Below are 57671 nucleotides of genomic sequence, written 5' to 3'. Positions count from 1 at the left end.
CTGGTGATCGGCAGCGGTGGTCTCATGCTGCGCAATGCCAGCTTCTGGATGCAGACCAGCGCAGGCGCTGGTGGCAAGCTGACCACGGGCATGACCAGCGGCGAGCTCTTCATTCACACACCACACAATCCAGAGACGTTTACCGACATGCGCATCCGCGTGCGGATTGAAGACAATGGCGCGACACCGCTCGTCCTGGTGAAGAGCGGACCAGGCCGTGTTGCCATCGGTGGTAACACAGGCACTGGCACAGTCACGAATGCCTATACTGGCGGCACGCACGTCAATGAAGGTTTGCTGGTCGTGAATGATGCCAGCGCGCTGGGCACGGGCTCCGCGGCCGTGAGAGCAGGCGGCACGCTGTGGATCGCAGGTGGCATCAACATTGCCAATGCTCTTTCGATCTCCGGTTTCGGTGGCACGAATGCCACGACGGCGGTGCCCTTTGGCGCGTTGCGCTTTGACAACAATGCGGTGGCCTCCGGCACGGTCAGTCTGGTGTCTCATGCGCGGGTCGAGGTGCCCACGGTCTCCACCCTTGGCACCCTGAGCGGTGTCGTGAGCGGTGCGGACAGCAGCCTGGAGAAGACCGGTCCAGGGGCGCTGCTCTTGAGCAATCTCGGCAATACCTTCGGGGGCGACATCATCGTGCAAGCCGGCATCCTGCGTGCGAACGGCCTGGTCGGCACCGGCGCGCCACGCGGCAATCTGGGCAACAACAGCGGCTCGCGCACGATCACCATCAACAGCGGCGCCACGATGGACTGGACCAGCAACAACATCTTCATCGGGGCCGGCGGCAGCGCCAGCAGCCTGCCGCGCATTGTCGTGAATGGCGGCACCATGCAGTCCTCGCGCTTCAACGTCATCGGCCATGTCACTTTGAATGGTGGCGTGCTGACGCAGAATGCCAGCGATACGGGCCAGTATCAGGGTTACCAGATGCTCGGCGACATCACCGTCGGCGGAACCGCGGCGAGCACGATCAGCAGCAGCAACAGCAAGCTCAACCACCTGCGCGGCGCTGGCACGACCACGATCACCGTGGCAGATGCCACGGCGAGCACTGCCGTGGACCTCACGGTGAGCACAGGCTTTGCGGATGGCAGCGGCGATTATCCAGGTGTCAGCAACTTTGTGAAGAGCGGAGCGGGCACCATGCTGATCACGGCGAACAGCACCTTTACCGGTACCAACGCGGTGATGGCGGGCACTGTGCAGCTGGGCAGTGGAGGCGCCACGGGATCTCTCAGCGCAGGCACGTGGACCAACAATGGATCGATCATCGTGAACCGTGACACCTCGGCCACTCTCACCCTTGCAGCCATGACTGGCAGCGGCAGCTACACGCAGGACAATGGCAGCGTGATCTTCAACGCGGTGAACAGCTTCGCCGGACCGACGATCGTCAATGCTGGCACACTGCAGCTCAACGGCGGCGGCGGCAACGGCAGCGTGCGGGGCGTCGTCACCATCAATGCAGGTGCGACGATCCGCAGCAACGCAGTGGATAGTTTTGGTTATACCGCGGGGACCAAGGTGAACACGCTGAATGTCAACGGCGGCACGCTGGATCATGTGAGCGCGAACAACCTCACACTTGCCACGGTGACCATCAACATGAGCGGCGGCACCCTGCAGGCGGTGAGCGGGAACGCCGCGAACATGTTCCACTTCTTCGGCGGCGGCACCACCATCGTCACCAGCGCGGCCGCCACGACCACCAGCAACGTCAGTGGCCGGATCTCGCTCCGGCAGAACAACAGCACCTTCACCGTCAATGATGGTTCGGCTGACACCGACCTCGCGCTCAGCGGTCCGATCACCAACACCGGCGAGGGCAACAACGTCATCATCAAGGCTGGCAGCGGGACCATGAGCCTCGGCGGAACGAACACCTATGTGGGAGCCACCACGATCAATGCGGGCACCTTTGTCCTCAGCGGCAGCCTGATGAGTCATGTCACGACGAACAACACCGCCGTGCTGTCACCTCAAGGCGCGCCGAGCACGACCTCAAACCTCACGCAGACCCCAAGCGCCACGCTGCGCCATCGTTTGAATGGTGCGACAGCGGGCACGGGTTATGACCAGTTCACGGTAGGTGGCACGGTGGCCGTTGCAGGCAATCTGGACATCATCGCGGCACCAGGACTGGCAGCGGGAAGCTTCACGCTGATCAACAAGACGAGTCCGGGCCCCATCAGCGGAACGTTCAGCGGTCTCGCTGAAGGCGCAGTGTTTGCGGAAGATGGCCACACCTTCAAAATCACCTATGCGGGTGGTGATGGAAATGACCTGGTGCTCACCAAGCTGACGCCGATTGAGACATGGCGCTACACCAACTACGGCACCACTGACAACACAGGCCTGGCCAGTGACACCGGTGACAATGATGGCGACGGTGTGCTGAACGTCATGGAATATGCAACACGCATGGATCCGACGAAGGGTGATGCGGTGCCTGCGGCAGCCACGAAGAATGCGAACGAGATCGAGTTTGTCTTCACCTGGAACAAGACCGCCACGGACGTGACGCTCATTGTCGAATGGAGCGACACCCTCGCGTCAGGAAGCTGGAGCACGGCTGGGGTCGGCGCACCTCAGGTGCTCAGTGACCACGGCACGACGCAGCAACTGAAGGTCACTGTGCCAGCTGGAGTAGGTGTGGACAGGCGCTTCGCAAGGCTGCGTGTGGAGAGATAAGGCAGCGCATTGCGGAAGCCTTTTTGGAATGCCGCAGCACAGTCTGGCAGACTGTGCTGCTCAGGATCGCTTCGCTCAGGTCCTGTCTTTGGTGGGAAAGTTGAATCCATACCAGCGGCTCAGACGGTAGTTTCCTGTGATGTTCTCTGTTTCACGTCTCATCCTTGTCCTCGGCGATCAGCTCGATCTTGAATCGGCAGCGTTCGATGGCCTGGATGCGAGCCGGGACGTGGTGTGGATGGCGGAGGTGAAACATGAGTCGACCAAGGTCTGGAGCACGAAGGCGCGCATCGCGGTGTTTCTGGCAGCGATGCGGCACTTTCGTGATGACCTGCGCGCCCGTGGCATCACGGTGGATTACCGGCAGCTCGGCGAGCCCGGTGGCGAAACCTTCGCGGAGCAGCTTCGAAGCGCGATCCGGCGCTTAAAGCCCCAAGGTCTCATCATGGTGGAGGCTGGTGAGTGGAGCGTGGGAAGAGAGATCGAGGAAGTGGCAGCAGAGATGGGAGTGACGCTGGAAGCCAGGACCGACCGGCACTTCCTCTGCTCACGGGAGATGTTTCAGCGCCACGCGGAACGGCGAACCCAATTCCGCATGGAGTTCTTTTACCGCGAGATGCGGCAGCACACGGGTGTGCTGATGGAGGCAGGAAAGCCTGCGGGTGGACAATGGAATTTTGATCACGACAACCGGGGCTCGTTTGGCAAAGAAGGTCCGGGGCTGCGCATACCGCCAAGGCGCTTCACGCCTGATGAGCTAACAAAAAGCGTGATTGCAGATGTGGACGCGCATTTCCCCGGCCATCCGGGATCACTGGTGGAGTTTGACTGGCCGGTGACGGTGGTCCAGGCGCGGGAAGCGCTCCAAGACTTCATCACTCACCGGCTGCCTGAGTTTGGCCGCTATCAGGATGCGATGTGGACGAGCGAGCCATGGCTGTATCATTCCCGGCTCAGTGCGGCGATGAACCTGAAGCTTCTTCATCCGAGTGTGGTCATCGCGGCAGCGGAGCAAGCTTACAAAGATGGCTTGGCACCTCTGGAAGCGGTGGAGGGCTTCATCCGGCAGATCCTCGGCTGGCGGGAGTATGTGCGCGGCATCTACTGGCATTTCATGCCGGGCTACCTCGAGCGAAACGCGATGCATGCAGAGCACGAGCTGCCGGCATTTTACTGGACGGGTGAGACGGACATGCAGTGCCTCCGGGATGTCATCACGCAGACGCTGCGCCTTGGCTATGCGCATCATATTCAGCGCCTGATGGTGACCGGACTCTTTGCGTTGCTCTATGGCGTGCAGCCGCGCCGGGTACACGAGTGGTACCTCGCCGTCTATGTGGATGCCGTGGAGTGGGTGGAGCTGCCGAATACGCTGGGGATGTCCCAGTATGGGGATGGCGGCGTGATGGCCAGCAAGCCTTATGTGGCGAGCGGAAAGTACATCCAGCGAATGAGCAACTACTGCCAGGGCTGCCGGTATGATCCTGCCCAGAGCACCGGACCACGTGCATGTCCGTTCACCACCCTCTACTGGGACTATCTGCTCCAGCATGAACCGGTGCTGCGGCGGAACCAGCGAATGGGAATGCAGCTCAAAAACCTTTCACGCCTCTCCGCAGGAGACCGGGAAGCCATCCAGAAGCAGGCAGCCTCTTTCCGGGCGGCGTGCGATTCCTCCACATGAAGACACGCTCAGCCTCCCAACAAACTTTCGGATTGCTCGGATGGATCGCTCTGACCGCCCTCGCCCCAGCTGCGGGTGCTTTTTGGATGCCTGGCGCCTGGTATGCGTCCCTGGCGAAACCTGAGTGGAATCCACCGAACTGGATCTTTGGGCCAGTGTGGTCGGCGCTCTATCTTTGCATGGCAGTAGCGGCCTGGCTTGTCTGGCGCAAAGGCGGCCAGGGGCATGCGCTGAAGCTGTATGTCATACAACTGGCGCTGAATGCGGCCTGGACGCCGGTGTTCTTCGGTGCCCATCAACTCGGTGCGGCGCTGATCGTGATCCTCTCCATGTGGCTGGCCATTCTTTTGACGCTGCGTGCCTTCTGGCGTGTCTCGACGCCTGCGGGCCTGCTTTTCGTACCTTACCTTGCCTGGGTGAGTTTTGCCTCCTTCCTGAACTTCACGCTTTGGCGGATGAACCCATGAGCGAGGCCTCCGATATCCGTCGCACCTTCCTCGAATTCGCTGCGGCGCGCAGTGACGGAGCCACCTTTTGTCCGTCGGAAGTGGCGAGGAAGCTGAGCAAGGACTGGCGGCCTTTGATGCCCAAGGTGCGGGACGTCGCGGCACAGCTGATAGAGGACGGGAAACTGGTCTGCACGCAGCGTGGAAAGCCTGCGCATCCCCTGAAAACGAGCGGTGCGATACGGCTGGCGAGACCTGGTTAGGCCCGAATGACCGGCAACCTTTAAAAAAGAATAGTTGCCAAGATAAAGGATGTGCGTCCAGTATATTGGCAACCATGAACCCGGCCTTTACCAACCATCTCGCGGACCAGCTCGAGGCGATCCGCGCCGCAGGCACCTACAAGCGTGAGCGCGTGCTCTCCACGCCGCAGGGCACGCTGGTGCGCGCGAATGGCGGCGCGGCGGTGCTGAACCTGTGCGCGAACAACTACCTCGGTCTGGCCCAGCATCCAAAGGTGCGGCAGGCGGCGCATGAGGCGCTGGAGCACTGGGGCTATGGACTGGCCAGTGTGCGCTTCATCTGCGGCACGCAAGGAGTGCACAAGGAGCTGGAGGCTTCGCTGACGGAGTTTTTAGGGACAGAAGACACGATCCTGTATGGCTCATGCTTTGATGCCAATGGCGGACTGTTTGAAACCATCCTCGGGCCTGAGGATGCGATCATCAGTGATGAGCTGAATCATGCCTCGATCATCGATGGCGTACGCCTGTGCAAGGCGCAGCGGTATCGCTACAAGAACTGTGACATGGCGGATCTGGAAGCGCAGTTGATCGCTGCCGATGCCAAGGGTGCGCGCTTCAAGCTGATCGCCACGGATGGAGTGTTTTCCATGGACGGTTTCATCGCGCCGCTGAAGGCCATCTGTGATCTGGCGGACAAGTATCAGGCGCTGGTGATGGTGGATGATTCACACGCCGTGGGCTTCATGGGCGCGCATGGCCGTGGCACGCATGAGCATTGCGAGGTCATGGGCCGCATCGACATCCTCACAGGCACACTGGGCAAGGCGCTGGGCGGTGCGAGTGGTGGCTACACCAGCGGGAAGAAAGAGATCGTGGAGCTGCTGAGGCAGCGCTCGCGGCCTTATTTGTTCAGCAACACGCTTTGTCCGAGCATCGCGGGCGCATCCATCGCGGCGCTGAATCTGCTAACGCACTCGACGAAGCTGCGTGACACGCTGGAGGCGAACACGCGCATTTTCCGCCAGGAGATGACGGAGGCAGGTTTCAATATCGTACCGGGGGTGCATCCCATCGTGCCGATCATGCTGGGGGATGCGGCATTGGCCTCCAAGTTCGCGGACGAGATGCTGCAGCGCGGTGTGTACGTCATCGGCTTCAGCTACCCGGTGGTGCCGCAGGGCAAGGCGCGCATCCGCACGCAGATCAGCGCGGCACACACACGTGGTGATTTGGAGATGGCCGTGAATGCCTTCGTTGAGGTAAAGAAGATGCTCGGAGTTTAAAACCTCATGAAAATCCACTTCATCGCCACCGGCGGCACGATCGACAAAGTCTACTTCGATGCGAAGAGCGAGTATCACATCGGCTCGCCACAGGTCCTGGAAGTGTTGAAGGAGGCGGGCGTTGCCTTTGAGTATGAGATCGAGCCGGTGCTGGCGAAGGACAGCCTGGAGATGACCGACGCGGACCGGCAGACGATCCGCGAGCGTGTGCTGGCAAGTCCTTGCGAGCGCATCGTGATCACGCATGGCACGGACACGATGGCAGACACAGGTCGCCTGCTCTGTGATGTGCCGGGCAAGACCATCGTGCTGACGGGAGCCATGCAGCCGGCGCGCTTTCGCAGCACGGATGCGACTTTTAACATCGGCATGGCCATCGGCGCGGTCTCATCTCTGCCGCCAGGGGTGTATCTCTCCATGAACGGCCGCCTCTTTGATCCTAGGAAGGTGCGCAAGAACCGCGACAAACAGTGTTTCGAGGAAGTATAACATGGCCGCCAGCATCAGCACACTGGACCTCTTCACGATCGGCATCGGGCCTTCGAGCTCCCACACCGTGGGGCCGATGCGTGCGGGGAACCGGTTTGTCGCGCGGTTGAACGAAGCGGGTGTCTTTGACAAGACTGCGCGCGTGGAGGCGCATCTGTATGGATCACTGGCACTGACGGGCAAAGGTCATGGCACGGACAAGGCGGTGCTGCTGGGACTGGAAGGCGAGACGCCGGAAGGTGTGGATGTGGACGCGGTGCCAACGAAGATCGAAGCGATCCGAACGCAGCAGCGTTTAATGTTAGGCGGCACACGTGAGGTGCCGTTTCATGAGAAAGAGGATCTGGTGTTTCACCGGCTGGAGTCGCTGCCGGAGCATCCGAACGGCATGCGATTCATCGCACGGGATGCGGATGGGAATGAACTGCTGAGCCGAGTTTATTACTCCATCGGCGGCGGTTTTGTGGTGAATGAGGAGACGGCGAAGCTGGATGCCCTGAGCACGAAGCCGCGCGAGCTTCCCTACCCTTATCAGATGGGAGATGATCTGCTGCGGCTGGGCCGTGAAACAGGGCTGAGTGTGAGCGAGATGACTTTGAAGAATGAGTCAGCGTGGAGACCCGAAGCGGAAACACGCGCGGCTCTGCTGAAGGTGTGGAAGGCCATGCATGCCTGTGTGGAGCGCGGCTGCCAGAGTGAAGGCATTCTTCCTGGTGGATTGAAGGTGGAGAGACGTGCGCCGAAGATTCATCGTGAACTGAGCGCGAATCCTGAAGCTGGGCTGCGTGATCCACTGACCGTGCTAGACTGGGTCAGCCTGTGGGCGATGGCGGTGAATGAGGAGAATGCGGCCGGCGGTCGTGTGGTCACGGCCCCGACGAATGGCGCGGCGGGGATCATCCCGGCGGTGCTGCACTACTTTGTGCGCGTGCATGGCGGCGCGGATGATGACCGCATCGTGCGCTTTCTGCTCACCGCTGGCGCGATTGGCATGATCTACAAACTCAATGCTTCCATCTCGGGTGCTGAGGTGGGCTGCCAGGGTGAGGTCGGCGTGGCCTGCTCCATGGCGGCAGGCGCTTTATGCGAGGCGCTGGGTGGCACAGTGCCGCAGGTGGAGAACGCGGCGGAGATCGGCATGGAGCACAATCTGGGGCTCACCTGTGATCCCATCGGCGGGCTGGTGCAGGTGCCGTGCATCGAACGCAATGCCATGGGCGCGGTGAAGGCTATCAATGCGGCGCGGCTGGCGCTGCGTGGCGATGGCACGCACCGGGTCTCACTGGACAAGGTGATCAAGACCATGCGCCAGACCGGCGCTGACATGAGCACGAAATACAAAGAAACGTCACGCGGTGGTCTCGCGGTGAACGTGACTGAATGTTGAGACCGTTATGATACTCCCAACCATGTCCTCACGTCTTCTCGCACCCCTGTTTGTTTGCACAGGCCTCCTCGTTCATGCCGAGCCTGTGAAGCTGGCTCACGAGCCTGCCTTGTCACCGGATGGCAAGACCATCGCCTTCGGCTGGAATGGGGATATCTGGAGCGCACCCACTGAAGGAGGAAGGGCGACACGGCTCACCTCACATTCCGCGCTGGAGTCAGGCGCGGCCTTCTCGCCCGATGGCAAGCAGATTGCCTTCAACAGCGAACGCGAGGGCAGCAAGCTGCTTTACACAATGCCTGTGAATGGTGGCGAACCGAAGCAGCTCACCTGGCACACGGACGGCTGCGATGTGCGTGAGTGGACTCCAGATGGGACGGGGCTGGTGGTGGGCCTTTCGCGGGACTTCTCCTGGGGACGTGAATCACGCACGGCACGCATCGCGATCATCGATGCGAATGAGCGGAAGGCTGAGAACGTTCTCTTTGATGACTATGGCACGGATGCGGTGCTCTCACCCGACGGGAAGAAAGTGCTCTTCATGCGTGAGGGCTCCGAAAGCTGGTGGCGGCAGGGTTACAAGGGTGCGCGTGCCGGGCAGATCTGGCTCTTCAACCGCGAGGAGAAGAGCTTTACGCAGATCATCAGTGATGAAAGTGAGAACCGCTGGCCGCTGTGGAAGCCTGACGGCCAGGGTTTTTATTTTGTGAAGAACGGCAACCTTTGGGAGCGCGGCCTAACCAACGGCAAGGGCACACAGATCACGCACTTCAAAGATGACTTAGTGGTGTTCCCAGCGATCTCACGCGATGGCAAGACGCTGGTGTTCCGGGTGCGCTTTGACCTGTATCAATGGCATCCCGGCGACAAGGAACCGCTGAAGATCGAGATCGATGCGGCGACGGATGTGGAGCAGGAGACGACACGCGTGGTGCTGGAGAAGGCCACGGACATCAGCTACACGCAGGACGGTCTGCAGATGGCTTTTGTCTCAGGTGGTGATGTGTGGGTGATGGACACGGAGCTGAAGGAGCCACGCCAGATCACGCACACGGGCGAGGAGGAGCGCGAGCCGGTGTTTGCGCCGGATGGGAAATCGCTCGTCTTCATCAGTGATGCGCAGGGACAGACAGATATTTGGAAAGCAGTGCCGGATGACCGCAAGAAGGCCTGGTTTGAGAACACCATTTTCACGCTGACGAAGGTCACGGATGATCCGGAAGCGGATGAGCGGCCGAAGTTCACGCCGGATGGCAAGAAGCTGGCCTGGCTGCGTGAGCGCGGAGATCTGATGGTGGCGGATGCAGACGGCAAGAATGCGAAGCGCATCATCGAGTCATGGAATCCAGTGAGCATCTCGTTTTCGCCGGATGGGGCATGGATCGCTTACTCGCAGGAGGATGAGTGGTTCAATGATGACATCTGGCTGATGCCGCTGGATGGCTCGAAACCTCCCTTCAACCTCTCACGGCATCCGAACAATGACTCGCGTCCGGTGTGGTCGCCGGATGGGAAGATGATCGCGTGGACAGGGCAGCGTGAGATCGACGAGGTGGATGTGTTTTATGTGAACCTGCTGGCTCAAGACGATGAGAAAACGAAGCGCCAGCGCACGCTGGTGAAGGCGCGCGAGAAGATCGCGAAGGGCTCCAAGCCTTCTCTACCAACCAAAAGCGTGACTGTGACCAGGAAGGCCGAGCCGAAGCAGGAAGACAAGCCTGCTGAACCTGCGGCGGCACCCAAAGCGGATGAACCGAAGGCCGGGGAACCCAAGACGGAGGAGAAGAAACAGGAAGAGAAGAAGCCTGAGGTCGCGGCCAAGCCGGAAGCACCGAAGCCCCCTGAGAAGAAGCCGCTGACGATCGATTTTGAAGGCATTCATGATCGCATCCACCGGATCAAGATCGCTGACACCCGGGAGAACTCGCTGGTGTGGTCACCAGACTCCAAGAAGCTGGCTTTCCAATCGCAGGTCGAGGAGAAGAAGGTCACGCGCACGGTGGAGTTTCCAGATGATCTGAAGCCGAAGCAGGTCGGAACAGCCGTGCTGACGAACACGGTGTGGATCAAGGGTGATGATGTGCTGGCAGGACTGCTCGACGGCAAGCCGGCGACGATCTCCGCGAAGACTGGTGAGCTGAAGACGATGAGCTTCCGGGCGCAGCAGGCTTATTCACGCGCGGACAAACAACGCGCGGTCTTTGACCAATGCTGGCAGGTCATGCGTGACCAGTTTTACGATGAGAAACACGGCAATCGTGACTGGAACGCGGTAAGGGCGAAGTATCGCGACATGGCGGCTGAAGCGCCTGCGATGAGCGGCGTGACGGAGTGCGTGTGGCTGATGCTAGGCGAGCTGAATGGATCCCATCTCGGGTTCACGATGAACTCGACCACCCCGCCTACGAGCGGCTGGCGTGAGGAGACGGCACATCTGGGGCTGCGCTTTGATCCGACCTTTGAAGGGCCGGGATGGAAGGTGCGGCATGTGATTCCCAAAAGCCCGGCGACGCGGCAGGAGAGCCGCATTGGCGCGGGTGAGATTGTTTTGAAAGTGGATGGCCTGGAAGTGAGTCCGACGATGGACATGAGCAAGGTGCTCAATGGACCGATCGAGCGTGACATCCTGCTGCGCGTGAAGAGCGGGGAGATCGAGCGTGATGTGACACTGCGTCCGATCACGTATCTGACAGCACGTCGTCTGCTCTATGATGGGTGGATTGAGGACAACCGCGCGGCGGTGGAGAAGACCTCCAATGGCACGCTAGGGTATCTGCACATCAGCGCGATGGATGATGCGAGCTTCCAGAAGTTCCAGGAGGAGCTTTATCATGCGGGAGCTGGCAAGGATGGCCTCATCATCGATGTGCGTGAGAATGGAGGTGGATCCACCACGGATCATCTGCTGACAGCGCTGATGCAGCCGCGGCATGCGATCGCCCTTCCACGTGGCAGCAGCACACCGGGCTATCCGCAGGACCGCATGATCTATGCGACGTGGCAGAAGCCGATCGTGGTGCTGTGCAACCAGAACAGCTATAGCAATGCGGAGGTCTTCAGCCATGCGATCAAGACGCTGAAGCGCGGGAAGATCGTGGGAGTGCAGACGGCGGGTGGTGTGATCAGCACGGGGGCGACCACGATCATGGATGTGGGCACGCTGCGGCTGCCTTTTCGCGGCTGGTATGTGCTTTCAGATGGCCAGGACATGGAACTGAATGGCGCGAGACCGGACTACGTGGTGTGGCCACAGCCGGGAGATCCGACGGATCACCAGCTCAACAAGGCGGTGGAGGTGTTGAAGCAGGATGTGACGGCGTGGAAGAAGCGGCCACAGCCGAAACTCATCAAAGCCACCGAACGCCAGCCATGAAGAATCTCTTGTTATTCGCGCTGCTGACCAGCGCACAGGCTGCCGAGCCTGCACCTCATTCCCTCATGCTTTGTGGCATGGGGGAGGTCTTCGTGATCGATGCTGATGCTGCGGAGAAGGGTAGCTTTGAGAAGCTTTGGAGCTGGAAGGCAAAGGATCGCGAGGATTTGCCGGAGGCTCAACGCAAGCGATTCGGCACGACGGATGACTGCAAGCCGGTGGATGGCGGGAAGAAGGTGCTCATTTCTTCTTCTGGCAGTGGCTGCGCGCTGGTGGAGCATCCATCGGGAAAGGTGCTCTGGCATGGACATGTGACGAGTGCGCACTCCCTGGAGCTGCTGCCGCGCGAACGCGTGGTAGTGGCGGGATCCACCGGAGGAACGGGCAACAAGCTGGTGGTCTTTGACATCGCGAGGTCTGATGAACCTGTGTATGAGACGCCGCTGCCATCCGGGCATGGGGTAGTGTGGGATGAAGCTAGGAAGTGCCTGTGGGCGCTCGGCTTCAAAGAGCTGCGCCGCTATGAGCTGAAGGACTGGGAGAGTGACAAGCCATCGCTCCTGATGCAGACAAGTCATGAGCTTCCGGATGAGGATGGGCATGAGCTGCAGGCGATGCCGAGTGGTACTGATTTGATCGTGAGCACTCACAGCCATGTGTATCTGTTTGATCGCGACAAGGCGGCTTTCCGTCTGCATCCGGAACTGGGTGACAAGGGCCTGGTGAAGTGCGTGAACGTACATCCGGTCACCGGAAGGACCGTCTTTATCCAGGCGAGCGACAAAGCTTGGTGGAGCGGCAGCATTCACCTCCTGGCACCTGCGGGCGAGATCAATCCGCCTAACGAACGACTTTACAAGGCGCGCTGGTTTCCGGCGTCTCCTGAGTGACGCGAACTGCGCCTCTTTATTTTCCAACCCACCCAACCATGAATCGTCGCCATTTTTTCACCCAGGCCGCGCTGGGGACCGCTATCTCTGCACAAGCACAAAACGCTTCTCCTAGCGCTGCTGAACCTACGACACTGGTGATCACGCCACCGGTGGTGATGGCACCACGCACAGATGGCGTGGAAATCGTGTGGGGCATCTCGCGGCATGCACGTGGGTGGGTGGAACTGAAGATGGCGGGTGAGGTGAAGAAGGTCGGCGGGACTGAGTTTGGCTTCTCCACACAAGGTGAGAAGGCGCTGCGAGTGCGGCTGGATGGCCTCAAGGCTGGAGCGACTTTCACTTATCGCACAGTAACCGAGGCGATGGGTGAGCCGCCGGCGAAGGAGGAGAGTGCATGGCGTGAGTTTCGCACGCTGGATACGACGGCGAAGGAGACGCGCTTTGCGGTGTGGAATGACACGCATGTCAACAACACGACGATCGCCCAACTGCATGAGAAGACTCCGGCGAAGGTAGATTTCCTGCTGTGGAATGGCGACATCTGCAATGACTGGCACAAGGACGAGACGCTGGTGCCCACCTTGCTGCATCCGGCAGGCACGGACTTCACCGCGCAGCGGCCGCTGGCTTTTGTGTGGGGAAACCATGATCTGCGCGGAGCGTACGGTTATCGCCTACCCAACTATGTGGCAGCTCCAACGGGGCGGTCCTACTATGCCTTCCGCAGCGGGCCGGTGGCGTTTGTGTGTCTGAACACGGGTGAGGACAAGGCGGACGATCATCCGACCTTTAAAGGCCGGGTGGCTTGTGAACCGCTGCGCCGGGAGCAGGCGGAGTGGATGCGTGAGCATGTGCTGAAGACCCCTGAGTTAAGGGATGCACCCTATCGTGTGGTATTTTGCCATATCCCTCTGCGCTGGAAGGTCGAAGATGAGGTGGGCCGGGAGTATGACTCCTTCAGCCGTCGCAGTCGCGAACTCTGGCATGAGGCGCTGGTCGCCTGGGGCGCACAGGTGGTGATCTCCGGTCATATGCATGAGACGCACTGGGCGGAAGGCACGAAGGAGTTCCCATATGCGCAGCTCGTGGGTGGTGGCCCGAAACCGGAGGCGGCCACCTATATGGAGGCGCATGCAGATGCGACCCAGCTGCAGATCACGATGAAGAACCTCGCGGGTGAGGTGGTGCATCAGCCCGTGTTCAAACCTCTTGTTTAAGACCAAGCCATGACTTCACACACACTTTCATTCATTGCCCTGTTCTTTATCTGCGTGCTGACAAGCAGCAGCGCCCAGGGGAACGCACGTTCCTTGGTCAAGATCAGCGCTGGTGACGCCACGGCATTGGTCGATACCAACGACGCGCCGGATCTGAAGGAGTGGGGAAACAAGGCGGGAACGCTTTGTGTGGAATGGTTTCCGAAGATCGCGAAACTGCTGCCTTCAGAGGGATTCACCGCGCCTAACCAAGTCACGATCTATTTTGATCCGAAGATGAAGGGGGTGGCGCATGCGCTGGGCGGCAAAATCACCATCTCGGCCGGTTTTGTGCGGGGACACCCGGATGACTGGGGCATGGTGGTGCATGAGCTGACGCATGTGGTTCAGTCATATCCACCCGGAGGACCGGGATGGTTGGTGGAGGGCATCGCGGATTATATCCGCATCGTGCATTTTGAGCCGCAGGCACCGAGACCGAAGATCGATCCCATCAAAGCCAGTTACAAGGATGCTTACAAGACGACGGCGATGTTTCTAGAGTGGGTGGAGAAGCAGCATGGCGCGGACTTTGTGGTCAAAATGAATGCCGCGCTGCGGAAGGATGCCTACAAGGACGCGCTGTGGAGCGAACTCACCGGCAAGAACGTGGATGAGCTGTGGTCTGCGTTTGTCAAAACCCTGACGCCATGAACACGACACTGATCAAACAAGCAGTCGAGCTGGCGAAGAAGCTGCAGCTTCGTGCCACGGAGCTGCAAACACCCGCGGAAAAGCGCCAGCAAGCGGAGCTGGACCGCATGCTGCAGACGCCGTCTGACAAGGCCACGCTGGTGCAACTGACCGACCAAGCCTTCCGCCCGAAGACGGCGGCACGGGTGGCGGACCAGTTCACACACATTCTAGATGTGCAGGGAGTGCCGCGATTTTTCAGTCCGCTGGATCGCGCGATGCTGCGAGGGTTTCAAACCTTTGGCGGGTGGCTGCCGGGAGTGTCTGTGCCCATGGTGAAGGGACACATGCAGCAGGAGACGGCGAATGTGATCCTGCCTGCGGAGCCTGAGGTGCTGGGTGAGCACTTGCGGCACCGCACCGAACAAGGAGTGCGGATGAATGTGAACTTTCTCGGTGAGGCGATCCTCAGCGAGGCGGAGGCGGAGCGCAGGCTGGAGCTGTATCTGGAAGCGCTGCAGATGCCGGAGACGGAGGTGTTTTCCGTGAAGATCTCCACGCTGTATTCGCAGATGTCACCGATCGCGCGTGAGCACACGATTTCGACTCTGTGTGACCGGCTGGAGAGGCTGTATCGCAGCGCGGCACGTGCGACGTTTGTGCGCGCTGATGCCACGCGGGTGCCGAAGTTCATCTACCTGGACATGGAGGAGTATCGTGACCTCAGCCTGACGTGCGAGGTTTTTATGCGCACGCTGGAGAGGAAGGGGCTGGAGAAGATGAACGCGGGCATCGTGCTGCAGGCTTACATTCCGGATTCGTATCTTTGGCAGCAGCGGCTGCATGAATGGGCACGCGAGCGTGTGGCGAGCGGTGGGGCGGATATCACGATGCGCATCGTGAAAGGTGCGAACATGGAGATGGAGCGGTTTGAAGCGTCCGTGAAGGGCTGGCCGCAGGCACCGTATGACAACAAGCTGGACACGGATGCGAACTTCAAGCGCATGCTGCATGAAGGGATGCGGGCGGAGAACCTAGCGGTGGTGAAGCTGGGCATCGCTTCGCATAATTTGTTCGACGTGGCGTATGCGCTGGCGCTGGTGCGCGAGACGCACGCGATGGAGAGGGTGCAGTTTGAGATGCTGGAAGGCATGGCGAACCATCAGCGGCGTGCACTGTTTGAGGAAGCGCCGCATCTGCTGCTGTATGCACCGGTTTGTCATAAGCAGCACTTCCTCAGCGCGATCGGCTATCTCATCCGCCGGCTCGATGAAAACACGGGGCCGGAGAATTTTCTGCGGCACACGTTCAAGCTGGTGCCGGGGAGCGAGCAGTGGTTGCAACTGGAAGAGTGCTTTCGCGCCTCCTTTGCGAGGCTGGAGGCCCTAAGCAATGCTGCGCGCCGCACACAGGATCGTCGAAGTGAATCCAATGTGCATGACCAGGTGAAGCATGGCTGGGCTCGCTTTGAGAATGAGCCGGACACGGACTGGTCACTCCCGCAGAATGCGGAGTGGGCCAAGGGTGTGATTGCGAAATGGGAGCAGTGCTATGTGGAGGTGCCGCTGGTGGTCGACGGTGGAGAAGTGGGCAACAACCACAGCACGCGTGATTGCATGGATCCCTCGAATCCTAACGTGCTGGTGGGGCGCTACAGGCTGGCGCAGAGCGGAGACATCACTCATGCGGTGGAATGCGCGGCGCGCGATGAGGATGGATGGCGTGCGATGACGGCACGGCAGAGGCAGGTGATCTTGAAGAAGGTCGCGGAAGAGCTGCGCAAGGCACGCATGGATCTGATGGGCTCGGCGCTGGCGAACTGCGGGAAGACGCTGATGGAGTCTGATCCGGAGGTGAGCGAGGCAGTGGACTTTGTGGAGTTTTACGCAGACACAGCTCGCTCGTTCTTTGAGCTGCCAAATGTCACGGCAACGGGCAAAGGCGTGGTGGTGGTGGTCTCGCCATGGAATTTCCCGATCGCCATTCCCTGTGGTGGAGTGGCTGCGGCGCTGGCCGCTGGAAACACGGTAATCTTGAAACCGGCTTCTGATGCGGTGCTGCCGGCGTGGGAGTTCTGCCAGTGCTTCTGGCGCGGTGGTGTGTCGAGGAAGACGCTGCAATTTGTGCCATGCTCCGGGGGCAAGGAAGGTGCGCAACTGGTGCAGCATCCAGCGGTGAGCGCGGTGATTCTGACGGGAGGCACGGAGACGGCGCTGACGATGCTGCGCGCCAAACCGGATCTGCCTTTGAGTGCGGAGACGGGTGGGAAGAATGCAACGATCGTCACAGCGATGTCGGATCGTGATCAGGCGATCAAGAATGTGCTGCACTCGGCCTTCAGTCATGCGGGGCAGAAGTGCTCCGCGACCTCACTGCTGCTGCTGGAAGCGGAGGTTTATGATGATCCAGAGTTCAGGCGCACTTTCGTCGAAGCGGCGGAGAGCCTGACGGTGGGCTCGGCCTGGGATCTGACGACGAAGATGGGGCCGCTGATCAAAGCACCCTCCGGTGATCTGGAGAATGCGCTGCTGACTCTGGAGGATGGTGAGTCGTGGGCGCTGATGCCGCGCAAGCTGAACAAGAATGACTGCCTGTGGTCACCGGGCATCAAGTGGGGTGTGAAGCGCGGAAGCTACACGCATCTCACGGAGTTTTTCGGGCCTGTGCTGGGCGTGATGCGATTTGAGAAGCTGCATGAGGCGATCGCGATGGTGAACCAGACGGGCTTTGGCCTAACCAGTGGTCTGGAAAGTCTGGATGACCGCGAGCAGGTGGAGTGGAGGGCGGGCATCCGCGCGGGGAATCTGTACATCAACCGAAGCACGGTGGGTGCGATCGTGCTGCGGCAGCCGTTTGGCGGCATGAACAAGAGCGCATTCGGGCCAGGCCTAAAAGCAGGCGGGCCGAACTATGTGGCGCAGTTCATGAGTTTCGCGGAGGAAGAAAAGGAGGACGGAAAGGATGCGGGCATCAGCGAGGCGATGATGTGGTATCGACAGGTATGGGAAGAGGAGTTCTCCAAGGAACATGATCATTTCGCTCTCGTTGGTCAGGACAACCTGAGGAGGTATCTGCCAATCAAGGAGCTGCGCATCCGGCTGCATGAACGGGACACGGCCTTTGACCTCTTCGCGAGAGTGGCGGCAGCGCGCACGGCGAGATGCCGCATCACGGTGAGCATGCCGCATGATTTCAGTTCTGAGGCACTGACGAGGCTTCAAGAGACCACGGACCACTGGGCGGCTGCGATTGAGTTCATGGAAGAGAGTGATGAAGAGCTGGCCCAAGCCATCACCCAGCATGAAACGGATCGTGTGCGCTATGCGGCGGTGGATCGTGTGCCGCTGGTGGTGCGGAAGGCGGCGGCGGAAGCGCAGGTCTACATCGCGGATGCGCCGGTGCTGGCGGAGGGGCGCATTGAGCTGCTCTGGTATGTGCAGGAGCAGAGTGTGAGCTTTGATTATCATCGCTACGGCAACCTCGGCGCGCGTGCGGGTGAGAAGCGGGCACCGCTGAAGCAGCCTGAATGACGTCTTGATTTTATGCACCCTATGGACACGCTTTCTGCCACGCTGCTGCTGCTCACCATCATGGACCCGCTGGGGAATGTGGCGACGTTTGTGTCCGGACTGCGCCATGTGCCGCAGGAGCGCAGGCTGCGGGTGATCGCGAGGGAGCTGGTGATCGCCTTGATGATCTTGTTGTTATTCCTTTTCACAGGCCCCGGGCTGCTGGGGCTGCTGCATTTGAAGCAGGAGGCTTTGTTCATCAGCGGTGGGATCGTGCTGTTCCTGATCGCGCTGAAAATGATCTTTCCACCTTCGCGAAGCGAGACAGAGGAGACGCCGATCGAGCCGTTCATCGTGCCGCTGGCGACGCCGATGGTGGCGGGGCCTTCAGTGCTGGCGACGCTGCTGGTGCTGGTGAGCACGCAGCCTGAGCATCTCTGGAATTGGTTCATGGCGCTCATGATCGCCTGGAGCATCACGGCGGCCATTCTGCTGTGCGCGCCAGCCATCGCCCGCGTGCTGAAAGAGAAGGGCTCCATGGCCGTGGAGCGGCTCATGGGCATGCTGCTGGTCATGGTGGCCGTGCAGATGCTGCTCAACGGCATCGAACATTATCTTGGACGTTAGAACAACTCATCAACTCATGCGCATCATCCACACACTCATCGCCCTGCTCGGCTTTACCACAACGTTTGTTCGCGGCGCGGAACCGACCGCCGCCTGCTCGATTCATTTTCAGTGGCCGGCGCCGGCTTCGACCTGGTTTTACAATGAAGCGACGGTGCAGGCGAGCACACCTGGAAGCTACTTCTCCATCTGTGGCTGGAACACCGGCTACTTTGGCATCCAGGAACTGAGCAACGGGAGCAAGGTGGCGATCTTTTCCGTGTGGGATCCGGCGAAGGGTGACAATCCGGAAAACGTGCCGCTGGAGCAGCGTGTGGAGGTGCTGCATGAGGGCAAGGATGTGAAGGTCTCGCGCTTCGGCGGTGAAGGCACCGGCGGCAAGAGCATGACCCCGTTTGACTGGAAGATCGGTGAGAAGGTGCGCTGCATCGTGCAGGCGACGGTGGAGGGCGAAAAGACTGCGTATTCGGGATGGCTGTATCAACCTGCGCAACGCGAGTGGAAGCATCTGGTGACGTTTCGCGTGAAGACGGGTGGCAAGCCTCTTTCGGGCTTGTACTCCTTTGTGGAAGACTTTCGTCGTGACACGAAGAGCGTGAATGAGGAGCGCCGCTGTGACTTTGGCAATGGCTGGGTGAGGACGGTGGAGGGGAAGATGGTACCAATCAGCGAGGGGAGGTTCACCTGCTCCAAGGCCGCGAATGAGGCACAAGACCGGATCAATGCGGGGCGCACCCCGACGGCGCTGTTTCTAGCCAATGGTGGCAGCGTGAGGACTGAGGTGAAGGTGGGCACGATGCTGAAGCAACTGGCCGTGGCACCGGTGGTGCCGCATGACCTGCCGCTGGAGCTTTTGAAGTGAACGGAGAGGACTCGACTTTCGGAGAAAGTCGGCCACGCTCGTTGCGGCCTCTGTTCAGTGCCAGGAGTCGGGACGATGCCAGGTGAACTCGCCTGGACACAGGCGGGCTTTGGCTGGGTTTTCTTCGATGTACTGCTGGATGCGGCGCAAAGAGACAGCCGTGCGAATGATGTGATCGAAACTCTCGGGTTGCCAAAACTCACCGCTTCTCCCCAGGAGTTCATTGATCTTTCCGCCGCTGAAGCGTTTCCAAGAAAAGCAGGTTTTCTCCACGTCGATGTCTGCATGGAGTGTGACAAGAACATGAACGTGGTTAGGCATCAAAACAAAATCACCAAGATCATAGCGCTGCCCGTCAAAATGGCGGAGTGCCGACTCGATGGTCGAGCGGATGGCGCTTTGTCGTAACAGGCACTCGCCATGGCATTCGTCCAAGTGATCCTGCCAGCGACGAGAAAAACGATTGTGGTATTCACGCTGCAATTCCGCGGATAGCGTACGCAGCTCTGCCAGGGATGCCTTGTGAGTGAACAACCAGTCGTCACGCTCTGCCTGCCATTGTTTCCACAGTTTGACGGGGATGGAGTCAGCCGTGCGCCAGGTGATGAAGTAGGTGCGTCCGGTCTGCTGCCAGTGCGGTAGGAGTCCATGAGAGATCTCAACCCTTTCTGCCGGGTTGAAGGGGATGAAGTTCATCGTGGCCGATTTTTTCCAAAAATCGAGCCTGGCTACAAGATGAAAGTCGTGCGCGGGTCAATCGTCATACAGAGGCTCGACTTTCGGAGAAAGTCGGCCACGTTTGGCCACTTCATAGAGCATGCCTCCCTGGATCGAATACTTTGCTGTCGCGGTGTGCGCGATCACGGCGGTGCTGGCCGCGGAGGGGAAGTGCATGGACCTCTTTGGCGTAATCGTGCTGGCGCTGGTGACGGCGGTGGGTGGCGGGACGATCCGCGATCTGTGCCTGGGTGTGCGGCCGCTGTTTTGGATCGCCCAGCCGATGTATCTCTGGGTGGCGCTGGGAGCAGCGGTGGCGACCTTTGTGCTGGTGCGCTTTGTGCATCTGCCGGCGAGGGTGCTGGACATCGCGGATGCGTTTGGACTGGCGCTGTTTGGTATCGTGGGGACGGAGAAGGCACTGGCGTATGAGGCGCCGGGCATTGTGGCGATCCTGCTAGGCATTGTGACGGGGGTGGCAGGTGGGATTTTGCGGGATGTGCTGCGGCGGGAGATCCCCTGGGTGTTCCAGGCGGAGGTGGACCTGTATGCGACGGCGGTGTTTGCCGGGGCGCTGGTGTTTGTGCTGCTGCGGGAGTGGATGCCGCCTTCCGAGAGCCATCGATACATCGGCATGGGGGTGATTTTAATCCTGCGACTGGCGGCGATGCGGTGGAAGCTGCGGCTGCCGACGTATCGGGGACGTGGGGTGTGAGGGGGTGTTGTGGAGGTCACGTGAAATTCGTGGGACGCGAGTTGCCAGCCGGGGACGTAGCGCTTTAATCAATGCCATGAATCGTGAAGTCATCGAAGCCCAGGTGCGCGCTGTCCTGCCTTTGGACGGCAGCTTTGCCGTGTTTCTCGGCAATGAGGACAAGACCTTTGTCATCTATGTGGATGAGGCGGTGGGATCCGCGATTTCCATGTTCATGCGCGGGGTTTCGAAGGAGCGTCCGCTGACGCATGATCTGCTGGCTTCCGTGCTCATGGCTTTCGGCGGCAAGGTGGACCGCGTGATCATCAACAATGTGCAGGGCAGTGTGTTCTTTGCACGCATCATCCTCTCCGCCGAGAACCAGCTGCACGCGCGCAAGGTGATCGAGCTGGATGCACGTCCGAGTGACAGCCTGGCGCTGGCGCTGCAGCAAGGCGCGCCCATTTTTGTGGCGGCGCATGTGTGGGACAGTGTGGAGGACGTGAGCGAGACGCTGGCGGAGATCGAAAAACGCAGCGCTGAGCAAGCGGCGGCCGCTGAGGACGACGATGACGATGATTTAGACTCCGACGACGATGACGGAGATGATGAGGACGATGATGATGATGATGATCTCGACGAGATCGATCCGGATGATCTCGACCTCGATTCACTCGACGACGTGGACGACGAGGAGGAGAAAAAGGACAGCGGCACAGATGCCCCCAGTGACGCCGGCGGCGGCAAGAAGGGCTACGACGATGGCTACGGCCACCTCGACGATGACGACGACGAGGGTGAGGAGTGGAAGAAGGACAAGTAATCTTGTCCTCTCCTCTTCATCCAGGAGCCTTACTTTGCGCCGAGCTGGAGACTGCGTTCGGTGGCTTTGCGGACGGCCTGGATGAGGGAGTTGCGCAGGCCGTGGGCTTCGAGCTGCTCCAAACCTGCAATGGTGGTGCCACCGGGACTGGTGACTTCATCGCGAAGAGCGGCGGGATGCTTGCCGGTTTCGAGGACCATCTGCGCGGCACCAGCGACGGTTTGAGCGGCGAGAGTGAGCGCGGTGGCACGGGGCAGGCCCATGAGGACGCCGCCATCCGCGAGTGCCTCGATCACGGTGTAAACATAGGCCGGGCCGCTGCCGCTGAGGCCGGTGACGGCATCGAGCAGCTTTTCGGAGACTTCATCCGCGGTGCCGACGGCTCCGAGGATCTTTTTGGCCAGCACGGCATCGTCAATGGTGGCCGAGGTGCCTTTGCTGAAGGCTGCAGCACCGGTGCCGACGAGGGCCGGGGTATTCGGCATGGAGCGGATGACGCGCTGCTTGCTGCCGAGCCAGGACTCCAGATCCGCGAGCTTCAGGCCGGCAGCGATGCTGAGGTAGAGGCGGCTGCCTTTGACCTTGGCGAGCTCTTTGCAGAGGGTCTGCATGTCGCCGGGCTTCACGGCGAGAAGGACGACATCGGAAGCGAGGGCGACCTGGGAAGGTGTGCCGGTGGTGACCTCACAGGTGAGGCCTTTTTTCAAGGCATCGACGGCGGCGGGGACGACATCGCTCAAGGCCACGGTGAGCTCTCTTTTGCCCAACGCCTTTTCCACGCCGCGCAGGAGCGCGCCGCCCATCTTTCCACAGCCAATGAGTCCGAGTTTCAGCATAAGTTCGTGGGGAAAGGTGGCGGGGGGTGGGCGGGGTTGCAAGCGCGGGAGTGGCAGAGGTGGAGTACTGGAGTGGTGGAGTTTTGCGGTGTCCAATGGGTCCGCTTGGGTCATTTGGAGGGTGGGCACGGATGGTGGAGGGTGCGGGGCTATGAATGCACTTTTTTCACAGGAGATTTGGAGATGGGGGAGACGGGAGACAGGAGCCGTTGACGATGGTTTACAGTGGTTGGGGGCCAGAAGGCAGCGATCCGACTGGATCCGACCTACTCGGGGTGGTGGGAGGTTGCGGAACTCGTCGGTTCATCCGGGGCCAACCCCTTTGGAATGGGGTTGTACGTCCGGCCGGGCAGCCGCTCCATGGAGCGATCCAGGTGAATCCGACCAGATCCAACCTGATTTTTTGAGAGGTGGGATCGAGAATCGCTATAGAGATAAAACCTGAAACGCTGTGAATTCTGACACTTTGCCCTCTGAGCTTCCCTGGCGCATCGCGACTGACACGGGGGGGACATTTACTGACTGCCATGCGCTGGATCCGCAGGGGAGGGAGACACGCTGCAAGGTGCTTTCGACGGGGTGCCTGCGGGCGATGGTGGAGAGTGCTGGAAAGGTGGTCCTGGTGAAGGGGCTGCCGGTGCTTCCTAATCGGCTGCTGGTGGGGTTTGAAGTTAGGGCGGTGGGTGAGGCTGAGAGTCGACGGGTGGTGGGATTTGATGCAGCGCGGAGTGAGATCACGCTGGATCAAGCAGTGGACTGGGCTGCGGGGACGCTGATCGAGCTGACGACGGGCGAGGAGGCGCCGGTGCTGGGGGCGCGGATTCTGACGAACACACCGCCGGGAGATGACTTCCCTGCCCTGCGACTGCGGATTGCGACGACGCGGGCCACGAATGCGCTGCTGGAACGCAAGGGTGGTCGGGTGGCGCTCTTCACCACGCGCGGGTTTGGAGATCTGCTGAGCATCGGGGATCAGCGGCGGAGGGATCTGTTTGCACTGAAGCATGAGGCGCGGCCGATTTTTCACGAGGTGGTGTGCGAGGTGCCCGGACGCATGGGTGTCTCGGGAGAGATTCTGGAGCCGCTGGATGAAGATGCAGTGCGCACGGCAGCGCGGGATTGCCTAACCAAAGGCATCGTGACGGCGGCGATCTCGCTGCTGCATGGTCATGCGCATCCGCAGCATGAGCTGCGGGTGGCGGAGATCCTGCGCGAGGAGGGGTTCACGCATCTGACGCTGTCCCACCAAACATCAGCTTTTGCGAAGCTGCTGCCGCGCACGCAGAGCACCGTGGCGGATGCGTATCTACATGCGCCGGTGCAGTCGTTTCTCAATGGCATCCGCCAGGTGTCGCCAGACATGCAGGTGATGACGAGCGCAGGCGGACTGAAGACGGCGGAGGACATACGCCCGAAGGACATGCTGCTGAGCGGACCGGCGGGCGGGGCGATCGGCGCGGCGAATGCGGCGCGCAGGCTGGGACACACGAGGATCATCACCTTTGACATGGGTGGCACGAGCACAGACGTGGCGCGCATCGATGGACGGCCAGGGTATCGGTTCAGCCAGGATGTGGCGGGGATGAGGCTGCTGTCACCCTGCATCGACATCGAAACGGTGGCGGCGGGCGGAGGATCGATCTGCCGGCTGACACATCATGGACTGGCCGTGGGGCCGGAGAGCGCGGGATCGGATCCTGGGCCGGCCTGCTATGGTAAGGGCGGTCCGCTGACGATCACGGATGTGAATCTTTTGTTAGGTCGGTTTGATCCCTCGAAGGCGCCGATTCCGCTGGACCTGGAGGCGGCACGGAAACGTCTGCGTGAACTGCATGGGCAGACGGATGGGGCGCTGAACAAAGTGCAACTTTTGCATGCGCTGCTGAGACTGGCGGTGGAGCATATGACGGATGCGATCCGAAGGATCTCCATCGGCGAGGGGTTTGATCCGGCGGATCATGCGCTGCTGGCCTTTGGTGGCGCGGGGCCGCAGCATGCCTGCGCGGTGGCAGAGTCACTGGGGATGAAGATCATTTTGGTGCCGGGACATGCGGGGATCCTGAGTGCGGTGGGGCTGCAGGAGGCGGTGCCGGAGGTGATTGAGGAGCGGGAGGTGAGGAAGGGGTTGAAGGAGTTTTTGGAGGAGGTTGGCCGTTCGGGGTCTGAAGAGGGGCTCGTTGCTTCATTGAGCACGCTGAAGCGTGAACAACGTACTAGAATTGCGGAGCTCAGGTTGAGGGGGCAGGACACGCCGATTCAGGTGGAGTTTGTGGAGGCGGGGGATCTGCCGGGGTTGTATCAGAAAAGCTATGAACGTCTTTTTGGTTATGCTCCGCCGAAGGGACGGGAGGTGGAGATTGTTAGCTTGAGGACTATCACTCGGGAGTTGGAGGAGCGCGAAGCTTTCGAGACACTTCCAGAGGGAAGACTCACGTCGTCCTCTACATTACAGCAGCTCATTCAAGATGCTTTCTCCACGCTGGTGGTAGCGCCGGGGTGGAGTGTGGAGACGCTGGAAGGGTTTGGGCATGTGCTACGGCAGACGGGCAGTGTGACGGTGGCACCGGTGATGGAGCGCGATCTGGTTCGGCATCGGTTTCACAGCATCGTGAGTGACATGGGGGCGCTGCTGTGTCGCACCGCGATCTCGACGAACATCCGCGAGCGCCTGGACTTCTCCTGCGCGCTGCTGGATCCGCAGGGGCGGCTGCTTTCCAGCGCGCCGCACATTCCAGTGCATCTCGGCGCGCTGGGTGTCTGTGTGCGTGAGGTGGCGAAGGCGGTGACGATGCAGGCGGGAGACACGATCATCACGAATCATCCGGCATTCGGCGGATCTCATTTACCAGATGTGACGCTGATTACGCCGGTGTTTTATGAAGATGCACTGCTGGGCTACATCGCCAACCGGGCGCATCATGCCGAGATCGGCGGGATCACACCCGGATCCATGCCGGCGAATGCAACGAGGCTTGTCGAAGAAGGAGTAGTCATTGCGCCACGGCATTTGATTCGTGGCGGTGAGTCGTGTTTTGATGAGGTGAGAGCGCTGCTCACAAGTGCTGTTTATCCGACGCGGAACCTCGCGGACAATCTGGCGGATCTGCATGCGCAGCTGGCGGCGAATCTGCATGGCGTGGAGCGCTTGCGGGCGCTGGCCAGTGAATCCCTACCTCGAATCATGGAGGAGATCCTGATGCACTCGTCGCAGGTGATGCGGCGGCAGATTGAGAGGCTGCCGGAAAGCATCTCAGCTTCCGAGAAGCTGGATGACGGGCATGTGATCGCTGTTTCCATGAAGCGGAGGGCGGACAAGCTGGTGCTGGATTTTGAAGGGACGTCAGCGGTGCATCCGCGCAATCTGAACGCGACGAATGCGATCGTGCGCAGTGCCATCCTGTATGTGATGCGGCTGATGCTGCAGGAGGATCTGCCTTTGAATGAAGGTCTGATGGAGCCGCTGGAGATTCATCTGCCGGTCTCGCTGCTGAATCCAGCCTTTACCGGAGATCCGAGCCGCGATCCGGCGGTGGTGGGCGGGAATGTGGAGGTGAGCCAGCGGCTGGTGGACACGTTGATCAAGGCGCTGGGCCTGCAAGCCTGCAGCCAGGGAACGATGAATAACTTTTTGTTCGGCGGCGAAAGGTTTGGCTACTATGAAACCATCGCGGGAGGCTCGGGTGCTGGAGAAGGGTATGACGGCGCGCATGCGCTGCACACGCACATGACGAACACGGCGATCACCGATCCGGAGATCATCGAGCAGCGCTACCCGGTGCGGTTGCGGCAGTTTGCCATCCGGCGTGGTTCGGGTGGTGCTGGCCAATGGCGCGGTGGAGATGGCGTGGTGCGTGAGTTTGAGTTCCTTGAACCGCTGACCGTCAGTCTGCTGACACAGCACCGCGTGGAGGCGCCTTTTGGCCTGAATGGAGGCGGCACGGGTAGACCCGGCCAGCAGCGGCTCATTCGTGAATGCACGGAGACGATCCTCGAAGGCTGCACGAGCTTTCCGGTGCTGCCTGGGGACCGTGTGGTCATGGAAACTCCTGGTGGAGGGGCATTCGGAAGCACCTAATGAGGGCGGATTGATACCACTTCACGTCACGTCGCGGTCTTGAGCCGGACAGAAAGCACGCCAGATTATCCTTTCCCCCAACCATCCTTCCCGCCATGTCCACCGCCCGCCGCTCCGCTGCCGAAGCCTACGAGAAGACTCCGACCCGCATTTTCCCGAACTCTGCCACGGCGGCCAAGGAACTCGCCGCCGAGGTGCGCGCCTTGATCGAGGAGCGTGCGAAGCAGGGCAAGAACGTGGTGCTCGGCATGGCCACGGGTTCGACACCAGTGCCGTTTTATCGCGAGCTGATCCGCCTGCACAAGGAAGAGGGCTTGAGCTTTAAGAACGTGGTCACCTTCAACCTGGATGAGTACTACGGTCTCGGAGCGGACCACCCTGAAAGCTATGCGCGCTTCATGGCGGACCAGATCTTTGATCACATCGACATCCCGAAGGCGAACATCAACATCCCGAGTGGCAAGGTGTCGAGCGACCAGGTCTTCGCGCACTGTCGTGAGTATGAGGAGAAGATCGACGCGATGGGTGGCATTGATTTGCAAATCCTCGGCATCGGCAGAACCGGTCACATCGGCTTCAACGAACCTGGATCGAGCCGCGACTCGCTCACACGCCGTATCACGCTGGACCGTGTGACACGTCAGGATGCCGCAGCCGACTTCCGTGGTGAGGAAAACGTGCCGCACTTTGCCATCACCATGGGTGTGGGCACGATCCTGCGCGGCAAGAAGCTGGTGCTGATGGCCTGGGGCGACAACAAGGCCGAGATGGTGGCAAAAGCGGTGGAAGGCCCAATGACGGAGGCGATCTCTGCCTCCTTCCTGCAGGGGCATCCGAATGCGCGCTTCTACATTGACACCGGTGCTTCACGCGAGCTCACCCGCGCCAAACTGCCGTGGCTGGTGGGGCCTGTCTCCTGGACACCGCGCGAGACGCGCCGAGCAGTTTGTTGGTTAGGCAATCAGCTTCACAAGCCGGTGCTGAAGCTCACTGACGAGCATTACAACGAGCATGGTCTGGGTGATCTGCTGAGCGAGCAGGGTCCGGCGTATCAGCTCAACATCCGCATCTTCAATCAACTGCAGCACACGATCACCGGATGGCCTGGTGGCAAGCCGAACGAGGCGGACACGTATCGCCCCGAGCGTGCGAATCCGTATCCGAAGCGCTGTCTGGTGCTCAGCCCTGAGCCGCAGGATGCGGTGGTCTCCATGGGGGCGACTCTGGAGCGTCTGGCCGAGCAGGGTCATGATGCGCGCCTGATCTCCCTGACCAGCGGCAACCTGCGCGTGCCGGACAGCGAGGCGGACAAGTTTGCCGAGACGCTGAAGGAACTGGCCGGCATTGTGAGTGACTCGTCTGTGTGGGCTCCGCAGACTGCGTATGCCGAGCAGGCGCTGAAGATGCTGGCGGACAAAGGTGAGTTCGGCGCGGACACACCTCTGCTGCGCCAGCTGAAGGCGCTGATCCTGCGCGGTGAGCTGCGTGACGCGGCAAACGCCTGCCACCTAACCAATGATCACATTGTCTTCCTCGACCTGCCGTTCTATGAGGAGGGGCGCTATCGCCGCTTCAAGAGCACCCAGGCCGATGTGGATGCGCTCGCAGCCCTGCTGCGCGAGCACAAGCCGCATCAGATCTATGCCACCGGTGATGCCGCGGATCCGAGCAGTGTGTCTGGCATCTGTTTCAAGGTACTGGAAGCTGCGCTGAAGGCCTGTGAAGGTGAAGACTGGGCCGGCTCATGCAGCCTGTGGCTGTATCGCGGCAAGGAGAAGCCGCTCGAAGGTCATGAGATCGACATGGCGATCCCGCTGAGTCCTTCGCAGCTTGAGCGCAAAGGCCGCGCGCTGTCTCGCTATGGTGCGCTGTCTTCCCTGGAGCGTGCCTCGCCTGAGTCCAACCGCCAGAACGCCGCGAACTATGATGCGCTGGGCTTGGCGCAGTATGAGGCCATCGAGACCTTCCAGCGCTGGCGCAGGGTCTAGAGTTCAGCGATTCACATCAGAGGTGAGGGCGGCTTCACAAGCGGCAGCTTCACCTTTCCGTGTGGGACACTGACGTGAGGATGGTCCGCGGCGAGGAATCGCCACGGATAGTCCACGGCCTGGCTGATGCCGACACGGACATCCGCGAGCACACTCACGGGTCCGCTTGGGAGATGCAGGCCACATTGAGCGGGCCTTCCACGACCGGCCATGATGGTGCCGTGGTGGTCTCCGGTGATGCCGAGCGCTCTTCCGAGCTTGCCGGGACCTGAGCACAATTCGTTAGGCTTGAGCTTGTTCCGGCGCTGCTGCATGAGTTCGATGCCACGCTTGGGCTCAAGCGCACGGATGAGGACGAGGCCGTCCTTGTTGCCACCTTTGACCAGCAGATTGAAGAGCCAGTACATGCCGTAGTTCAGATACACATAGGCGGTGCCGGGTGGCTGCTTCAGCACGAAGTCTCGGGCGCTGGGTCGAGAGGCGGTGTGACAGGCGAGGTCGCCTTCCACGGCATAGGCTTCCGTCTCGACGATGATGCCGGAGCAGCCTTGCCACTCCAGCTCCACACCGATGAGATCACGCGCGACGGTGAGGACATCGCGCTCGAAGAAGTCAGGCTTCAGATAGGCCATGAGAATAGGGACAATGATACTTCGCTTTTACAGACCTGTGGGATGATCGACGAACTGCCAGGGGATGCCGAACTGCTGCTCGAGGTGTGCGGCGAGTGCCTTCACGCCGAAGGTCTCGGTGGCGTAGTGGCCGCCGTAGAGGACGTTGATGCCGAGCTCTTCCGCCAGCGTGTAGCTCCAGTGCGGGCCTTCGCCGGTGATGAAGGTATCGACTCCGGCCTTCGCAGCTGCGGCGATCTCGGAGCCAGATCCGCCGGAAGAGATGCCGATCTTCTTGGTCACGCTCGGGCCGCCTGCGCAAACATGCACGCGACCGCCATCAAGTGCTGCGGTGAAGCGTGCGATGACTTCTTCCAATGTCAGCGCGGCCTCACAAGTCACGCCGACGGACATGCCTTTGTACTCCAAGAAGCCGCCGCTGGGTGTGAGCTGCATGGCCTGGGCGATGCAGGCGTTGTTGCCGAGCGCGGGATGCACATCCAGCGGCAGGTGTGCGCTGTAGATGGCGAGGTTGTTCTCTAGCGCCAGGCTCATGCGCTCAAAGGCGCTGCCGGTCCATGGTTGCAGGCCGCTCCAGAACATGCCATGATGCACGATGAGCATGTCCGCGCCTGTGGCGATGGCCTTCTTCACGACGGGCAGCGTGGCATCCACGGCGGCGACGATGCGGGTAACCTCTCCCTTGCGGTTCTCGAGCTGCAGGCCGTTCACCGCATTGGAGTAGTCCGGCAGCTCGGCGATGCGAAGCGTGCTGTTGATGTGGGAGACGATGTCAGTGAGCGAGGCCATGATGATATGAATGTGATGTCATGACGCTATGCCGTGATCTTTAACTGGCAAGCCTGTGAAGAGGCTCATGTGCAAGACCTTCGATACGCAGCTCCAGGGCTCATTTGGCTGTGCGAACTGTCCCCCTGACTCCGTAGGTTTCAGACAATGTTAGGAAAAGCCTTCATCTTCCTGGGTCTTGTGACCATGAGTCTCGCCGCGGAGCCACTGAGCTTCGTGCGGGACGTCCAGCCTATTTTGACGAAGGCAGGTTGCAACGCAGGTGCATGCCATGCAAAGGCCGTGACAGGACAGCGCGGCTTCCGTCTCAGCGTGCTCGGTTTTGAGCCGGAGGAGGATTATGAGGCCATCGTGAAGCAGGGCAAAGGCCGCCGTGTGTTTCCCCCGGCACCTGAGGAAAGCCTGATCGTCACCAAAGGTGCGGCCATCGTGCCACACACAGGTGGGAAGCAGATCGAGCCGGGGTCGGAGTCTTATCAGACACTCGTGCGCTGGATCGCTGAAGGCATGCCCTACGTGCAGCCTAACGAACCGAAGCTGAGCGCCATCCTGGTGGAGCCGGCGCGAGTGACGATGAAGGCCAAAACAGCGCAGCAGCTCAAGGTGACCGCGCGCTACTCCGATGGCAGCAGCCGCGATGTGACGAAGCTCTCGCTCTTTGAGGCCAATGATACCGCGATGGCTAGCGCGAGCGGAGAGGGCCTCGTGAAAACATCAGATATTCCCGGCACGGTCGCCATCATGGTGCGCTTCGGCGGCAGTGTGTCTGTGTGCAGCGTGTCTGTGCCGCTGGGTGCGCCGGTGGATGTGATGCCACCTGAAAAGAACTTCATCGATCATCATGTGCTCGCGAACCTGAAGCAGATCGGCATCCCACCTTCGCCGATCTGTGATGACAGCACCTTCCTTCGTCGTGTCTCGCTCGATATCGGCGGACGTCTGCCGACTCTTGAAGAGACCAAGACCTTCCTTGCAGATCGCTCACCGGACAAACGTGATAAAGCTGTCGAAGCGCTGCTGAGCTCACCGGACTACGCGGATTACTTTGCCAACAAATGGACCGCGCTGCTGAAGAACCAGCGCAGTGAAAATGCGGATATCACGGCGAACTTTGCGTTCCATGCGTGGATGCGTGACAACCTGCTCGCGAACACGCCTTACGATCAGATCGTTCGTCAGATCCTCGCTTCCACAGGCACCATTGTTTCAAATCCGCCGGTCGCCTGGTACAAGCGTGTCAAAGAGCCCACCACACAGGTCGAGGATGTGGCGCAGCTCTTCCTCGGTGTGCGCATGCAGTGCGCGCAGTGTCATCATCATCCTTTTGAGCGCTGGACGCAGGCGGAGTACTTTCAGATGGCGGCTTTCTTCAGCCAGATCGGTCGCAAGCCCACCGCCATCGCCGGTGAAGATCTCATCTTCCACAAGCGCGGCATCGCGCAGACGGAGCATCGTAAGACACGTGTGATGCTGAAGCCCGCAGGCCTTGGTGAGCCGCCGCTGGACATCGCACCCGATGATGATCCCCGTCTGGTGCTTGCGGACTGGATGAGCCGGAAGACCAACCCATTCTTCGCGAAGGCTTTGGTGAACCGCTACTGGAAGCACTTCTTCAAGCGCGGCCTCATTGAACCCGAGGATGATCTGCGCGATACCAATCCACCGACGAATCCTGAGCTGCTCGATGCGCTGGCGAAGCACTTCCTGGACAGCAATTACGACCTCAAGTCCCTCGTCCGTGTCATCACGCAGAGCCACACGTATCAGCTCAGCGCGATGCCTAACGAACACAATGCCATTGATCGCCAGGCCTTCTCCCACTTTTATCCGAAGCGCATGACGGCGGAGGTGCTGCTCGACAGTATCGACATGGTCACCGCCTCGAAGACGGACTTCGCCGACCTGCCACCAGGCACGCGTGCCATCTCGCTTCCAGACAACAGCTACACGCGTGCTTCGCCTTTCCTGAAAGTCTTCGGCCGTCCTGACAACACCAGCGTTTGTGAATGCGAGCGCGTGCAGAGCGCCAGCCTCGCCCAGAGCCTGCATCTCATGAATGCCAGCGATGTGAAGGCCAAGCTCACCGCGAACAATGGACGTGCCGAGCAGCTCACCAAGTCTGAGCTGCCCGAGCCGAAGCGCATTCGCGAACTCTACCTTGCCGCCTTCTCCCGCGAGCCTACGGCTGATGAAGTCCGCATCGCGGAAACCCATCTCTTAAAGCCGCGCAATGATGCCGATGGCAAGGCGCTCGATTCCCAACGCGCCAAGCGCAACGGCTATGAGGACCTCCTCTGGGCGCTGCTGAACACGAAGGAGTTTTTGTTTAATCATTAAGGCCATGACACGTCGGGACAGTCTCGCTCTCACACTCGCTGGATTGGGTCTGACTTTCAGCGCCCGGGCCGCGAATGCCACCACGATGCAAAACGCTCTCCAGATCATCCAGGCGCAGATTGACAACGGCACACTACATTCAGCAGTGCTGCGAGTGAGTCGTGGCCATCAGGTGACCGAGCAAGCGTTCGGCAAAGCGAAAGTGGACTCCATGTTTCTGCTCGGGTCGATCACAAAACCACTCACCGCAATGGCTGTGATGGTGCTGGTGGACCGGGGAGAGATTAGGTTGTCGGATCCCGCAGTGAAATACCTGCCGGAGTTCAGCGAAGGTGCGCGCAAGAACATCACCCTCGAGCATCTGCTCACGCATACCTCCGGCCTGCCGGATCAACTGGCAGACAACAATGCTCTACGTGCGCGTCATGCTCCGCTGGCTGAGTTTGTCAAAGGGGCTGTGAGCACACCCCTGCTCTTCTCACCGGGCACGAAGTATCACTATCAAAGCATGGGCATCCTGCTCGCGGCGGAGATTGTTCAGCGTGTGGCGAAGACCCCGTTGCCGGAATTTCTTCAAGAGCAGGTTTTCACACCGCTGGGCATGTCACGCACCGTGCTCGGACTCGGCAAGTTTCAAAAAGAGGACATGGTGCCGATGCAGACCGAACACGCCGCGCCCGAGGCGGGCGCAGGCGATCCCAAGGCACGCGAGTGGGACTGGAACAGCGACTACTGGCGGCAGCTCGCCGCCCCTTGGGGCGGAGCACACAGCACCGTTGACGACCTCAGCAAATGTCTGAGCAGCCTCATGCATCCGGATGGCAAGGTGCTGCGCGAGGCCACCGCGCGTCTCATGACCCAGGAACACACGCCCAAGCTCGAAGCGCATCGCGGCATTGGCTTTGCTGTCGGTCCTGCAGGTCTTGGCAAAGGCTGCTCCGCTCGCACCTTCGGGCACGCTGGTTCTACTGGCACACTGGCATGGGCGGATCCAGTCACTGACACCACATTTGTGCTGCTCACCGCCCTTCCGAAAAATGTCTCCGGGGCTTTGATCCTCGATCCGGTATCAGGCATGGTTTCCACCATGAGTTGATCGGACCACAGTCATTCACAGACTAACGATATGTTCCGAAACCCTCAAGATTCGATCATCTCAAAGCGTAGCTTTGGTGCTATGTTTTCACGGATATATTTCCTCATCTTTTTGTTAGCCGCTTCCGCGATTGGCCAGCAGGTCACCCTGCCCTTGCCGCGCCTGCTCACGATCATGCCGATGGGCGGTCAGGCGGGACAGAATGTCGAAGTGACGATCACGGGCGAGAACATCGAGGACGTGACGGAGCTGACTTTCTCCACACCACAGATCACGGCGAAGCCCGTCACTGGCACGACGAACAAGTTCACGGTCAGCATCGCAGCCGGCGCGCCACTGGGCGTGCATGATGCACGTGTGCTTTCGCGGCTTGGTGTATCCTCCGTGCGTGCCTTCTCCGTGAGCCAGCTGCCTGAAGTCGTGCGCACAAAGGCGAACAACACGCTTGAGACGGCCATGCCGATCACTGTGGGATCGATTTGCAATGCCACGATGACGAAGCGTGCGGTGGACTACTATTCCTTCCAAGGCGTGAAGGATCAGACGGTCGCGGTCGACTGCGCCGCAGTCGGGATCGACTCGCGTCTCACACCCGTGCTCATCCTCGCGGATGGCAAAGGCGCAGACCTGAAGGTGAACCGCACCGGTGGCATGATTGATTTCACGCCGCCTGCTGATGGCACCTACATCATCAAGGTGAATGATCTCACTTACCAGGGTGGCGAGCGGCACTTCTATCGCCTTGCCTTGCAGAAGAGCCCTGCGCAGCCACAGCCGCAGACCCAGATGGTGAGCGCCATGTCCTGGCCGCCTGCGGATCTGCCACCTACTGCCAATGTTAACGAGACCGAGCCTAACAACAAGGACGCGCAGAGGATCACTCTGCCCTGTGACATCGCAGGCTCTTTCTTTCCGGCAGCGGATGTGGACACCTATGAGTTCACGGCAAAGAAAGGCGAGACCTGGTGGGTGGAGGTCGCCAGCGAGCGCCTCGGGCTCAACACCGATCCCTTCGTGCTCGTGCAGCAGGTGAAGGACGGCAAGCTGACCGATGTGGCCGAGCTCTACGACATCGCGCCGCCGATGAAAGTCACCAGCAATGGCTACTCCTACGATGGCCCGCCTTATGACGCAGGTTCACCGGATGTGAATGGCAAGTTTGGGGTCAAGGAAGACGGCACCTATCGCCTGCAGGTGCGTGACCTCTTCGGCGGTACGCGCAGTGATCCGCATGCGATCTATCGCCTCATCGTTCGTCAGGCCACGCCGGACTTCTCGCTCGCCGCGTGGGCGGTGCACATGACACTGCGCAATGGCGACCGCGCCTCGCTTTCCAAGCCCATGTCACTTCGCCAGGGCGATGCACGCGCCTTTGAGGTCGTGGTGCAGCGTCGCGATGGCTTTGATGGCGAAATCAACATCAGCATGGAGAACCTGCCGAAAGGAGTCAGCGCGGCTGGTCTGAGAATCGGCAAAGGCAAGACCTACGGCCACCTCATCGTCACCGCAGATGAGAAGGCTCCGTGCGGATTCTCGCTCGCGAAGATCATCGGCAAAGCCGTCATCGACGGCAAGGAGCTCACACGTCCTGTGCGCCTCGCCAGCATGGAGTGGCCGGTGAAGGATGCGAAGGGTGACATCCCCGCCCCACGTCTGATGGCGGATGTTCCCGTCTCTGTGACGGATTCAGAACAAGCACCTCTCAGCATCTCTGCCGCTGAAGACAAGGTTTATGAGGCCAAGGCTGGTGAGACATTCAAAATCCCGCTCAAGCTCACGTGGAGAAATGAATTCAACGGCACCTCGATCAAGGTGAAAGCTTATGGTGAAGGCTTCAGCGGCATCAAGGAGTTCGACATCCCGCTCAAGGCGACCACGCATGAAGCTGTGATTGACCTCGCCGCGTTGAAGATCACACCAGGTGACTACACCTTCGCCTTCCAGAGCCTGGGGATCTGCAAATATCGCTACAACCCCGCCGCCGTCCCTCTCGCCGAGGCTCAGCAGAAAGAGGCTGAGACAACACTCGCCGCTGCTGCGGCTGAGGCCAAGAAAGTGGCCGCCACCGATGCTGAAGCCGCGAAGAAGGCTGCTGAGAAGCAGAAGCAGGCCGAGGCCGCGATGACCGCCGCCACCAGCAAGATGAAGTCCGTCACCACGACTGCGAACCCCACGGACACCGTCGAGATCCTCATCTCCCAGCCCATCCGCGTGAGCGTGAAGGCGGCTGGCGCCACCACTGCCAGCAAATGATGATGAAAGCACTGACTCTTCTCCTCTGCGCGTCGGCAGTCTCTGTCTCGGCGGCGGAGCTCGACTTCTACAAGGACGTGTATCCGTTCCTGAAGTCGAACTGCATCTCCTGCCACAACAAGACCACGACGAAGGCAGATCTGAACATGGAGACGCCGCAGCTGATGATCCAGGGCGGCGAGTCGGGGCCTTCCATCGTGCCAGGAAAGAGCGACGAGAGCCTGATAGTGAAGGCATCCCAGCACAAGGATGACATGGAGATGCCGCCGCCGAACAACAAGTCTGGCGCGGTGAATCTGAGTCCGGCGGAGATCGCGGTTCTACGGCAATGGATCGACCAAGGGGCCAAGGCTTCCGTGCAGCAGGAGCGTGCGGTGGTGCTGAAAGCCTTCTCCGCCAGCGTGGATCCGATCTACAGTGTGGCGATGACCCGTGACGGACGCTACGCGGCCTGTGGACGGTCCAACCAAATCTTTGTCTATGATCTGGCCACCCGCCAGTTCATCGCGCAGATCACCGATCCCTCGGAGAAGAACGGAACTGCGCATCGGGCACTGGTGCAATCACTCTCCTTCAGCCCGGATGGCACACGACTGGCCAGCGGCAGTTTTCGTGAAGTGAAGATCTGGAAACTAGAAACCGCCAAGCCTGCCGCGTCCTCAGCCAAGACTGCGTCAGCGCCTGCCAGCGCCGACTTGATCAAGAAGATCGAAACCACTGGCAAGATGACTGTTCTTAGCCATGCGATGTCTACCGATGGCAAGCAGGTGGTCACGGGATGTGCAGATGGCTCCGTGCGTGTGTGGGATGTCGCGACGACCAAGCAGATCACGGAGTTGCGTGGAAGCGTGGCTACAAACCGCAAGGCTGCGGAAATGGACTGGGCTATTGCCGAACAGACTCTGGAGCAGGCTTTCCAGAAGAGTGAGGTCACTCGCATCGAAGCCCAGGAGAAGGCGCTGGATGTGCTGCTCGGCAAGGCCAAGGAGGCGATCGTCACCATGAAGAAGGTGCTGCCCGAAAAGCAAAAGGCCGTGCCACCCGCCACTGAGGCTAAAGCAGCCGCGCAGAAGACCGTGGATGACATCGCTGCGAAGGTCCAGGCTGCGCCGAATGGCAAGCCTGATGCTGCGCTGGTGAAAGAGCACAAGACAGCCCAGGACAAGCTCATCACGGCAAAGACGGCCGAGGTTTCAGCGCTGGCCGCTGTCGCTGCTGCGGAGAGCAACGTGAAGGATGCCGAGGATGATGTGAAGCGCATCACAGACTCCAAGGCCGCAAACGCGAAAACACTCGCTGCCGTGAATGCCGCCATGACTACCGCCAAGGCTGCTCAGGACAAGGCAGCTGCTGATCTTGCCGCATTGAAGCAGTCTTTGGCGAAGACGGCCATGAAGCCCCTCGCGGTGTCTTTCTCCGCAGATGCGCAGCGAGTGATGTCTATGTTCGATGACGGGACGCTGCGCGTGTGGGCTACCGCCACTGGCATCCCGATTGGAGAAAACGTTGCCAATGCTGCGGCCACGAGCACCACCATCACCTCGGCACAGGACGGCTCATTCACCGTCACCAAGGCAGCCACGCAAACGATTGGCAGCGCACCTCGCTGGGTCTTGGAACGGAAGATCGATCAGAAGGGACTCTTCGCAGACCGCGTGAATGCCGTGCGCTTTAGCCCTGATGGCAAGACACTGGCCACGGGTGGTGGAGAGCTTTCCCGCTCCGGTGACATCATTCTTTTCGATGTCACCACCGGCAAGGCCACGCAGACTTGGAAGGAGAAGCACGATGATGTGGTGCTGTGCCTCGACTTCTCACCGGATGGAAAGCTCCTTGCCTCCGGCGCGGCCGACAAGATCGCTCGTGTCACAGATGTGGTTAGCGGCAAGCAGGTGAACTTGCTGGAAGGTCACACGCATCACGTCATGGGCATCGCCTTCCGGAGTGATGGCCGCGTGCTCGCCACTGCTGGCGCAGAAGGCTCCGTGGTCACCTGGAACATGATCCTCGGCGAGCGGAAGAAGAAGATCGAAGGCTGGAGCAAGGAAGTCACCTCGCTGCAGTTTATCGGCGCCACGAACCAGATCGTGACGAGCGCTGGAGACAACCGCGTCCGCATCGTGACGGATGACGGGACGGATGTCCGTTCCATGGCCAATCTTCCTGACTACATGCAGGCCGCCGTCAGCGCGCCGAATGGCAGCACCATCATCGCCGGTGGTGAGGACAGCATGCTCCGCCTGTGGGACAGCGCTGGCAAGGAACTCGCCGCCTTCGGCGCCAAGTAGGCCCGGCATTCCCAGGGATAAAGCATCACCTTTCAATCCGTAGTTTTAAACATCATGTCTTCCATCATCCAGCCCCCTTCCCTTATGCGTTGCGCCGGTCCGCTGTCGCGCCGCGGGTTCATGCAGTTCGGGCTGGCCGGCATGGCCACGCTGAGCTGGCCCGGCCTGCTGAAGCTGCGTGCTGAGAATGCCGCCAAGCCGAAGGGCGAGCGCAAGTCCATCATCATGGTGTGGCTTCCGGGTGGCCAATCGCACATCGACACTTATGATCCGAAGCCGGATGCGAGCAGCGAGTATCGCGGACCTTTCAAGACGATCAGCACCAAGGTCCCGGGCACGCACTTCACAGATCTGCTGCCGATGAATGCGAAGATCGCGGACAAGTTCACCGTGCTGCGCTCCATGCATCAAACCGCCGGCGGTCATCCGGCAGGAACCATGCAGATGTTCTCCGGTGATGCGGACACGCGCGATAAACCCAAGCCACGTCTCCCCGACTGGATGTCCGTGGCTCATTACCTGCGTGCCAAGGAAGGCGGCCGTACCAATCCACTGCCGAACTACATCGGCGTGCCAGCTGCTTCACCCGAGTATTCCAGTCCTGCCTATCTGGGAGATGCCTATGCACCCTTTGCCGTGTCGGGTGACCCGAGCCGCCCTGGCTTCCAAGTGCCTAACATTGGTTTGGATGATGAGGCAGAGAACCGTCGCCTCAGCGAGCGCATCGCGCTGCGCCGAAGCCTGGACAAGATGGAGCGCGCCTTTGACCGTGAAGGTGAGCTCGGCGCGCTGGACGAGTTTGAATCACAGGCGGCCACACTGCTCACGAATCCAAACACGCGTGATGCCTTTGACCTGGAGAAGGAAGAGGCTGCTGTCCGTGATCGCTATGGCCGCAATCGCTGGGGTCAGCAGTTGCTGCTCGCGCGCAGGCTTGTCGAGGCAGGCGTGGAGATCGTGACGAGCAGCCTGAGCGGTCCGCTCTGCGGTCGCGTGAACAACTGGGACGACCATGCCGTGAACCAGCATCAGTTTGAGGCTCTGCGCTTCCGCATGCCCACCTATGACCGCGCTGTCTCTGCGTTGATTGAGGACATCTATGCACGTGGCCTCGACAAGAAGGTGCTCGTGGTCGTCACAGGTGAGTTTGGCCGCACGCCGAAGATCAGCTTTGACCGCAGCACCGGCCCTGGTGATGCCAGCGGACCGACTGGGACCTTGCAGCCAGGCCGCGATCACTGGCCCCGTGCCTTCACCAACATCTGGGCCGGTGGCGGCATCCAGACGGGTGGCGTCATCGGCGCGAGCGACAAGCGCGGCGAGGACGTGGTCGAGCGCCCCTGCAATGCGAGCGACTTCCTCGCCACCATCTATCATCATCTCGGCATTGATTATGCCAAGGTCGCCATCAAGGACCTCAACGGCCGTCCCACGCACATCGTGGAGAATGGCAGGCCGATTGCTGAATTGATCGCGTGATGAAGTGACATGAAGCGCCTCCTTCTTGCCCTCCTCCCTTGGTCTGCCTTTGCGCAAGCACCTCCCCCGCCCAAGACTCCCGCGGTGCCCGAGGATCTGCCACCGCAGATCAAGATCCTGCAGCCAGGAGTGAAGCTCACTCTGCTGGCCGAGCATCCTGATCTCGTCACACCGACGGGCATTGATGTGGATGACAAAGGCCGCATCTGGGTCGCCTCATGCCACACGCACTTTCGTCCTGAAGGCTACGATGGCCCCGTGCATGATGAGATCCTCGTTTTCGATGCGAATGGCAAAAATCGCCGCGTCTTCTACAACAAGACCGATGCCACTATGCATGTGGAATGCGGTCCTGATGGCTGGGTCTACCTCGCTGAGCGTGACCGCATCCTGCGGGTGAAGGACAGCGATGGCGATGGAGTCGGCGATACCGAGCAGAACCTCGCCACCATGGACACCGTGGCGGATTATCCGCACAACGGACTCAGCGGCATGGCCTGGCATCCGGATGGCGGACTGATCTTTTCGTTAGGCGAAAATTTTGGCAAGGACTGGACCCTCACTGGCATAGATGGAGCCACGGTTAGCGGACGTGGTGAAGGTGGTGTTTTTCGCTGCACTGTTGATGGCAAAGGGCTGCGTCGCATTGCCCGAGGCTTCTGGAATCCCTTCGGATTGCTGGTGCGCGAGGATGGGGAGATCTTCGCCGCCGAAAACGATCCGGGGAGTCGCCCACCCTGTCGCTTGCTGAATGTCGTCGAAGGTGCGGACTATGGTTTTCAATGGGTGTATGGACGTGATCCCGTGCATCCCTTTGTGGCCTGGAATGGAGAGCTACGCGGCACGCTGGGCATGATCCACCCCTGTGGTGAAGGCCCATGTGCGATCGTGGAACTTGGCGGTGGCGTCATGATCCCAAGCTGGAGCGATCACAGCATCGACTACTTCCCGCTTACGCGGAAAGGCGCAGGCTATACCTCGCAGCGCATTCCCTTGGTCCAGGGCAGTGACTTCTTCCGACCCACCTGCATGACCGCCGGCCGTGATGGCGTGTTCTACTTCAATGACTGGGTCTTCAGCTCCTACCCCATCCATAAGCGCGGCCGCCTTTGGAAGCTCGAGATCACGAACGCACCATGGATCGCCAAGAAAGAGGTCTTCAGTCCTCAACTGGCCCACAAGATCCGCAGTGGCGAGGCCAAGCTCGACACCGCTGAACTTCTCAAGCTCGCCCATGATGATGACAAGTATCTCGCGGATGCAGCTCTCACTGCGCTCTCACGTGCTGGACTAACCGTTGATGCCGTGAAAGCACTCTCACCTGCGGATCGCGTCTGGGCTATCGTCGCCATGCGTCGTGCGGACATGAATGACGAGAAGTGGGTGCGTGCTTTCTGGAGTGATCCAGATCCGGAGATGCGCTTTGAATGCCTGCGCTGGACTGCGGATGCTGTGCTGAAGGACTTCATGCCTCAGGTGGAGAAGATGCTCACGGATCCGACGCTCGACTTCCGCCTGTTTGAAGCCGTGCTTGCGACTTGGAACACCCTGCGCGGAACCCCGGAAGCAGGTGTGCTGAACCCCGAGGTGCTCGCTGAGCGCATCACAAACCCGCAGACACCTGCGCGACTCAAGGGTTATGCGCTTCGCCTCATTCCACCTAACCATAAATCACTCACGGTGGAGCTCCTACGCGAGCTGGCAAAGAGCAACGACGAAGTGCTCGAGCTCGAAGCTGTGCGCAGTCTCGCCTCTCGCAAGGCCAGCGCTGATATTGCCGCGGATGAGAACCGCAAATTCACCGTGCGCGCTGAGGCCATCCTGGGTGTCGAGGACATGACGCAGCTGCAGAAGCTGTCCAGAGACAGCAACGCTGTCATCAAGGACGAGGCAAACCGTGCGCTCCGCTACACGAAGCATGATCACAGCTTCGTCATGAACACAAAGCGGCCTGCCTTCGATCAGACCGAGGCCTGGCTGAAGATGATCGATGATCTCCCCGGCTTCGCAGATGCTGATGCTGGCCGACGCATCTTCTTCAACCCAAAGATCGCTCTCTGCGCCTCATGCCATCGCCACAGTGGACGTGGCAATGTCGTCGGCCCTGACCTGACTTTGGTGGCCCAGCAAGGAGACCGTGCCGCCATCCTGCGTTCCATTCTTGAGCCACATCGCGAGGTCGCGCCGCAGTTCTATCCCTCACTCGTGAAGCTGAAGGATGGCACCGAGTTCACCGGCATTCTTCTCCGTTCCTCCAACACAGAAGTCTTTCGTGATCTCACTGGTAGGGAGCGCTCCTTCCCCGAAGCGGACATTGTCAGTCGCACGGAACTGAAGACCTCGCTGATGCCCCCGGGTCTGGTGCTATCTCTGACCGACAAGGAGCTGCGTGATCTGCTGGCGTTTCTGACCAGGAAATGAAGGCTTTTGCCGCATCGAGCGCCCACCGGCCGCTGCACCAAGCTCGGTCTTGCCAGCTGCTCCCCCGTGCCATAGATTCTAACCATGAAGACGTTGAGCATCCATTATCCAGAATCGCTCCTCGGTTCTCTGCATGTCTCGGAGAGCGAGTTTGAGCGTGAGGCGCGCATGGCCATGGCGGTGAAGCTTTTTGATACGGGTCGGCTGAGTTCCGGTCAGGCAGCAGAGCTCGCTGACATGCCGCGTGTTCATTTTCTCTATGAGCTGGGCCGCTGGGGTGTCTCTACTTTGCAGACTTCAGAAGACGAGTTAGAGAACGACTTCCACGTCGCACGCAGCCTGCATGACCGTCATCAACACTAGTCCGGCCATCCACCTTCATGCCGTTCTCGTTGACGGTCTTGGTGCGCTTACGCATTTGATCGGCGATATTGTCATTCCCTGGGAAGTGGGACAGGAACTTGCCGCTGGTCATGCCAAAGATAGCACCTGGCATGATATCCAAGCTCTCTCGGGCATCATCCTCCGCAAGTCTGCAGTGACTGTGCATCCACTGCTTTCTGCTCAGATTGACCTTGGCGAGGCCGCAGTCATCCAGACGGCCATGGATGAAGGTCATGAGACTGTGATTCTCGATGACCTGAAGGCCCGCCGGATGGCCCTCACCCTCGGACTGAAGGTCACCGGCACGCTAGGCATCTTGCTCCAAGCCAAACAGGCGCAACAATTGCCCTCTGTCAGCGCAGCTATTGCCACCCTGGAAAGGCGAGGCATGTGGATTGCGCCTTCTGTAGTGGAAAAGGCACTCAAGTTGGCGGGTGAGCTGTAGTGATCCAGGCCTTTGCCCACCCTCGGCACAAATCTCCGTGCCTGATGTTGAAAAGCACTCTACGGTTTCCGTAGTGGAATGCACCTAACCATCATGAACAGCCTCTCCCTCAACCGCCGTCAGTGGCTCGGCGCGGCAACTGCCAGCCTGCTGCTTCCTCGCACCGCAAGTCTTCACGCTGCGGATGTCGTGGGGGAGACGGAGCACTTTCATTATCGCATGCCATCTCTGGACGGGCCTTACATTGACTCGCAGAGGGGCAGCCGCATGTTTGCCTTCAGAGGCACTAAGATCATGCTTTCTGAGGACTGCGGAAAGAGCTGGGCACACACGGCAGAGTTTCCGGAAGCGGAGAACATCACGTTCAGCGTCTTCTTGAAGAATGGGAACATCCTCTTCGCCACGCGCGAGCGGCTCTTCCTGAGCACGGACAATCTGAAGACACATCGCGAGATCATCGTGAAGCGCCCCGATGGCAGTGACTACAAGCCACACACGCCGGTGAAGGCAGACCAGCCAGGCTGGTATTTCCACTCACTGGATGGCGAGCATTGCTTCGAAGTCGGCGGCAAGGAGATGCTGGTGTGGGGGAACTATTGCAATGTGGTCGGAGGGCCCGTGCCGGTGAACATCTACTACTCCACGGACAACGGTGAGACCGTGAAACTGGCCTACTCCTTTGGTCAAAATCCCAAGTTTCAGCAGAAGGATCCTCCGGCAGATGCGCCGCTGCTCGGTGATCCTAACAACAAGTTGATTGCACGCCACATCCACAATGTGACCTACAGTCCCGGCGAGAATGCCTTCTACGCCTGCACGGGTGACATCGACCGCACCTTTGGCAAAGAGTGCCACTGGCTGCGCGGCACATATGATGCGGCGGCGGACAAGTGGGACTGGAAGACTCTCATCAGCGTGGATTCGAACTCGCGCTTCAAATGCGGCGGCATCAACTTCATCGATGGCAAGATCTACTGGATCGCCGATGCCAATGGCCCGGCCATCGCCAATCGACACGACCGCGGCATCTTTGTGTGTGATCCGAAAGACATCACGGACACATCGAAGCACACCATGCTTTTCAATCCGATGTTCGAGTCCGCGAACATGCTGGTGCAGGATGGTGTCTTTGTGGCCACGCACTGCGCGCCGGCTTCCACCTATGCCTGCGGCATCATCTGGTCACCGGACATGGGCAAGACCTGGACGCAGTACGATCTCAAGGAATTCGGTGCGCGCAGCGGCTGCCGCATCCATGCGAAGAACAGCGATGGCTGGTTCCGAATGGACCTGCGCAAAGGCTGGATCGACCGCGCAGAGGTGATCTTTCTCAAGCCAAAGGCATGATCCGCATCACACCTCGCTGAACACACCGGTGCTCGAGCCGAACTTGTCCATGTCGATGTCCATCTGCTGGACCATGCGCACGAAGAGGTTCGAGAGTAGGGTGTTGTTCTGCCGGTCATGGGCGATGTGGCCCGCATGTTTGTAACCGCCCCCGGCCAGGATGATCGGCAGGTTCATGTTGTCGTGGTTGGAGGCATTGCCCAGGTTGCTGGCGTGAAAGATGGAGGTGCGGTCGAGCAGTGAGTGCTCGCCCTCGCTGCTGGCCTTCATCTTGTCCAGAAACTCACCGAAGACCTTCATCTCCGCTTCCTCGATCAAGGAAAGCTGCTCCAGCTTCGCGGGGTCCTGGCCGTGATGCGAGGCATCATGATGGCCGATGGTCACGCCCTGGATCTCCGGCTTGTCCTGGGAGCCAAGCCAGAGCGAGACCACCCGTGTGGAGTCCGTCTGAAAAGCCAGATGCACCAGATCATACCACTGCCGCGTGCGCTCCACGAGCTGCGCGCTGCTCAGTTCCTGCGGCAGCTTCACCTCCACCTTCGGCTTTGGAGTGAGCTGCCAGGTTTCATCCTGCTGCAGTTTCTGCTCCGCCTCGCGAATGGAGGATACATAGAGATCCAGACGCTCACGGTCATCGTTGCCAAGCTTTTTGTTAAGGCTGCCAAGCTGGTCACGCACATCATCAAGGATGCTCTGCCCGTCCTTGATGCGGCGCATCTCGCGCGCGGCTTCCTCCACCGTCCCCTGGATGAAGAGCTGCTTGAAAACAGAACCTACTCGATACTCCGGCGGAAGCCGCACACCGCGTCGATTCCACGACGCATTGCCACCGCCAAGAATAAGTGAATTGAACCGTGTCTGTCCTGCCAGACGCGAGGCCACCTCCTGATCAAGCGAGATGCCGTTCTTGATGTCGTTAGGCCGGATGAAGTCCGAATGCACACCGGTGAAGAGACCCACCTCCGCGTAGTGTCCTGCCCCGTAGCGATGTGAGAGGCCGGAGAAGACCGTGAAGTCGTCACGACGGCTCTGCAGATGCTTCAGGTAGCGGCTGGGGACGTAGTCCTTGCCAGCATCTGTCGGGAAAAAGTTCGGCGCATGCATTCCGAGAGGCCGGCCGACCATGAAGAGCCTCTTCGGCTTTGTGGCGGTTTTCCGGGCTTCCGCCGCGCTCACGGGCAGCATGGCATTCAGAAACGGCAGTCCGATGGCGATGCCCGAGGAACGGAGAAATGTGCGGCGGTCGAGGGCTTGGCGTGGCATGGCGGTGATGGGCTTATTTGTTTCTAAACGGGCGGCTCTGCACGATCTCATGCACGAGCGTGCGCAAACCGTAGTTCTTGGTTTTCACAGTGCTGACGACCTGCTCGATGACCTCACGGTCCGCAAACTGAGGCTCGGCGCCCGTGGCATAGGTCAGTAATCTCTCGGCAAGGTTACGGGCGATCTGATCCGGATTCTCCAGAAGGATGCGCTTGTAGTCCTCAATGCTGGTGAAGGTCCTCCCATCATGCGTGACGCCGCCCATTTCGACATCAGGTCCACGATAGATCGCACGACCGGAGTAACCCGGAATCGACACAGTGCTTGGCTTCGCCGGACGCACGGAGACGCGATAGAAATCACGATAACCACCGATGGGATCAAAGGTCTCCAGCGCGAAGCCGGGCGGATCAATGTGCTGATGACAGGAATTGCACGCGGCGATGTGGCGGTGCTTGTCGAGCTGCTGGCGGATTGTCGTCGCGCCGCGGATATCCGGCTCGATCGCTGGCACATCCGGAGGTGGTGGCGGAGTGCCAGTGCCGAGCATGTGTTCCAGCACCCACTTCCCACGCAGCACGGGCGAGGTGGTGGTGCCGTCCGCGGTGACTTTCAAAACACTGCCATGCGTCATCACCCCACCACGGTGGGATCCCAGAGGAAGACTCACACGGCGAAACTCTGACTGCGGAACAGACGACGACTTGGAATCAGTCGCAGCCAGGGGCGGCTTCGCGGCCTCAAAAGCCTCCGCAATACGGTAGTGATCCGCGAGCCTGCGATTCACCAGCGTCCAGGATGAATCGACGAACTCGAGCACACTGCGATCATTCTGCAGCACATCATCAAAGAAGCGGCGCGTCTCTTCCGGCATGGCCCAGAGCAGCGTGCCGTCAAAGTCACCGTAGAGATTCGGATCCGGGATGGTCGCGTCCATCTTGCGGAGCTCCAGCCACTGACCGGTGAAGTTTTCCGTGAACCCACGTCCGCGTGGAGACTTGAGCAGGCGCTCCGTCTGCTGGTGCAGCACCTCCGGCTTCGTCACATCAGCGGCGAGCAGTTCGGCATCCGGCGGAAGCGAGGTGAGGAAATAGGCGAGACGATTCGCGAGCGCATGACGCTCAAGCACACCAGGCGCTTCCTGGAAGAAGAGAAACTGCGGCGAGGTGAGCACGCTCTTGTAGCCAAAAATCATCGCATTCACAAAGCTCTCACCAGCATCCAGCTTTGTGTGAACCTTGCTGATGAAGTGCGTCAGTGTGGCCTCATCTACTGGACCACGGAAAGCCCGCGGGATGAAGGCGCGCAGCAACTTGTCAGCATCTTCCTTCGGCGCGGCACTCACAGGCTCCAGCGGATCGTTGAGCCATTGGTAAATGTTGTTACGCTTGCTCCAGTCCTGGGTCCTCTTGCCTTCCGCCCTGGCTTTGACGACGGATTTCGGCATCAGCTCCGCATTGCCAAAGAGCGTTCGATAAGCAGGGGTCGGAAATTCATTGATCGGGCCTTCAATCTCCAGCCACTCGATGAGGAATCCAGGCCCCTTGTACCTCTCGATCGGCTGCTTGGTGGCGCGGATGTCCCAGTTGAGCTGAAGCTGCAGCACAAAGGCCTCGCCAGCATCCAGCTCGATCTCAGTCTCGATCACACGGGGCGCTCCGGGCGGAAGGTCCACCATGTCGCGGACCACCGGCGGCTCGCGGCCACGATCCACCGTGCAATAGGAAACAGGCACGGGCACATTCGCCTCACCCACCGCACTCGCGGACATGCGCACTCGATAGCGTCCCGCGCCGTTCACATGCGGCGTGCAGACCAGCCCATAGCGCGGCAGCTTGCTGTAGACGACCAGCGCATCGCCCTTGATGTAGCAGCTGCGCGTGAGTGTCTGCTTAAAATTGTTGCCCGTGTCCGCGATCTGGCGACCGGTGCGGCGATCACTCACCGGCAGATGCGGATGAATCGGAATCGCTGAGTTCACCGCCTTCTCCGCCGCTTCTTGATATAGCAGAAGATGGGTCGAGGACAGGTCCAGCACCGCGCTCACATTATCAAAGCCACCAGCGCTGTTTTCCTCCGGCAGCACCTCCTTCAGTTTCACGCGTGTGCCGATGAGGTCACGCACGGTGTTCTCATACTCAGTGCCGTTCAGGCGGCGCAGGGCAGTGCGGCCTTGGGTGCGCTGCTTTTCCAGAGACGCTGCGTGCAGAGAGTCACTGAGGAGTTTCAATGCCTCATCCTTCATGGCCTGCGGAGGTTGGTCAGACTTCTTGGGCGGCATCTCACCCGCCGCCATGCGGTCATGCACCTTGGTCCAGGTGCTGAAGCTCACCTCCTGATCGAGCTGCAGCTTGCCTTTCTGCACGTCCTCGCCGTGACACTCGAGACAATGCGTTTCGAGCAGCGGCTTCAGCTTGTCCGCAAACGATCCCGGAGCGGCCCAGGCAGAGGCGCTGAGAAGGCAAAAGACGGAGGCGGCAAAACGGACAAACATGGTGGCCGGACTTCAACGTGCGGGAAGCCCTGGCCTTTGCTCAGATCCCGCAGGATCCCTCTGAGAAATCAGAGCCGCCCGGTGGACTCTCCACGCGACCTGAGGTTTTCCTGGAAGTCGGCGCCTTCCTGCCCGTTTCTCGTGACCACGCATGAACACACGCCTTCTCCTGCCGCTGTTCGCCTCGCTTTCCCTTGGGGCCGCTGAGCCGCCGAAGGATTTCGGCCCGCTCAATACCTACAACGCAGTGACCATGCCGGACGGCACCCTGGAGTCCTTTCACCGGCGCGCGCTCGATGGCAAGGTGCACATCTTCCGCCAGCGCTCCACCGACAACGGCGCCACCTGGAGCGAGAAAGAAAGCGCGCATCTGCTGCCCGTCGAACCCTGGGGCGGCCCCACGCCTCTGCTCAGCAAGGATGGCGAGCTGCACTTTGTGCTCACCAAGCTGCGCGGAGAGGGCCGCAAGCCCAACGTGAGCCGCTTCATCGACCTCTACCACATGAGCTCGACCCATGGGCGCACCCAGTGGACCGAGCCGCAGCGCATCTACGAGGGCTACTGCGGCTCATTGCAAGGCATGTTCCAGTTGAAGAGCGGACGCATCCTCGTGCCATTCGCTGACTGGCTGCCAAATGTGCCCAGCACACCGCCTTCAGGACCCAGCGTCACCATCTGCATGTACTCCGACGACCTCGGCAAGACCTGGAAGCGCTCAGAATCCAAGCTCATCGCTCCCTGCCACGATGGCTTCAATGGCGCGAACTACGGGGCCTGTGAACCCGTGCTCACCCAGCTCAAGGACGGCCGCGTGTGGATGCTCATCCGCACCCAGGATGGCACCTTGTATGAGTCGTTCTCTGAGGACAATGGCACCGGGTGGTCCGATGCGCAGCCTTCACGCTTCCACTCCTCCAACTCTCCCGCATTTTTGATTAGGCTTCGCGACAAGCGTCTCGTTGTCTTTTGGAACAACGCGGAGCACTGCGAGCGTGTCGGAAAAGATGGCGTGTATTCAGGTCGTGATGCCTTGCACGCGGCCATCAGCAGTGATGAAGGCGAGACCTGGCGCGGCTTCCGCGAGGTGTATCGTGATCCCACGCGCAATGCATCTCCACCCAAGGATGGAGATCGCGGCACTGCCTATCCTCACGCCACGCTGGCAGACAAAGGCAAGAAAATTTACCTCGTCTCCGGCCAGGGTTCCAGCCTGCGTCATCGCTTCCTGATTGATCCCGAGTGGCTCATGGAGACCAAACAGACTGAGGACTTTTCCAAGGGGCTCGATGCCTGGCATCTGTACAAAGGCGTCGGCAAACCGGAGCGTTGGTGGCGTGATCGCGTGCAGGGTCCGCAGCTCATCCCGCATCCCGACAAGCCAGATGCCAAGGTGCTGCACATCCGTCGTCCCGATGACAATGATCCCGATGGAGCCACCTGGAACTTTCCCGCAGGCACCTTTGGCAAGATCACCCTGCGGATCAAGGCACAGGAAGGTTTTGCCGGCGGTCAGGTCAGTCTCGGCGACCGCATGTTTGATCCTTGTGACAACACCGGCGACAAGCTCGCCTGCCACAAACTGGAACTGCCGATCAAGCCCGGCAAATGGCACGAGCTGAGCCTTGATTGGAGCGGCGAGTACTGTGTGTCGACTCTCGATGGCGAGATCCTGGACACCGCTGAAGCCAGCTTCGCCTATCCTAGCGGCCTCAGCTATCTGCGGCTTCGCTCCACCGCGCCCACGAAGGATCCCGCCGGATTCCTGGTCGAATCCGTCAGCGTGGAGGTGAAGCCATGAAGTCCATGCTTTCCGTCCTCGCCATCAGCGCAGGCCTTGCACACGCTGAGCCGCTCTCGCTTGAAGTCATCTCTGCGCCCGGCACAGCCTGGAAACGTCACACCATCGATAACACCTCACGCGGTGCTGACGGTGTGAAGCTTGGCGACATCAATCACGATGGCCTTCAAGACATCGTCACCGGCTGGGAGGAGGGCGGCGTGGTGCGTGTGTATGTGAATCCAGGCATCGCAAAGGCTCGCGAGCCCTGGCCGCAGACCACCGTGGGCAAGGTGAAGAGTGTGGAGGAGGCCATCTTTGCGGATCTGGATGGCGATGGAAAGCTGGAGGTCATCAGCGGCACCGAGGGCAAGGATTGCAAGATCTACTGGCATCGCCCAACCAATGATGCTTGGAAGACGGAAGTCTTTCCTGCTACTGCAGGCACACAGATGTGGATGCAGGTGGCCGCGCTCGATCTTGATGGCCAGCATGGAGTCGATTTGCTCGTTGCTTCCAAAAGCAAAGGCGCTGCCATCGGCTGGCTCCAGTCACCCGCGAAGGCGGATGATCTCAACGCCTGGTCCTACCACAAGCTGCGGGATGCAGGCTGGATCATGTCCGTCACTCCAGATGACATGGATGCGGATGGTGATCTCGACGCTGTCTTCACGGACCGCAAAGGCGAGCGAACCGGCGTGTTCTGGCTGGAGAATCCTGGCGCTGCGGCGAATCGCGATCATGCAGCATGGAAAGAGCACGCCATTGGCGCGCTGGGCAAACAAGTCATGTTCGCGGACATCGGCGATGTGAATGGCGATGGTCTCGCGGACATCGCAGCGGCCGTGAAGCCTGTCGAGATTGTGCTCTTCCTGCGCCAGAAAGAGGGCGGATGGCGGGAACAGATCCTCATGCTCGATGGCGCGAATCTTGGAGATGCCAAGGCCGTGAAGATCGCCGACTTAAATGGCGACCAACTCCCCGATCTGGCCTTCACCTGTGAAAATGCCAAGGGCGAGCGAGAGGGCATCCTCTGGCTGGAGCAGCAGCGCAGCGGCCCTTGGAAGCAGCACACGCTCGGCGGTCCGCAGGGACTGAAGTATGACCTCATGCAGAGCCTGGATCTGGATGGTGATGCTGATCTCGACATCATCACCTGCGAGGAACGCGACCAACTGGGCGTCGTGTGGTATGAGAATCCGCATCGTTGAGCAAAGGTTGTGCTCTTCGTGCCGTATTAAGCAGCCCCCCGATGCGGATTCGTCTCTCCAGCCTTCTTCTCAGTCTGTCGATCCTCACGGCAGGCTCTCTGTGCGCGGCTGATAAGACCCTCAGCTACAACCGGGATGTGCGACCCATCCTCGCCTCCAAATGCTTCGCCTGCCACGGGCCCGATGAAGACAAGCGCGAAGCTGATCTGCGTCTCGATGTGCGTGGGGAGCATTTTGATGACAAGGCCATCACGGAGCGCATCGAAACCACGGACCCGGACGACATCATGCCTCCGCCGTCCTCGCCCAAGCCGCTCACACGCGAGGAGGCAAACATCCTCAAACGCTGGATGGCCGCGGGTGCCAAATATGAGCAGCACTGGGCCTTCATGCCCATTCAGCATCCGAAGGCCACCGCTGGCATGGATGGCTTCATCCGCGCTGAATTGCAGAAGCATGATTTAAAGCCTGCTGCGCGTGCCAATGCCGCCACACTCATCCGCCGCGTGTTTTTGGATCTTACCGGCCTGCCACCGACTCCGGCAGACATGGCCGAGGCAGCGAATTTCACCGATGAAAAATATGCGGCCCTTGTGGAGCGCCTCCTCGCCTCGCCGCATTTTGGTGAGCGCTGGGGCCGCCACTGGCTGGACATGGCGCGCTATGCCGACTCAAACGGTTTCCTCGGTGATGGTCTGCGTAAAAACGCCTACCGATATCGCGACTGGGTCATCCAGGCCTTCAATAGTGATCTGCCCTTTGATCAGTTCACCATTCAGCAGCTCGCTGGTGATCTTGTAAATGAGTCGGCCGTGGTCGGAACGGGTTTCCATCGCAATGCCGCGCTAAACACCGAGGCAGGTGTCGACAAGGAAGAGGCGCGTTATCAAAACCTCGTCGACCGCGTGAACACCACGGGACGTGTCTGGCTCGGTCTCACTGTTGGTTGCGCACAGTGTCACACACACAAGTATGATCCCATCACCATCCGGGATTACTACAGCTTCTACGCCTTCTTTGACAACACCGAGGACCGCGATGACCCGAAGACCCAGGCACCGATGCTGGCCGAGGTGAGCAAGGACCGCCGCCAGACTTATGTGCACATGGCGGGGGATTACACACGCCGCGGCCCGGATGTGATGCCCGCTACGCTTTCCGCGCTGCCTGCCAAGGTCGGCAACACGCGCCTGGACCTCGCCAAGTGGATCGTCTCGCCGGAGAATCCGCTGACGTCCCGCGTGGCCGTGAACCACATCTGGAGCAAGCTCTTCGGCACTGGCCTTGTGCGCACTCCGGATGACTTCGGCACCAGTGGTGAATCACCCTCGCATCCGGAGCTGCTGGACTGGCTCGCCACCGAGTTCATGCGCAATGGCTGGAGCCGCAAGCAGCTCATCAAGCTCATCCTGATGAGCGAGACTTATCGCCAGTCCTCATCGTATCGCGGAGACATCGTGGAGCTGGATCCGCTGAACCGTCTGCTCTCGCGCCAGAACCGCATCCGTCTCGATGCCGAGATCCTGCGTGATTCTGTGCTTGCTGTCAGCGGCCTGCTGAAGCCAGGCATCGGCGGCCCCAGCTTCCGTCCGCCGCTGCCCGAGGATGTGTTTGATGTCGGTCGCTCGAAGAACTGGGAGGTCAGTCCTGGAGATGAGATCTACCGCCGCAGTCTCTACATCATCACCCTGCGCAGCGTGCTCTATCCCGCGCTCACCACCTTTGATGGTCCTGATGCTGCGGAGGCCTGCGTGCGCCGCGAACGTAGCAACACACCACTGCAAGCCCTGACCATGATGAATGAGGCCGTCTTCGTTGAAGCCGCACAATCCCTGGCCATACGCGCTTTGAAAGAAGGCCCTTCTGATGTCTCAAGGCGCCTGCAAACCCTCTTTGACCTCGTGCTGAACCGTCAACCCCGTGGCGAGGAACTAGATCGCCTTCAAGCCTTCCACGCCGAACAAAAAGCGCGTGTGAATGCTGGAGGCCAGGAAGCGCTCCGCATCCTCGGCAGCCATGAGAAGGATGTTTCACCGAAGGAAGCCCTAGAAGCCGCCACCCTCGTCTCCACGGCACGAGTGCTCATGAATCTGGATGAGTTCATCAACCGCGAATGAAGCAATCCAGATGATCCGACTGAAACATCTGCTTCTGGCTCTGCTCGGCACTCTGTGCATGAGCATCAGCTCCGCCTCGGCTGCTGAGCATACCTTTAGTTTCAGTGTGCTGGAGATCCCTGACATCCAGCGTGGCGCTGGACTCGCCATCATCATGCGCACGCCTTCGGGCAGGACATGGCTCTATGACACCGGCACGGCTCATCCGGAGAAGCTGTCATCTGATGGATGGCTCGCGAAGTTCAATGCGGGACGCGATGTGGTCGCGCCAGCCTTGAAGAAATTGGGAGTGAGCAGCATCGATGGCGTCTTCATCAGCCACGCGCACTATGATCACTTCGGCGGCCTGCTGTGGCTGAAGGATCACTTCACCATCCACAAGCTCATCGACTGCGGCTACGTCTTCCGCAGTGACAACCCCGATGACTTCATCGGCACGAACAAATCCGAGCTCGATCACTACGATCAGGTGCGCGACGAGTTCAAGGCACGTGGCGCCCACATCACCGCTCTGGCGGGTCAGACCCTGGACCTTGATCCTGATCTGAAGATCGAGGTGATCGCACCTCCGAGAAGCTACTTCCAAGATCCGAAAATCGACACACGGCAGAAGCACGACACACCTTCGCACTTCCTGGTGAACGCGAACTCACTCGCGCTGCGCATCCAGTTTGGCGACGTCGTCTTCTTTCTTCCGGGCGATATCCAGACCGAGGACATTGAGGCAAATCTCATGCCCTTCGTGGATCCGGCGAAGCTGAAGTGTCACATCCTCGTCGCGCCTGGTCATGGCATTCACCCAATCCCCAAGGCCTTTGGTGAAGCCACGCATCCGGAAGTCTCCATCGCGAGCGTGTTTCCTCGTTATGCCCGGGGCATCCGCTCCACACCTGATTTGAAGAAGCTCGGCACCAAGACCTACGTCACGGGCTTGAACGGCGATGTCCACGTTGTCACCGATGGCAAGACCTATGAGGTCACCACCGGGCGGAAGGATGACGCTGGAGCAAAGGAACCCGCCAAGCCTTAAACCACCATGTCCCCCTACGAACAGCTCATGAACCAGACGCGGCGCGATTTCCTCGCGACGAGTTCGTGCGGACTGGGGACACTGGCTCTGGCCTCGCTGCTAAAGCAGGATGGATTGCTGGCAGAAGAGGCGAGCATGCCAGCCAATCCGTTGGCCACGCGCATGTCGCACTTCGCGCCGAAGGCGGAGCGCTGCATCTTCATCTTTCTGGAGGGCGGGCCCTCACAGATGGATCTCTTTGATCCCAAACCGCTGCTGAACAAATACGATGGCCAGCCGCTGCCTGACTCCATCGTCGGCAATGCGAAGTTTGCCTTTCTACAGAAGGACTCGGCCACGGTGATGGGCACCAAGCGGGTGTTTAAGAAGCACGGCAAATGCGGCATGGAGATCAGTGATCTGCTTCCGCACATCGCCACCTGTGCGGATGACATTGCGCTGGTGCGGTCCATGCACACGACTCAGTTCAATCACCTGCCCGGCCAGCTCATGCTGAACTGCGGCGCGGCCTTGCTCGGACGTCCGAGCGTCGGCTCATGGGTCACGTATGGTCTTGGCAATCTCTCGCAGGATCTGCCGTCCTATGTGGTGATGGTCAGCAAGGGCCGCGGTCTTCCCGGCGGCAGCTCCACCTGGTCCAGCGGCTTCCTGCCCTCCTCCTATGGCGGTGTGATGTTTCGCAATGGTGCCTCGCCCGTGCTGAACCTGAACAATCCTGATGGCATCACGCCGGAGATGCAGTCCGCGAGCATCAACGCGCTAAATGACCTGAATCGGCTTCAGCACAAGCACATCGGAGATCCCGAGATCGCGGCTCGTATCAACAGCTACGAGCTTGCCTTCCGCATGCAAAGCTCCGCGCCGGAACTAGTGGATCTCAGTGGCGAATCTCGGGCCACGCTGGATGCGTATGGCGTGGATCGCGATGAGCCACCCATCAAGAGCAACCTCGGCGGCATCGGCAACTACCAGACCTTCTCGCGTCATTGTCTGAATGCGCGACGCATGGTGGAGCGCGGTGTGCGCTTCGTGAACATCATCCACGCCTCCTGGGATCATCACAGTGCTCTCGATCCACAGCTCGCGCACAACTGCCAGATGGTGGACCAGCCCATCGCCGCTCTATTAAAGGATCTCAAACAACGCGGCCTGCTCGATACCACACTTGTGGTTTGGGGATCTGAATTTGGTCGCACCGCCCTCGGCGAGAACCGCAAGGGCTTCAAGAAGGTCACGGGCCGCGATCATCATCCAGGCGCCTTCAGTCTCTGGATGGCCGGCGGCGGTGTCAAAGGCGGCCAGGTGTATGGCGAGACCGATGACTTCGCCTGGCATGTCGCGCGCGATCCTGTGTCCATTCACGACTTCCACGCCACCATCCTGAATCTCTTCGGCCTCAATCACAACAAGCTCACCTACCGCTTCCAAGGCCTCGACTTCCGCCTTACCGGCGTGAACCCCGCGAAGGTGGTGAAGGGGTTGATTGCTTGATAATTTGGAAGAGCGCGGCAGCGTCCTGGAGTGCGCCTGCCCTCTGGCGCTCTTGAAGGCCTAACGAAAAAGTTCACCTCGCCAAACTTTGATGATCAACCGAGGTCCATTCGCCTTCAGAACTTCGTGAATCATCCGCTCCGTCGGAGAGCGCCGGAGGTCCGGCGCACCCCAGGACGCTCCGCGGCTTCGATGTTCACTTCCCGCTCTCGCTGAGCTCCATTTGGATCGGGATGATGTCCTTGATCTCCCACACCACAGTCGATCCTTTACGCTGCATGGACAGCCAATTGAGCGCGGCTTGATGGACGATCTCATGGCCACCTTCAAAAATCGTGACACGCGTGTTGCCACTGGTGGCGCGGAAGATCGGCGGATGAATGCCATACACAGCATCAGGCGCCGCCGCTGACCATCCCGCAGGCAGCTTCTGCATGGCGTAGAAGCTCTCAATGCCTGCCAGATCCAGCCGGGCCTCAGTCTTCACCGCTGCATTGTAGGCGCGCAGCGAATGCTCGAACGGCACGCTGCCAAGGCGGCCGTCATGAATGCCATGCGAGATATCTAGCGGCACTGAGGCTGCATTCGCGAGACAACTTTCCGGCGAACGTTTCCAGGCATCGGGATCATCCTTGGCGGGGACTTTGCCGAGAGCCGCCTCGATGTTCTTGGCGTAGCGATCGCTCTTGCCAGCCTTCGTGTGCTCCGCATGCCAGCGGCCCAAATCACCGATGCCACACCAGGCGCTGACACCGGCCCAGATTTCGGGATGACGTCCGGCCATGAGCATCGCCATGTGTCCGCCACCACTCACGCCAATGAGATAGATGCGGTTTTCATCGACTGCCGTCTGCTTCTTCGCCCACTCGACAGCTTCCACAATGTCCTGCACCGCACGATCACTGCCCAATGCCTGCGGCGTGTTGTTCGGTCCGCGAAAATCCGGATGCACAAAGGCCCAGCTCTGTGCCAGGCACCACTCAGCATACACAACATCTCCACCCGTTGAGGCATAGGTGCTGCTCCAGGTATGCAGGCCCACGAGCAGCGGCTTTTTCTCCGAAGCCTCGGGTGTGAACCACATGGCCTTCTGCTCAGCGCCATCACTGACCGGAATGCTCACAGACTTCACAGATGCAGGCCAGGTGACCGGCTTCTTGGCCACCGGCGCGGTTTGAGCCGATGCGATAAGCGAGAAGGCCAGGCTGAGCAGATGAAGGACACGAATCATGAGGAAGGGAGAACGTGACACAGCTTCCGCTTTTGCCAAAAGGCTTGATCTCAAGGGGACTTCCATGCTGCTTTGAACCTCATGCCGATCCAGATCCAACCCGCCCAGCCACATCATCGCGATGAACAAGCGAAGCTCGTGCATGCCTCGCTGGATGTCTGGCATCGCACACGGTTGAACATGGACCGCTTTGGTCGTGCGTGGGAGCCCTTTCGTTTTCTGGTGGATACCTATGCAGCGCTCGATCCAGGCTGTAGCGTCGTGGCCGTGGATGAATCCGGCGCACTGCTCGGCACCGCCTTTTATCATCCGCGTGAGACCCATGTCGGCGTGGGTGTGGTCAGCGTGAATCCAGAGGCCTTCGGTCGTGGTGTGGCACGTGCCATGATGGAAGAAATCATCCGCATCGCCGAAGGCAAGCCGCTGCGTCTCGTCTCCAGCGCAATGAACCTGGATTCGTTCTCGCTCTACACGCGGCTCGGCTTTGTGCCGCAGGTCACTTTGCAAGCTGTCACACTGCAGGTTCCAAAGGACGGACTCCCTGGCGCCAGCACACGCCTGCGTGCTGCCACAATGAATGATGTCCCTGCCATCGCCGATCTGGAGATGCGGCTGAATGGCATCCGCAAGGAGAAGGACTACCGCTTCTTTGTGGCGAATGCCACCGGTGGCTGGCGGCTTTCGATCATCGACAAGCCCGATGGCTCACCGGCAGGATTTCTCGCTGCATCTGTGCATGCGAATGATCGTCTGCTAGGCCAGGGCGTGGCCGAGGATGACGCCACGATGCATGAGCTGGTTCATGGCACGCTCGACCAGCATTTTCGGGGTTCAGAGACAGTGTGGCTCATTCCTGTGGGATGCACAGGACTCGTGCGTCAGGCCTATGGCTGGGGCGCGCGCAACCGTGAGACCCATCTCTTCAATGTCCTCGGTGATGCGCCTCCCATGCGCGGTATCACCATCCCCACCTTTCTCCCTGAAAGTGGCTGAGACAAAATAGAACTCAGAGTGGTATGCCAGAGTCCGTATGAATGAGTCGTGCAACGCATGATCACCC

General features: G+C 60.0%; 41 protein-coding genes (2 of these 41 cut by a window edge). 34 read left to right on the top strand and 7 right to left on the bottom strand.

Annotated features, from left to right (window positions below; all coding sequences use genetic code 11):
* The 14 genes from BGE01nite_RS05540 to BGE01nite_RS05480 all read left to right on the top strand — a co-directional run.
* Window positions 1–2706: the final stretch of a PQQ-dependent sugar dehydrogenase gene (locus tag BGE01nite_RS05540; RefSeq protein WP_170266613.1), read on the top strand. 4683 nt of this gene lie to the left of the window's left edge; the window shows 2706 of its 7389 coding nt (coding positions 4684–7389); the start codon falls outside the window, past its left edge; it ends in the stop codon at window positions 2704–2706.
* A 139-nt stretch (window positions 2707–2845) separates the two neighbouring features.
* Complete coding sequence (locus BGE01nite_RS05535; protein WP_146849286.1) at window positions 2846–4390, top strand: cryptochrome/photolyase family protein; 1545 nt, start codon at window positions 2846–2848, stop codon at window positions 4388–4390.
* Window positions 4387–4857: a TspO/MBR family protein gene (locus BGE01nite_RS05530; protein ID WP_146849284.1), complete on the top strand. Its 471-nt coding sequence runs from the start codon at window positions 4387–4389 to the stop codon at window positions 4855–4857. The genes BGE01nite_RS05535 and BGE01nite_RS05530 overlap by 4 nt, the downstream gene beginning before the upstream one ends.
* Window positions 4854–5099, top strand: coding sequence for a DUF3253 domain-containing protein (locus tag BGE01nite_RS05525; RefSeq protein WP_146849283.1), 246 nt, complete (start codon window positions 4854–4856; stop codon window positions 5097–5099). The genes BGE01nite_RS05530 and BGE01nite_RS05525 overlap by 4 nt, the downstream gene beginning before the upstream one ends.
* A 74-nt stretch (window positions 5100–5173) precedes the next feature.
* A complete protein-coding gene (locus BGE01nite_RS05520; RefSeq protein ID WP_174770037.1) occupies window positions 5174–6364 on the top strand; it encodes a glycine C-acetyltransferase in 1191 nt (396 codons plus the stop codon).
* 6 nt (window positions 6365–6370) lie between these two features.
* Window positions 6371–6853 (top strand): asparaginase domain-containing protein, encoded by a 483-nt coding sequence (locus BGE01nite_RS29245; protein WP_174770036.1) that lies wholly within the window; start codon window positions 6371–6373, stop codon window positions 6851–6853.
* A gap of 1 nt (window position 6854) precedes the next feature.
* Window positions 6855–8240 (top strand): L-serine ammonia-lyase, encoded by a 1386-nt coding sequence (locus BGE01nite_RS05515; RefSeq protein ID WP_146849281.1) that lies wholly within the window; start codon window positions 6855–6857, stop codon window positions 8238–8240.
* A 22-nt stretch (window positions 8241–8262) separates the two neighbouring features.
* Window positions 8263–11613, top strand: coding sequence for a S41 family peptidase (locus tag BGE01nite_RS05510; protein ID WP_170266612.1), 3351 nt, complete (start codon window positions 8263–8265; stop codon window positions 11611–11613).
* Window positions 11610–12503 carry a DUF6528 family protein gene (locus tag BGE01nite_RS05505; protein ID WP_146849278.1) on the top strand — a complete coding sequence of 298 codons (894 nt, stop codon included), beginning with the start codon at window positions 11610–11612 and terminating at the stop codon, window positions 12501–12503. Before BGE01nite_RS05510 ends, BGE01nite_RS05505 begins: the two co-directional genes overlap by 4 nt.
* A gap of 38 nt (window positions 12504–12541) precedes the next feature.
* A complete protein-coding gene (locus BGE01nite_RS05500) occupies window positions 12542–13723 on the top strand; it encodes a metallophosphoesterase family protein (RefSeq protein ID WP_146849277.1) in 1182 nt (393 codons plus the stop codon).
* 9 nt (window positions 13724–13732) lie between these two features.
* Entirely contained in the window at window positions 13733–14416 is a 684-nt protein-coding gene (locus tag BGE01nite_RS05495; RefSeq protein ID WP_146849275.1) for a basic secretory protein-like protein, read from the top strand.
* Window positions 14413–17925, top strand: a complete 3513-nt coding sequence (locus BGE01nite_RS05490; RefSeq protein ID WP_146849273.1) for a proline dehydrogenase family protein — start codon at window positions 14413–14415, stop codon at window positions 17923–17925. Before BGE01nite_RS05495 ends, BGE01nite_RS05490 begins: the two co-directional genes overlap by 4 nt.
* Before the next feature lie 21 nt (window positions 17926–17946).
* Complete coding sequence (locus tag BGE01nite_RS05485) at window positions 17947–18531, top strand: MarC family protein (RefSeq protein WP_146849272.1); 585 nt, start codon at window positions 17947–17949, stop codon at window positions 18529–18531.
* Between the two features lie 16 nt (window positions 18532–18547).
* Complete coding sequence (locus BGE01nite_RS05480; protein ID WP_146849270.1) at window positions 18548–19393, top strand: DUF3472 domain-containing protein; 846 nt, start codon at window positions 18548–18550, stop codon at window positions 19391–19393.
* 54 nt (window positions 19394–19447) lie between these two features.
* On the opposite strand, the gene BGE01nite_RS05475 is transcribed toward BGE01nite_RS05480, so the two are convergent.
* Window positions 19448–20089 carry a transposase gene (locus tag BGE01nite_RS05475; protein WP_146849269.1) on the bottom strand — a complete coding sequence of 214 codons (642 nt, stop codon included), beginning with the start codon at window positions 20087–20089 and terminating at the stop codon, window positions 19448–19450.
* 121 nt (window positions 20090–20210) lie between these two features.
* On the opposite strand from BGE01nite_RS05475, the gene BGE01nite_RS05470 reads away from it, so the two are divergent.
* Both BGE01nite_RS05470 and BGE01nite_RS29345 read left to right on the top strand, forming a co-directional pair.
* Entirely contained in the window at window positions 20211–20825 is a 615-nt protein-coding gene (locus BGE01nite_RS05470; RefSeq protein WP_146849267.1) for a trimeric intracellular cation channel family protein, read from the top strand.
* A 76-nt stretch (window positions 20826–20901) separates the two neighbouring features.
* The gene (locus BGE01nite_RS29345; RefSeq protein ID WP_146849266.1) at window positions 20902–21627 is read left to right on the top strand and encodes a bifunctional nuclease family protein; all 726 of its coding nucleotides are present in this window, start codon (window positions 20902–20904) and stop codon (window positions 21625–21627) included.
* Window positions 21628–21656: 29 nt separating this feature from the next.
* Here the strand turns inward: BGE01nite_RS29345 and proC are convergent, their stop codons facing one another.
* Complete coding sequence (gene proC, locus BGE01nite_RS05460) at window positions 21657–22463, bottom strand: pyrroline-5-carboxylate reductase (RefSeq protein WP_146849265.1); 807 nt, start codon at window positions 22461–22463, stop codon at window positions 21657–21659.
* A 466-nt stretch (window positions 22464–22929) separates the two neighbouring features.
* On the opposite strand from proC, the gene BGE01nite_RS05455 reads away from it, so the two are divergent.
* The gene (locus tag BGE01nite_RS05455; protein WP_170266611.1) at window positions 22930–26538 is read left to right on the top strand and encodes a hydantoinase B/oxoprolinase family protein; all 3609 of its coding nucleotides are present in this window, start codon (window positions 22930–22932) and stop codon (window positions 26536–26538) included.
* Window positions 26539–26633: 95 nt separating this feature from the next.
* Window positions 26634–28526: a glucosamine-6-phosphate deaminase gene (gene nagB / locus BGE01nite_RS05450; protein ID WP_146849262.1), complete on the top strand. Its 1893-nt coding sequence runs from the start codon at window positions 26634–26636 to the stop codon at window positions 28524–28526.
* 11 nt (window positions 28527–28537) lie between these two features.
* On the opposite strand, the gene BGE01nite_RS05445 is transcribed toward nagB, so the two are convergent.
* Complete coding sequence (locus BGE01nite_RS05445) at window positions 28538–29158, bottom strand: DNA-3-methyladenine glycosylase (RefSeq protein WP_146849260.1); 621 nt, start codon at window positions 29156–29158, stop codon at window positions 28538–28540.
* 27 nt (window positions 29159–29185) lie between these two features.
* Window positions 29186–29947 carry a Nif3-like dinuclear metal center hexameric protein gene (locus BGE01nite_RS05440; RefSeq protein ID WP_146849259.1) on the bottom strand — a complete coding sequence of 254 codons (762 nt, stop codon included), beginning with the start codon at window positions 29945–29947 and terminating at the stop codon, window positions 29186–29188.
* A 186-nt stretch (window positions 29948–30133) separates the two neighbouring features.
* On the opposite strand from BGE01nite_RS05440, the gene BGE01nite_RS05435 reads away from it, so the two are divergent.
* From BGE01nite_RS05435 to BGE01nite_RS05395, 9 genes are all read left to right on the top strand, one after another.
* Window positions 30134–32284 carry a DUF1549 and DUF1553 domain-containing protein gene (locus tag BGE01nite_RS05435; protein WP_246145668.1) on the top strand — a complete coding sequence of 717 codons (2151 nt, stop codon included), beginning with the start codon at window positions 30134–30136 and terminating at the stop codon, window positions 32282–32284.
* Window positions 32285–32288: 4 nt separating this feature from the next.
* Window positions 32289–33380, top strand: coding sequence for a serine hydrolase domain-containing protein (locus BGE01nite_RS05430; RefSeq protein ID WP_146849256.1), 1092 nt, complete (start codon window positions 32289–32291; stop codon window positions 33378–33380).
* 81 nt (window positions 33381–33461) lie between these two features.
* Window positions 33462–35633 (top strand): PPC domain-containing protein, encoded by a 2172-nt coding sequence (locus tag BGE01nite_RS05425; protein WP_146849254.1) that lies wholly within the window; start codon window positions 33462–33464, stop codon window positions 35631–35633.
* Window positions 35630–37921 (top strand): c-type cytochrome domain-containing protein, encoded by a 2292-nt coding sequence (locus tag BGE01nite_RS05420; RefSeq protein WP_146849253.1) that lies wholly within the window; start codon window positions 35630–35632, stop codon window positions 37919–37921. The genes BGE01nite_RS05425 and BGE01nite_RS05420 overlap by 4 nt, the downstream gene beginning before the upstream one ends.
* 54 nt (window positions 37922–37975) lie before the next feature.
* The gene (locus BGE01nite_RS05415) at window positions 37976–39400 is read left to right on the top strand and encodes a DUF1501 domain-containing protein (protein ID WP_146849252.1); all 1425 of its coding nucleotides are present in this window, start codon (window positions 37976–37978) and stop codon (window positions 39398–39400) included.
* A 9-nt stretch (window positions 39401–39409) separates the two neighbouring features.
* Window positions 39410–41821 carry a PVC-type heme-binding CxxCH protein gene (locus BGE01nite_RS05410; RefSeq protein WP_146849251.1) on the top strand — a complete coding sequence of 804 codons (2412 nt, stop codon included), beginning with the start codon at window positions 39410–39412 and terminating at the stop codon, window positions 41819–41821.
* An 84-nt stretch (window positions 41822–41905) separates the two neighbouring features.
* Window positions 41906–42184: a UPF0175 family protein gene (locus BGE01nite_RS05405; RefSeq protein ID WP_146849250.1), complete on the top strand. Its 279-nt coding sequence runs from the start codon at window positions 41906–41908 to the stop codon at window positions 42182–42184.
* Window positions 42165–42650 carry a PIN domain-containing protein gene (locus tag BGE01nite_RS05400; RefSeq protein ID WP_146849249.1) on the top strand — a complete coding sequence of 162 codons (486 nt, stop codon included), beginning with the start codon at window positions 42165–42167 and terminating at the stop codon, window positions 42648–42650. The genes BGE01nite_RS05405 and BGE01nite_RS05400 overlap by 20 nt, the downstream gene beginning before the upstream one ends.
* 93 nt (window positions 42651–42743) lie before the next feature.
* Window positions 42744–43997 carry a hypothetical protein gene (locus tag BGE01nite_RS05395; RefSeq protein WP_218032907.1) on the top strand — a complete coding sequence of 418 codons (1254 nt, stop codon included), beginning with the start codon at window positions 42744–42746 and terminating at the stop codon, window positions 43995–43997.
* Window positions 43998–44003: 6 nt separating this feature from the next.
* Here BGE01nite_RS05395 and BGE01nite_RS05390 read toward each other — a convergent pair whose 3' ends face one another.
* Together BGE01nite_RS05390 and BGE01nite_RS05385 are read right to left on the bottom strand one after the other, a co-directional pair.
* Complete coding sequence (locus BGE01nite_RS05390) at window positions 44004–45260, bottom strand: DUF1552 domain-containing protein (RefSeq protein ID WP_146849247.1); 1257 nt, start codon at window positions 45258–45260, stop codon at window positions 44004–44006.
* A gap of 13 nt (window positions 45261–45273) precedes the next feature.
* On the bottom strand, window positions 45274–47754 hold the full coding sequence (locus tag BGE01nite_RS05385) for a DUF1592 domain-containing protein (RefSeq protein ID WP_146849246.1): 2481 nt from the start codon (window positions 47752–47754) through the stop codon (window positions 45274–45276).
* Window positions 47755–47905: 151 nt separating this feature from the next.
* On the opposite strand from BGE01nite_RS05385, the gene BGE01nite_RS05380 reads away from it, so the two are divergent.
* The 5 genes from BGE01nite_RS05380 to BGE01nite_RS05360 are packed head-to-tail and all read left to right on the top strand — an operon-like array spanning window position 47906 to window position 55380.
* Window positions 47906–49552, top strand: coding sequence for a sialidase family protein (locus tag BGE01nite_RS05380; protein ID WP_146849245.1), 1647 nt, complete (start codon window positions 47906–47908; stop codon window positions 49550–49552).
* A gap of 5 nt (window positions 49553–49557) precedes the next feature.
* Window positions 49558–50742, top strand: a complete 1185-nt coding sequence (locus BGE01nite_RS05375) for an FG-GAP repeat domain-containing protein (protein WP_170266610.1) — start codon at window positions 49558–49560, stop codon at window positions 50740–50742.
* A 41-nt stretch (window positions 50743–50783) separates the two neighbouring features.
* Window positions 50784–52859 (top strand): PSD1 and planctomycete cytochrome C domain-containing protein, encoded by a 2076-nt coding sequence (locus tag BGE01nite_RS05370; protein WP_146849243.1) that lies wholly within the window; start codon window positions 50784–50786, stop codon window positions 52857–52859.
* A gap of 10 nt (window positions 52860–52869) precedes the next feature.
* Window positions 52870–53889, top strand: a complete 1020-nt coding sequence (locus BGE01nite_RS05365; protein WP_170266609.1) for a ComEC/Rec2 family competence protein — start codon at window positions 52870–52872, stop codon at window positions 53887–53889.
* Window positions 53890–53895: 6 nt separating this feature from the next.
* Window positions 53896–55380, top strand: coding sequence for a DUF1501 domain-containing protein (locus tag BGE01nite_RS05360; RefSeq protein ID WP_146849241.1), 1485 nt, complete (start codon window positions 53896–53898; stop codon window positions 55378–55380).
* A gap of 196 nt (window positions 55381–55576) precedes the next feature.
* Here the strand turns inward: BGE01nite_RS05360 and BGE01nite_RS05355 are convergent, their stop codons facing one another.
* Window positions 55577–56611 carry an alpha/beta hydrolase family protein gene (locus BGE01nite_RS05355; protein ID WP_170266608.1) on the bottom strand — a complete coding sequence of 345 codons (1035 nt, stop codon included), beginning with the start codon at window positions 56609–56611 and terminating at the stop codon, window positions 55577–55579.
* Between the two features lie 81 nt (window positions 56612–56692).
* Here BGE01nite_RS05355 and BGE01nite_RS05350 point away from each other — a divergent pair, with 81 nt between their 5' ends.
* Window positions 56693–57604: a GNAT family N-acetyltransferase gene (locus BGE01nite_RS05350; protein WP_146849239.1), complete on the top strand. Its 912-nt coding sequence runs from the start codon at window positions 56693–56695 to the stop codon at window positions 57602–57604.
* Window positions 57605–57661: 57 nt separating this feature from the next.
* A protein-coding gene (locus tag BGE01nite_RS05345; RefSeq protein WP_146849238.1) for a CehA/McbA family metallohydrolase crosses the window boundary here: on the top strand, window positions 57662–57671 show its 5' portion. The gene runs 1922 nt beyond the window's last position; the window shows 10 of its 1932 coding nt (coding positions 1–10); its start codon is at window positions 57662–57664; its stop codon lies off the right edge, out of view.

The sequence above is a fragment of the Prosthecobacter gellanilyticus genome, assembly GCF_007992435.1.
Lineage (GTDB): Bacteria > Verrucomicrobiota > Verrucomicrobiia > Verrucomicrobiales > Verrucomicrobiaceae > Prosthecobacter > Prosthecobacter gellanilyticus.
This window is presented reverse-complemented; position numbering and strand designations above follow the sequence as displayed.

What these genes read in the sequence shown, in the direction of transcription:
- BGE01nite_RS05535 (WP_146849286.1), top strand. Translation starts at nt 2,846, where the DNA reads ATGTTCTCTGTTTCACGTCTCATCCTTGTCCTCGGCGATCAGCTCGAT.
- BGE01nite_RS05530 (WP_146849284.1), top strand. Translation starts at nt 4,387, where the DNA reads ATGAAGACACGCTCAGCCTCCCAACAAACTTTCGGATTGCTCGGATGG.
- BGE01nite_RS05525 (WP_146849283.1), top strand. Translation starts at nt 4,854, where the DNA reads ATGAGCGAGGCCTCCGATATCCGTCGCACCTTCCTCGAATTCGCTGCG.
- BGE01nite_RS05520 (WP_174770037.1), top strand. Translation starts at nt 5,174, where the DNA reads ATGAACCCGGCCTTTACCAACCATCTCGCGGACCAGCTCGAGGCGATC.
- BGE01nite_RS29245 (WP_174770036.1), top strand. Translation starts at nt 6,371, where the DNA reads ATGAAAATCCACTTCATCGCCACCGGCGGCACGATCGACAAAGTCTAC.
- BGE01nite_RS05515 (WP_146849281.1), top strand. Translation starts at nt 6,855, where the DNA reads ATGGCCGCCAGCATCAGCACACTGGACCTCTTCACGATCGGCATCGGG.
- BGE01nite_RS05510 (WP_170266612.1), top strand. Translation starts at nt 8,263, where the DNA reads ATGTCCTCACGTCTTCTCGCACCCCTGTTTGTTTGCACAGGCCTCCTC.
- BGE01nite_RS05505 (WP_146849278.1), top strand. Translation starts at nt 11,610, where the DNA reads ATGAAGAATCTCTTGTTATTCGCGCTGCTGACCAGCGCACAGGCTGCC.
- BGE01nite_RS05500 (WP_146849277.1), top strand. Translation starts at nt 12,542, where the DNA reads ATGAATCGTCGCCATTTTTTCACCCAGGCCGCGCTGGGGACCGCTATC.
- BGE01nite_RS05495 (WP_146849275.1), top strand. Translation starts at nt 13,733, where the DNA reads ATGACTTCACACACACTTTCATTCATTGCCCTGTTCTTTATCTGCGTG.
- BGE01nite_RS05490 (WP_146849273.1), top strand. Translation starts at nt 14,413, where the DNA reads ATGAACACGACACTGATCAAACAAGCAGTCGAGCTGGCGAAGAAGCTG.
- BGE01nite_RS05485 (WP_146849272.1), top strand. Translation starts at nt 17,947, where the DNA reads ATGGACACGCTTTCTGCCACGCTGCTGCTGCTCACCATCATGGACCCG.
- BGE01nite_RS05480 (WP_146849270.1), top strand. Translation starts at nt 18,548, where the DNA reads ATGCGCATCATCCACACACTCATCGCCCTGCTCGGCTTTACCACAACG.
- BGE01nite_RS05475 (WP_146849269.1), bottom strand. Translation starts at nt 20,089, where the DNA reads ATGAACTTCATCCCCTTCAACCCGGCAGAAAGGGTTGAGATCTCTCAT.
- BGE01nite_RS05470 (WP_146849267.1), top strand. Translation starts at nt 20,211, where the DNA reads ATGCCTCCCTGGATCGAATACTTTGCTGTCGCGGTGTGCGCGATCACG.
- BGE01nite_RS29345 (WP_146849266.1), top strand. Translation starts at nt 20,902, where the DNA reads ATGAATCGTGAAGTCATCGAAGCCCAGGTGCGCGCTGTCCTGCCTTTG.
- proC (WP_146849265.1), bottom strand. Translation starts at nt 22,463, where the DNA reads ATGCTGAAACTCGGACTCATTGGCTGTGGAAAGATGGGCGGCGCGCTC.
- nagB (WP_146849262.1), top strand. Translation starts at nt 26,634, where the DNA reads ATGTCCACCGCCCGCCGCTCCGCTGCCGAAGCCTACGAGAAGACTCCG.
- BGE01nite_RS05445 (WP_146849260.1), bottom strand. Translation starts at nt 29,158, where the DNA reads ATGGCCTATCTGAAGCCTGACTTCTTCGAGCGCGATGTCCTCACCGTC.
- BGE01nite_RS05440 (WP_146849259.1), bottom strand. Translation starts at nt 29,947, where the DNA reads ATGGCCTCGCTCACTGACATCGTCTCCCACATCAACAGCACGCTTCGC.
- BGE01nite_RS05435 (WP_246145668.1), top strand. Translation starts at nt 30,134, where the DNA reads ATGAGTCTCGCCGCGGAGCCACTGAGCTTCGTGCGGGACGTCCAGCCT.
- BGE01nite_RS05430 (WP_146849256.1), top strand. Translation starts at nt 32,289, where the DNA reads ATGACACGTCGGGACAGTCTCGCTCTCACACTCGCTGGATTGGGTCTG.
- BGE01nite_RS05425 (WP_146849254.1), top strand. Translation starts at nt 33,462, where the DNA reads ATGTTTTCACGGATATATTTCCTCATCTTTTTGTTAGCCGCTTCCGCG.
- BGE01nite_RS05420 (WP_146849253.1), top strand. Translation starts at nt 35,630, where the DNA reads ATGATGATGAAAGCACTGACTCTTCTCCTCTGCGCGTCGGCAGTCTCT.
- BGE01nite_RS05415 (WP_146849252.1), top strand. Translation starts at nt 37,976, where the DNA reads ATGTCTTCCATCATCCAGCCCCCTTCCCTTATGCGTTGCGCCGGTCCG.
- BGE01nite_RS05410 (WP_146849251.1), top strand. Translation starts at nt 39,410, where the DNA reads ATGAAGCGCCTCCTTCTTGCCCTCCTCCCTTGGTCTGCCTTTGCGCAA.
- BGE01nite_RS05405 (WP_146849250.1), top strand. Translation starts at nt 41,906, where the DNA reads ATGAAGACGTTGAGCATCCATTATCCAGAATCGCTCCTCGGTTCTCTG.
- BGE01nite_RS05400 (WP_146849249.1), top strand. Translation starts at nt 42,165, where the DNA reads ATGACCGTCATCAACACTAGTCCGGCCATCCACCTTCATGCCGTTCTC.
- BGE01nite_RS05395 (WP_218032907.1), top strand. Translation starts at nt 42,744, where the DNA reads ATGAACAGCCTCTCCCTCAACCGCCGTCAGTGGCTCGGCGCGGCAACT.
- BGE01nite_RS05390 (WP_146849247.1), bottom strand. Translation starts at nt 45,260, where the DNA reads ATGCCACGCCAAGCCCTCGACCGCCGCACATTTCTCCGTTCCTCGGGC.
- BGE01nite_RS05385 (WP_146849246.1), bottom strand. Translation starts at nt 47,754, where the DNA reads ATGTTTGTCCGTTTTGCCGCCTCCGTCTTTTGCCTTCTCAGCGCCTCT.
- BGE01nite_RS05380 (WP_146849245.1), top strand. Translation starts at nt 47,906, where the DNA reads ATGAACACACGCCTTCTCCTGCCGCTGTTCGCCTCGCTTTCCCTTGGG.
- BGE01nite_RS05375 (WP_170266610.1), top strand. Translation starts at nt 49,558, where the DNA reads ATGCTTTCCGTCCTCGCCATCAGCGCAGGCCTTGCACACGCTGAGCCG.
- BGE01nite_RS05370 (WP_146849243.1), top strand. Translation starts at nt 50,784, where the DNA reads ATGCGGATTCGTCTCTCCAGCCTTCTTCTCAGTCTGTCGATCCTCACG.
- BGE01nite_RS05365 (WP_170266609.1), top strand. Translation starts at nt 52,870, where the DNA reads ATGATCCGACTGAAACATCTGCTTCTGGCTCTGCTCGGCACTCTGTGC.
- BGE01nite_RS05360 (WP_146849241.1), top strand. Translation starts at nt 53,896, where the DNA reads ATGTCCCCCTACGAACAGCTCATGAACCAGACGCGGCGCGATTTCCTC.
- BGE01nite_RS05355 (WP_170266608.1), bottom strand. Translation starts at nt 56,611, where the DNA reads ATGATTCGTGTCCTTCATCTGCTCAGCCTGGCCTTCTCGCTTATCGCA.
- BGE01nite_RS05350 (WP_146849239.1), top strand. Translation starts at nt 56,693, where the DNA reads ATGCCGATCCAGATCCAACCCGCCCAGCCACATCATCGCGATGAACAA.